Consider the following 55,941-nt stretch of genomic DNA (forward strand, 5'->3'; position numbering starts at 1 on the left):
CGTCCCGGCGTACTTCAACGACTCCGAGCGTCAGGCGACGAAGGAAGCCGGTGAGATCGCCGGTCTCAACGTCCTTCGTATCGTCAACGAGCCCAGCGTGGCCGCTCTGGCGTACGGCCTCGACAAGGACGACCAGACGATCCTCGTCTTCGACCTCGGTGGCGGCACGTTCGACGTGTCCCTCCTGGAGATCGGTGACGGCGTCGTCGAGGTGAAGGCCACCAACGGTGACAACCACCTCGGTGGTGACGACTGGGACCAGCGCGTCGTCGACTACCTGGTGCAGCAGTTCCGCTCCGGTCACGGCGTGGACCTCGCCAAGGACAAGATGGCGCTCCAGCGTCTGCGCGAGGCCGCCGAGAAGGCCAAGATCGAGCTGTCCTCGTCCACCGAGACCTCGATCAACCTGCCCTACATCACGGCCTCCGCCGAGGGCCCGCTGAACCTGGACGAGAAGCTCACGCGCGCCCAGTTCCAGCAGCTGACGGCCGACCTCCTGGAGCGCTGCACGACGCCGTTCCACAACGTCATCAAGGACGCCGGCATCCAGCTGTCCGAGATCGACCACGTCGTTCTCGTCGGCGGCTCCACCCGTATGCCCGCCGTCGCCGAGCTCGTCAAGGAGCTGACCGGTGGCAACGAGGCCAACAAGGGTGTGAACCCGGACGAGGTCGTCGCCATCGGCGCCGCTCTCCAGGCCTGTGTCCTCAAGGGTGAGGTCAAGGACATCATGCTCATGGACGTGACCCCGCTGTCCCTCGGTATCGAGACCAAGGGCGGCATCATGACGAAGCTCATCGAGCGCAACACCACGATCCCGACCAAGCGGTCCGAGATCTTCACCACCGCCGAGGACAACCAGCCGTCCGTGCAGATCCAGGTCTACCAGGGCGAGCGCAAGATCGCGGCGTATAACAAGAAGCTCGGCATGTTCGAGCTGACCGGTCTGCCACCGGCCCCAAGCGGTTCTACGCAGATCGAGGTCGCCTTCGACATCGACGCCAACGGCATCATGCACGTGACCGCGAAGGACCTCGGCACGGGCAAGGAGCAGAAGATGACCGTCACCGGCGGCTCCTCGCTGCCGAAGGACGAGGTCGACCGCATGCGCCAGGAGGCCGAGAAGTACGCGGAGAAGGACCACGCCCGCCGCGAGACCGCCGAGACCCGCAACCAAGCCGAACAGCTCCTTCGTGAAGCCGCAGTCGTTCTTGCCACTGCCAAGGATGAGGTTCCCGAGGGCGTTAGGACTGAAGTGGAGACCGCGCTCGCGGACCTTGCGGGAAAGCTCAAGGAAAGCGACATCATTATCCTTCGGTCAGCAATGAATCGCCTTTCCGTCGCGGCTAATGTGCTATTGGCGGCTTGCTGATTAGTCTGCGAACACGGCTTGATGAATCATGTTAAGCCGCGTTCACAGACCTTCCCTTGTCGTTGCTCCGCACCCTCGGTACAGGCCCAACCGTCTGGCAGTTGAGAGTGCCAGGATGTCGGCTCTCTATCGTGACGGTTTAGTCAGCTTGGGGTGTGTTCCGTGTCGGCTAGCTGGGCTTCGGCGAACGTGCCGTAGCCGGTGGAGCGGTTGAGCAGGGCGAAGTCCATGTCGCCAACGGTCAGCCGGCTGGTGAAGTAGTGCCCGCTTGCAGTCCGGGGGTTCAGACCCGTGACAGACATGCGGCAGGCTCCCTCGTGCCGGGGGCTGCGGCGCTGGTGTTCCACGCGAGGCGTGTTGTCGTAGAGGAACCCGATCTCGACGGTGTCTGAGTTTTCGGGGGAACTGATGGTGGTGTTGCTTGAGCGGGATGTGCTTTCTTTGGTGCGGAGTGTGGCGTGCATGCTCCAGAAGGTCTGCTCGACCGTCAGATACGTGGTGATCGGGCCCTTGTTTCCGCCTTTGGGTATGTGGCTGTCCGAGCTCGGGGACAGGATCACGCGCCAGGTGCCGGTGAGCCAAGGTCGCCCGGTGAGTCGATGGATTCCGGGCCAGTGCCAGGCCCACTTGTCGAACACGATCACGCCGTATCCAACAGCGGCTGGGATGTAGGCGAACAGGTAGCGGAACTGCGATGGGTACAGGCCCAGCGCGAGCAGGATGGCTGTGTAGAGAGTGGCGGCGATGGTGGCGCCGGTGCGGATGGTGGTGGCGGTGCTCATCGTCAGCCTCCGTAGCCGAGGTAGTACCAGGCCCCTTCGATCAGCTCCCGTGCGTCTTTCTCGATCCACTTCTGGCCTTCACCGAAGATCTTCTTGATCCCGTTCGGCTCCATCATGCGCTGGGAACCGAACCAGGTTCCCGTGAGCTGCCGGTAGACCTCATTCAGACTCGAGCGGACCGCGTCGTCGAAGTTGCCGGCGAGCAAGACGTGGTCCGGCACGTTGTAGATCAGGCACTCGGAAAAATACGACGGTAGGGCCTTGAGCACGCCCTCGGCCGCAAGGTCGTTCTCTACGTTCTTCAGGACCCGCACCACGAACTTGTATCGCAGGTTGGTGCTGGTGTTCTTCGCGCGGCCGTTGGCCAGTTGGTGCTCCGGCCAGTTGATGATCCGCTTGCCGTTGCGCCCATAGACGACGCTCCCCACGTGCTGACCCCCGGGCGCCGAGAAGTCGTACTTCACCCACTTGAAGCACGGCACCACGTCGATGCTGGGACGGCTGCCGACAACCTCCGGCACGAAGAAGGCGATGTTGTGGTCCGGGTTCACCCACTGGAAGCGATTCGTGAGAGCGGTGTAGACCTCCTTGCGGAGCTTGGACCTGGTCCACGTCCCAGCGTCGGCCTGTTCACCAAACCACCAGGCCGCCGCGCCGTCGGTGTGGAAGGGTTCGTTCAGCTTCACCATGACGTCCACGTCGCTGTCGCCGCGGACGTTGGTCTTGTTGGGGTAGGAACCCTTCGCCGCGACTGTGATGTCGAGGCCCTGGAACGGCCCGTGCCGGTCGACTGCCTCCTTCACCATGCGCTCGGCCCGCTCCAGCCGAAGCTGCTCGGAACGGCCGGGCGGGTTCTTCCACCTGTTGATCAGAGCGAGCCGCTGCGTAACCGTCAGCTGCTTTGCCATGAGTCCCTCCCTGCCTCTTGCCCTCCGGCGGAAACAGCGTACGGGCGGGGACCGACAAGCCGATCTACGGCAGACACATGCCTCGCCTCGACATGCCCAATGGAGAGAGTCAACTCGCCCCGGCCAAGCGGTGAGGAGCATCGTCACCAAGTTACGCACCAGTATCTTGACCCGGGCGTAACCGCTGCCACTCGAGTGTGAATGGAGCATTAGCGAATCGGCAGTCACGTCAGCCTCCAGTCCGATAGCGTGAACAGCCCTGCAGATTGAGAGGGTGGGCAGGGACCGGCCGGTTAGCGCCCGTTCCGCGATCCGGTACCACGCGATGGCCATATCGAACATTCGAGCGAGTCCATCGCGATAGACATCGTGCCGAATTTAACGCTGCGCGCAACGGCTCCCAAGTATGCGACTGGCCACGCACCAAGAGAACTTCAGAAGATGCCGAGGGGTTCAGTGCACATCAAGTCATTTCGAGTTCAGAACTTTCGCCGCTTGAAGAATGTCCGAGTAGACCTGGACAAGCAGACAACGATTTTCGTCGGAGCTAATAACAGCGGCAAGACGTCTGCGACTCATGTCTTCCAGCGCTTCCTGGATCCCAAGGTTCGATTTCAGATTTATGATTTTACGGCCGACTGTTGGGATGCATTTAACAGCTTCGATCCCGTCACGGGAAATGCTGAGGTGGACCTACCCAAGATCTACTTTGATCTGTGGTTTGAAGTTGACGACGATAATATGCACCGCGTGCTTGACCTCCTGCCAGGTCTTGACTGGAACGGGGAACCCATTGGACTGCGCATGGTGTATGCGCCGAGAGATCCATCCTCGCTCATTGAGAATTATGAGAAGGCACGCAAAGACAGGAAACTGCCCGATGAGGGTCCTGAAGACGCTTACAAGCCGTGGCCTCTGAACCTCACTGACTACCTCACGAAGCGGCTGGCGAGCGAATACGAAATCAAGTACTACGTGCTAGATGCCCGGCAATGCGATGGCGATCTCATCCCTAAGGACGAATACATTCCATTCTGTCTCGGGACGAGTGCATCCGGAGCCGGCGCGATGGTCACTGGCCTTATCAAAGTTGATTTCCTTAATGCTCAGCGGCATCTCACGGATGCGGAGTCACATGGCCGAGCCGAAGACCTGTCTCGGAGGCTTAGCAGGTACTATCAGCGCAACTTGCAGAAGTTTGAGACCGACTTTGGTGCACTTAGCGCTATCGCTAATTCGGAATCTGCCCTCAATGAACATTTCGCTCAAGCGTTTGACTCCATCCTTAAAAGTATTGAGCACCTGGGGTATCCGGGAGCCAGTAACGCCGGCTTGGTGGTCAAGGCTTCGTTCAATATGCAGAACATGCTGAGCACGAGTGCCCGTGTTCACTACATGCTTCCATCCGTAAATGGCGCGCCCTTCTCTGAGTCGTCGCAGGTCCTGCCAGATCAGTACAACGGTCTCGGATTCAAGAATCTGATCTATATGGCCGTTGAAATCCTGGACTTCCATCATGCCTGGGAAGATGCGGAGGGCCAGCGACCGCCGGTACACCTAATCATGATCGAAGAACCGGAAGCCCATCTGCACGCCCAGCTCCAGCAAGTTTTCATTCGCAGAGTATTTGAACTGTTGCCTGAGGCTAAGCCAGGATTTCACACTCAGATGGTTGTCACTACTCATTCGTCACACATCTTGTACGAGAGTAGCTTTCAGCCGATTCGGTATTTCTGTCGAGACAGGGGCGCACAAGCAGTACATCGCAGTGAGGTCAAGAACCTTTCTCTCTTCTATCACGGGGAAGAGGCGGATACGCGCGATTTCCTACAGCAGTATCTGAAACTCACTCACTGCGACCTATTTTTCGCTGACGCCGCCGTATTGGTAGAAGGTAATGTCGAGCGACTGCTGTTGCCGCTAATTATCGAGCGTAAGTTTTCTGCACTGAAGGCCTCCCACCTCACTATTCTCGAAGTTGGCGGGGCGTTTGCCCATAAATTTCAAGAGCTGCTTGAATTTCTGGACATCACCACGCTGGTCATCACGGACCTTGACAGCGTTGAGCCATCCGAAGATAAAGGCGCCGTGGCGAAGGAGACCGAAGGGGGGCATGCCTGCAAGACAACTGTGCCGCGTGCCATGACCTCAAACGAGACACTCAAACACTGGTTTCCGAAGCTGGACACGATTGAGGAATTTCTGGACCTTCCGGACAGCGAGAAGGCTATTAAGTGCGCTGGAGAGGGTGACGGCAACATCCGAGTTGCTTATCAGACCCGTCGACCTGCTGCATGGGGGGCAAACTCGGCTGAGCTGGCCGGTCGCACTCTCGAAGAGGCTTTCGCCTTGGAGAATTTGCCTTGGACTCAAGATCCGTCGAGAAAGACCATCGGTCTATCAATCCCCAAATCAAACCAATTGACACTAGAGGAGTTGCATGACGCGCTCTTCAGGCGGGTTCGGAACCTCGATAAGACGAGATTTGCCCTGGGCCTTATTGCGGAACAAGACATTGCTTGGAAGCCGCCACAGTACATCATGGATGGATTGGTGTGGCTAGGTGAGAGATTGCTGCCTCAATCTGCGGCAACCACGTCGGTGGTGGGAGGAAATAAATGAAATCCAGAATTTCAGCGCCCGACACGCCAGCAGACGTCAGGTTGCATGGCATCTTGGATGGAAAGCAACTCCGGTCCTTCGTTATGGTGGCTGGCGCTGGTTCAGGTAAAACAACTTCCCTGGTTAAGGCGCTCGATCATGTGACGAGGATGCATGGAGACCGTCTAAGAGCTCGAACCCAGCAGGTTGCATGCATCACTTATACAGAGGTGGCAGCTAAAGAGATCCATGCGGACGTGGGTAATAGTTCACTAGTTTCCGTGTCTACTATCCACAGCTTCCTGTGGACCTTGATTAAGCCGTTTCAGACGGATATCGCCAAATGGGTCGACGGTCACGTGAAGGCCGCGATTCAAGAGCTCAAGGAAAAGCAGGGGAATTACACATCGCGCACACGTCCACCGACCATCGCGAAGGACGCTTCGGACCTGGAGAAGCTTGGCGTCCAGCTTAAGCTAATCAAAGAGGTTGAACGCTATTCGTATAGCGTTGGAAGCGATTACGCCAAGGGAATCCTTGGACACGAGGATATTGTAACGATGGTTCCCGACTTGATTTTGGGAAGTAAGCTCCTCGGGCGAATCGTCGCTAGTAAGTACCCTTACATTTTCGTCGACGAGAGTCAGGATACCTTTCCCAACGTCGTCGAGGCGCTGAAATATGTCGACGCACAAGCGCAAGGTTCCTTCTGCCTTGGTTTCTTCGGGGACCCGATGCAGCAGATTTTTCAGCGCGGTGCAGGGTCGATTTCTGAAGAGACAGAATGGGAACGGATCGAGAAGCCAGAGAATTTCCGTAGTTCAACGAGAGTTCTCGGTGTAATTAATCAAGTGCGATCTGAGGCCGACGGCATGGTTCAGGTGCCGGGACGCCCGCCAGAGAAGCAAATAGTCGGAGAGTCCTTCTTCTTCGTTCTTCCTGCAGACGACCAGCGGGGTGAACGATTGGAGAGGGTACGGGTTTGGCTGGGCAAGAACAGTGCGGCCGGCAGTTGGGCTGCGGACTCGGCTGACGATGGTCAAGGTGCGAAGATACTCGTGATCGTGCACCGGATGGTGGCCAAACGGATGGGTTTCGCGCAACTCTATGCAGCCTTCCACGACAGTGGATCGAAGGGTTTTAAGGAAGCATTTGACGAAGGTGACGCTTGGCCACTCAAACCGTTCGAGGACGTCATTCTTCCCATTTGTGCGGCTGATGGCGTGGATTCTCCTTCTGTGATCGCTGTCCTTCGTGATCAGAATGGCGGGGTATTCGACGTAGACGCGTCGGACCGGGACGTGAAAAAGACATTGACCCTTGCGCGTGGCGCAGTAACGGATCTCCGTAAAATCATGAAAGAGGGTGGCTCGGGCTCTGTCGGAAAGGCGCTGAGGCTGGCTGTATCTGCGGGTCTAGTCGCCCCGGACCCACGTCTCTCTGTATATCTGGAGCCCGAGGGGAAGCATTCGGAAATCGTGCTGACTTCGGAAACTAAAGAAGCTTTGGATGCCTTCACGGCCTGCGATGTGAGCGAACTCGCGGCCTACTTTCAGTACATTCGGCAAGAATCTCCCTACTCTACGCAACATGGAACCAAGGGGGCGGAATTCTCCAAGGTCATTGTTGTGTTGGATGACGAAGAAGGGAAGTATTCGCTTTACTCTTACGAGAAATTGCTTGGGATCAAAGAGCTCTCGGAGACTGATAAAAAGAATTTGGCCGCAGGTAAGGATTCGGTTTTGGAACGGACTAGGCGCCTTCTGTACGTGTCTGTGTCACGCGCCGTTGATTCGCTCGCTGTTGTCGTGTTCGCAGGCGACGCCGCTGAGGCAAAGTTGGCGATTGAGAAATCAAAGATTGCGACTGGTGGACTTGTCCTGACCGAAGCTGACCTTGCGCTGCAATAAAGAGCCGAAGGGCCAGTCGAGCAGGGCGGCGCCGTTCAGGCGATGTGTCCGTTTGGTCGCGTGATGCCGAGGGTCGCGAGCGGGTGGCGTCGCGGGCATGGTGGCGGGTGCCCGTGGCGATGTTGGCGTGACGGGCGGGCGTCGATGGTCAGGTTGTGCAGGGTGGCCATTGCGCGAGGCGCCTTCTTTGGCCATGAGCGGTACATGGCATCGGGTTCAGAACGGAAGCTCGGGCGTGCTAGTGCCGCGCGTGATGGCCAAGATCTGTTCGTGGAAGTCGCGAGAGGCGGCCTCGCGCGGGTAGCGGGAGCGGAGTTCCCTGTCCAACTCGTTAGCGACTAAAAGCAGGGAGGGGAGAGACCTCCGATCGGCTGCAAGAGCTGTGGTGCCCATGCCTACGGCCTCTTCTATGTCCCCAGTGCGGGCGGCGGCGACTCCGAGCGTGAGGCGGGCCTCTGCGGCGCGCATGGGGGAGATCTCGGTGCCGTCAGGGCCTGTGCTTATGAGGATCACGGATCGGGCGTGGGCTGCGGCGCGCTCGTCGTCTCCGAGCAGACGGTAGGCGTCCATCTCGTAGAAGTCCCACTTGTCCGGGTCGATGATGAAGTGGTGTTCGGGGTGGTCCGGACGGGGCAGTCGATCCAGCCTCGCGCGTCCGGCGTCCAGGGAGTTACGGACAAGCCGGGCGTCTCCCATCCGGGCGGCGGCGCGCGCTTTGTGTGCGTAGAGCTGTACGCCGACGGAATGTGACTGGTCTGCGGAGTGGCCGGCTTCCACGGCGTCGAGCATGTCGGTCCAGCGGCTTTGAGTGAGAGCGAACCACGCCTCGATCTCCCATGCCCATGCTTTGATCTCGCCGTGTCCGGCTTCGTCGCCGATTCGGAGCGCGGCGGCTTTGCTGAGGTTGGCGGCCTCCCGCTGCCCGCGGTCGTACTGAACGCACGCGTTCAGCAGGAAGAGCCATCCGGCGTCTACGAGAAGCTCGCGGTGCTGACGCAGTGTCATCCGGCCTTCGAGCTGCTTCGTGACGTACTGCAAGCCGTTCCGGGTGCGCTCGTGAAGATAGTCGGCGTCGGCGTACGGGTAGGCGCGGGCCAACTGGTCGATGCCCTGCTCGATCGACTCAAGTGCCGCGCTGTTGATGTTGGACATTTCGGTCCGCCGTAGCACCTCGGCGACGTCCCACAGCCCCGCACCCCCCTGTGCAAGCAGGGTGCTTGGGTCATCCGGAACCAAGATGGTCGTCCCTTGCTCCAGTTCCCACGGGCGTGGAGCCAGTCCCGCGAGGTGGCCTGGAATGCGCAGTCCATCCACCACTTCGAGGATCTTGCGGTGCTGAGTGATCCGTGGTCGAGCGCCCTTGCCGTCGGTCTCCGGCCGGGCCATTTTGCCGATGTGCTCGCGCTTGTAGCCGATCGCCTCGGCGATCTTGGCGTAGCTGACCTTGCCGTGGAGTCGGGCGAGTCTGAAGACCTCGCCGAAGTCGTGACTGGCTATCGCTGAACGCACGTCCGCGCGTTCCAGTACATGCGGCGGCAGCGCTGCCGGCGTCGGAGCAGCTTCGGTCATTTCACTTCCCCATTGTGACTGACCTGACCTGATGTTGACTCTGTGTCCGTTCTGCGAGTGTACCCACGAGGGGGGTCCCCCAGAGGGGGGAGCGACGACAGGTACAGGAGATGCATCCTCTGTCCACCCTGCCGGGAAGGCCTCGGCGGACGTGACCAGAGACGGTGGCTTGTGGCAAATGGATGCGAGAAAAGCGGCGCAGCGCAAACACGTGGTGAGCGAGCTGGATGCCTTCGCTCACTGGTACTCAGCGCCCGATCCGTCCTCGGCCGGGCACTTCTTGACGCTGACGCTCTTCGCTGAGTTCCCCGACACGCTGCGCGTTGCTCGCAACATGACCGCCACGTTCCTTCAAGGCGCTGGCGCGGACACTGCCGTGAATGATGCCCGGCTGATTGTCTCGGAGCTCGTCGGCAACGTGCTGAACCACGCGGTGCCGGACCGGTGCCTCGCTCATCCCGGTGGGAATCGGCGTATCGACGTCACCTTCAAGTTGTGGCCGAAGTGGCTGTTCATCGGGGTCACGGACGAAGACTCGACACCACCTCTCATGCCGCAGGGAGACACGTTCTCCCCTCGCCTCATGGGCGAGTTGGCGGAAGCGGTGTTACCGGACAGCGGCCGGGGGCTACTGATCGTTCAGTGCTTGGCAGCGGCGGTCTGGTGGACGGCTGGGGATCCTGGCGGCAAGACCGTCTGGTGTCGGTTCGACCTCGAAGGCGACTCCGGGGGCGGCAGGTTTTGACGATCTCCGGGCCGTCGGTCCCTCGTTACTCCCTGGCGATCGGGAGCGGGCGGCGGCTCGGGACCGGAGCTACGTCTCCGGCCAACGGGGCGCGGTCTCCTGGGCTTGATCTGCCGGGCTCCCCACCCGGTTCCTAAGGGGCCGCGCTTCACAACCTCATACCGAGACCGGACCACCCCCGCGCCTGGCAGCAACCGGGGTGGTCCGGAGAGGGACACGCGGTCCCCGGTGCCTGATGGTACCGGGGTCGTTGCTCTGCGTTCTGCCCTGGACCAAAGGAAGTTGACGAACCATTACCTAGATCAGGGCAGAGGTGGGCAAGGTGACTGGCTCGGATGAGGACTGGCTGAGCGACGGTCTCGACAGCGAGGGCGCGGAGTGCGGTCTATGGGTGTCGGGCGTCGACTACATCGCGGGCTGGCGCGCGGCGCGGGAAGCAGCGGACCGGCTCAACCGGGCTCTTCTCGGTGCGGGGTTCGAGCTGTCGCAGGTGCGGGCCGTTGCCTCGACGGATGAGTGCGGGCGTGGCGTCGTACGTGTGGCGGTCCGGCTCGACGCTGTAGACCGCTTGGTCGTGTTCCTGGAGGCTGCGACCAGTGGCGAGGGTGGCCCGGCATGAGAGGTGTTGTCGCCAATGAGTGGCGCGCGTGGGCAGGTCGTCGGCCGCCGAGACTTTGGGCGGTAGCTGCCATGGGGCGAGTGAACAGGGGGCCTTACGCTCGCCAGCGGATCGGGCAGTCCTTGGAGCTGCCCGCAAGAGCCCGATCGGCCCCCTGTTCTTCGAGGCTCGCCCCATGGGAGCTGCCTAAAGTCTCGGTGGCCGGCGACCCCCAGCCCTACGGGCCCCGGCCAGATCCGTCCGGTCGATGCCTTCTGTCCTCCGGCGGGCTGCGGTGCGGGCAGTCGGGCGACCGGACGGGACCGGCGGCCACGCCGCACGCCCGGCCGGGGCGGCCGGGCTGCCCGGCGCGCCGCAGGCGCGCCCTTGAGGAAGTGAAGGCTGTTTCGACCGATCGCCATCGGTTCCCGGCTGAGGGCACGCCGCGCGGGCTATTCGGCGTCGATTCGGTAGGTGAGTTCGGTGCGGGCTGCTCCGGTGCGGAGTTCTTCGAGGATCAGGGCCTGGTCGTCGGTGCCGCAGGTGACGCGGGAGACGTGCAGGACCGGGGTCGCGTCGGGCAGGCGCAGCGTGGTGCGCTCGTCGGGCAGCGGCATGCGGGCTCGTACCGACTCCGACCACCACAGCTCGTGGCCGGCCGCCGTCAGCATGGCGTAGATCGCGGCGGGGGCGGCGTCCGGCCTCTTGCCGAGATCGGGCACATCTTCGACGGTGGCGAAAGGGGTCAGTGTCCGGAGCATCGCCCGTGCTCCGGTGGCCGGGTCGACGAGCAGCTGGTCACAGCCGAACAGGGCCTCTCCCACCTGGAGTCCCAGGAGATGGGCCGTGGTTTTGGTGGTGTGGGTGCGGTAGGTGTGCGGTTCCTCGGCCTGCTGCCACGTGGCTACGCCGTACAGCCTGAAATGCCCGGCCGGTGTCCTGCCGATGTGGCGGGAGATCGCGGCGGCGGGACCGCCGGCGGAGCGTACGAAGCTGCCCTTGCCGTGGTGGACGTCGATGAGGCCTTCCCCGCGCAGTGCTGCGACGGCGTTGCGGACGGTGGGTCGCGAGACCTTGTAGCGGTCCATGAGCTGGGCCTCGGAGGGGAGCGGGGCTCCGGGTTCGTACTCGCCGGTGAGGATCGCTTCGCGGATCGCGGCGGCCACCTGCTGGTAGAGGGCTCCGGGGCGCTGGATCTCTGTCATCTCGGCATCTCCGGGTGAGGTCGTAGGCACGTCGCACGCGCGACATCACTCGTCAGCATAAGTAGTTGCACCCTCGCCGTACAGAGCCGCATAGTCATAACTCGTAAGGACAAGTGACGTCTGAATATGTTGGGCGTCCTGACTGGCCAAGGAGGCCATGCAATGCAGTCCATTCCCGTGGACACGGCACGACTGGGCGTACTGCGGTGCGCCATCACACCCGAAGCAAAGATCAGCAACTTCGAGACACAGGAGGTGAAGAAGGACCGGGACGGCAACACGATCTACACGATCGCCGTCACGGTGCGGCAGGACGGACGGCGGATATCCGTCATCGAGATCGCGGTCGCCGGTGAGCCGAAGGGCATCGAGGAAGGGCAGATTCTCAAGGTCACCGGGCTGACCGCGTTCGCCTGGGCCATGGGCGACCGGCACGGAATCAGCTTCCGCGCCGACGCCATCACCCCCGTCCACGGCACTCCCACCTCGGCCAAGACCGGTGGTGCGTGATGGGGCCGATCGCACTCGCCTTCGCTCTCGCCCTACTGGCCTGGGTGCTCGTCGTCGGTGACCTGCTGCGTCGGCACCGTCCGGCCTGGCACTGGTACCTCGCCGGATACCCGGTCGCCGCGTGCCGGGTGGTGTTCACCTGGCGCAAGGTCGCCCTGCTCAACGACCTTTCCGTCTCACGGCGTCCGCCCCGCGGTCTGCTCGGGGACCTGGTCGTCAAGGGCGATCCGCTGCGGCCGGTCATACCCCGGCTTTCTTTCCCGCGGGCCAACCGCATGGGGCTGACGGCGACTGTGCGGCTGCACGCGGGCCAGACACCGGCGACCTACATGAAGGCAGCGGACGCACTCGTGCACGCGTGGAAGGTCCACGCGGTACGGGTCACCTCACCGGAACGCGGCCTCGTCCTGCTCACGGCAACCGCGAGTGATCCGCTGGCCCGGCCCGGCTTAGCCTCGGCGCCCGCCGTCCTCCTGTCCGCTCTCATCGGCGTACTGGAGAGCGGCGGCGCCTGGGTCATGGACCTGCGACTCGTCCCGCACTGGCTCATCGCCGGCGCCACCCGCTCCGGCAAATCCACCCTGCTCGCCCGGCTGATAACCCAACTCGCCCCGCAACCCGTCGCCCTGGTCGGCATCGACTGCAAGGGCGGCATGGAACTCGGCCTCTTCGCCGAACGACTCAGCGCCCTCACCACCTGCCGCCGCGAAGCGGTCGCCGTGCTCACCGCACTCGCCGTCGACATGCAGGACCGCATGCACGCCTGCCGCACGGCGGGGGTCCGCTCCATCTGGGAACTCCCGGAGAAGCTGCGGCCGATACCCGTGGTTGTGATCGTCGACGAACTCGCGGAGCTGTACCTCTCTGACGGTCGACGCGAGAGCAGGGCGGAAGCCGAACAGTGCTCCACCCTCCTCCTGCGCCTGGCCCAGCTCGGTGCCGCGCTCGGCATCCACCTGGTCGTCGCCGGCCAACGTGTCGGCTCCGACCTCGGCCCCGGCGTCACCGCACTGCGGGCCCAGCTCGGCGGCCGGATCTGCCACCGCGTCAACGACCCCGGCACGGCAGAGATGACGTTGGGCGACCTCAACAAGGACGCCGTCGTCGTCGCCCAGTCGATAACCGCAGGGGAACAGGGCGTGGCCGTGTGTACCGGCGCGGACGGCGGTTGGAGCCGCGCCCGCTCCCACCTCACCTCGACCGAAGAGGCCGCAGCAACGGCCAAGAAGTACAGCGCCCTGACCCCCGAACTGCCCGCCATCGTCCATGCCCTCGCGGCGCTCGAAGGAGACGACAAGTGATCAGCACAGGTACCGCCGTGTCCCTCGTGGTCGTCTTCGGGATCATCACCTTCCTCCTCGTACGCTCCCGCGACGTCCGCGCCTGGGAAGCCGTCTGCATCGCCCTCTTCGGCATGTACCTCGGCCAGACCCCCGTCAGCCTCACCATCAACGGCCTTATGACCTGGGTCCTGAGCGGCTTCTCCCACTTCTAGGCAGGAAGGACGTAGGCCATGCCGATGCGCCGCGTGAGATGCCCCAACTGCAAGGGCGAAGGGGCCCGCACCACCTGGACCGGACGACTTCGGCGCTGCCGCGTTTGCCGCGGCACCGGAACCATCCGCTGAACCCCAACGCACCACACACACCACCCAAGGAGTGATCCCCATGACCAATTGCGCGCCACCAACCATTACCCGTGCCGCCTCGGCGGCCCACCCCGGAAGGCCACCACCATCACACCCGAGTTCACCCCGGCTGACAGGCGCGCCGCCCTCGACCGCGCGGCGCGCCTGTGTCAGCTCCCCGAAGCAGACCGCGACGCCATACGCATCGCCCAAGATCCTCAGTTCACCCGCTGGCTCGACCAGATCACGGCCACCGGCGGGTGCGCGCATCCGGTGCACCTGTCGGGGGCGACGACCACCCTGGACGGTTCGACCGGCGAGATCATCCAGCACTACGACACCCGCAATGAGCCCGGTGAACGGCTCCTCATCCGCTGCCGCAACCGACGCTCAACCGTCTGCGCACCTTGCTCCCGACTCCACGCGGGCGACACCTACCACCTCGTCCGCGCCGGCCTCCTCGGCGGCAAGAACATCCCGACAACGGTCCGCGACCGACCCCGGCTCTTCATCACCCTCACCGCACCGTCCTTCGGCCCGGTGCACCGCGCCGGGGAACGATGCCGCCCCCGTCGAGACCGCGGACGCTGCGAGCACGGTCGGCCCCTCGGCTGCGGCGCCGTCCACGACACGACCGATCCCCTCGTCGGCCAACCCCTCTGCACCGACTGCTACGACTACCCGGCCCACGTCCTCTGGCACGCACACGCGGGAAAGCTGTGGGACCGCTTCGTCATCGACGTCCGGCGACGGTTGGCCTCCTCCGCCAGCCTCGTACAGTCCCGATTCGCCGATCACGCCCGACTGTCCTTCGCCCGCGTCGCCGAGTACCAGAAACGGGCTGCCGTCCACGTTCACGCCGTCGTCCGCCTCGACGGACCGGCCGGACCCGACGACGAACCCCCGCCCTGGGGCACCACCGACCGACTCACCGACACCGTGCGCGCCTCCGCCCGGCGGGTCCGGGTCCGCACTCCCCACAGTCCCGCCGTCGGCGAACTCAATCTCCGCTGGGGCGCTCAGATCGACGTCCGGCCTCTACGGACTGACGGGCTTGGCCCGGACGACGACGCCGTAGCCGCGTACGTCGCCAAATACGTCACCAAGGGAGCAAGCGAGACAGGCGCCGGCACCGACCATCGGCTCACCACCCGGGGCGACATCGACGCAGTCCCCGTCACCGACCACGTGCGGGCCCTTATGCTCACCTGCTGGCGCCTCGGCAGTCTCACCGAGTTCGCGCCCCTGCATCTGCGGGCCTGGGCTCACACGCTCGGCTACCGCGGCCACATCCTCACCAAGTCGCGGGCCTACTCGACGACATACGCGGCCTTGCGCGCAGAACGAGCAGCGCACCAGACCCACGGCGCTGCTCAGGAAACCGTCCCCAGCGCGGTAGTTGAAAAGCACTGGCGCTATGTCGGCTCCGGCCACACCCCCGGTGCTGCTCTCCTGGCTGCCGGAGTCGCTGAAGACCTTGCGCGGCTACGGGAGGTCGTCCGAGACCAGCGGTCGTCTGTGTTCGGGGAGGCGGTCCTCTGACGGCACGACGTGAGAGTGCGGAGGACGCTGGGTGGGCCTGGGCCAGGGAGCATGCGCGCCAGGCGCCCAAGTGGTCGGACGCCCGCTGGCGGCAAGTGAACGCGATCCTCGGACTTGAGGTCGGAACGAGTAGGTCCCGTACCGGCAAGCGTGCGCCGTGAATGGCGGCACGAAGTTGATCGCGCCGTTCAGTCTTCGTCTCGGTAGACAGGCGTGAGCCGACTCCAGACCGGACTACGGGGCCTGCCGGCAGGACTGACCAGGACGGTCAACAACGTCTTCTCGATGTAGGCGCGCTGCTCCACGAAATCGAGGTCGTCCCACACGCTCCGCAGGTCGATCGGCTTCCCCTTCGCTCGCAGAGCGCGACGGCGCCACTCGTTGCGTTCGTTGATCAGTCGGCGTTCCGTCGCTTCCGCCTTCGCCAAGAATGCGAAGAACCGCTCCTTGCTGACGAGGCGCTGGTCTCGCCGCTCGGTCCAGTCCTCGATGTCCTCCCGGATACGGGCAAGCTGCCCTTCGCCGTCCCAGTCCTCTGGGGCTGCTGCCGTCGCTTCCCTTTCCTGGGCCTCCTCCTCGTACTTGGTGATGACGAGCATCTTGAGGGCCTTGTCGGTTTCTGGACCCGAGATACGGATGCCGCCGCACCCGTAGCCGGTCCCCTTGTCAGGGCAGGTGTAGTCGAAGAACCCTTCCGGCTTCTTCCGGCTCGGGACTGCCTTCATCGCGCGCAAGTGGCCCCCGCACCCGTTCTTGTCACACCGGAGGATGCCTGTTCCCAGGTACTTCCGGGCGTTGTGCGCCCCGCCGGGCTCGGGGCGGTTTCCGATGACCGCGGTGACGGCTTCCCAGTCGGTCACGGAGATGATCGGCTCCCACTGGCCCTTGACCGGTTCGCCGTCGTCATTGAGTACGGGCTCGACCCTGATGCTTTCGCCTCCTGTCTCCGGAGTGAACTCCCGCACCTTCCTTGAGCGGTAGCCGCAGATACGGGGATTGCGAAGGATCTGCTTCACAGTGCCCTTGCTCCATGTGTTGCCCAGCGTCGTCTTGATGCCCTGCTTGTTCCAGTCGACTGCGATCGTCCGCGGGGACGCGCCGGTGAGAATGCGCTCGACCGCTTTACGTATCGCGGCGGCTTCCTTCGGCTCGATCGTGCGCTTGTCGGCCTTGTAGCCGAAGGGGCGGGTACTTCCCACCGGGATGCCGGCCTGCTGCATGGCGTGGTGCTTGCGACGGACACGCCGGGCCGTGTCGGCACTCGACTTGTTGGCCACTGCAACCAGCAGACGCGCGACCGTCCGGCCGTTGTCGGTGAGGAGATCGAGCGTGCCGGTGATGTCGATGATCGGGCGGCGGAAGTTCTCGACCACCTCGATGGCATCCTCAAGATGCCGGTTGTCCCGAGTCAGGCGGTCTATGTCGTAAACGATCAGTCCGTCCAACGGCTGCCCGTCCGGCGTCGTCCCGCGCTTGAGATCTTCCAGTGCTCCTTCGAACACGGGGCGGATCACGCGATAGGCGACCGTGCCGTCCGGCTGCCGGACCCTCCGGCGCTTCCACGCCGAGGTGTCGGGCTCCTCGTAGGTGTGGACGTACTGGCCTTCGCGGCTCTCGACGAACCTGCGAGCGTCCTTCTCCTGCTCATCCCGGCTCTTGATGTCTCGGCCGGTCGCTGGCCGCCACCTCGTGCCGCCTTCGGCGGGGCGATCCGACTTCTTGCTCAGCCTCCGGGCGGACACTTCCTCGTCGTCCGCTTCGAGGGAGAGCCGGACCAGCCCTGCCCAGCGCTGACCTGCGAGGTCACCCCAGTGCGCCCGCCGTACTAAGTCATCGGTCATGAAGCGAGGTTACTTCTGGCGATGCTCTGTTCGGTGGAGATGCCTGCGCCGCTGAGGATGGCGACAAGTGGCCTGTTCATGGGCCGAGAGTAGGACGCTTGCCAGCTCAGAGCGAGCGGATATCAGGGTGTGGTCCGTGCCGGCTTGGTCGGTTGGGACCGGCTCGGCCCGCCTGCCGTCCGGAGTGCAGATTCGCTACCACTTGGAAACGGGACGGGATGATATGGATCACCAACCCGCGTTGACAGACCTCTGTCCGTCGCCAGCGACACAGGCCACAGACGAGTGGGCGCTGATGAGCGTGAGGTTGTGGCGATCGTCCGCATTCGGGTTGCGAGCACCGTCCATTGCTCGTCCCCTCCGGTTGAGCGTCGACCGAGCCGACCTTCGTGTCCGTGACTTGGCCGGCCAGGCCCTTGGGCATAGTCCCTGCCGAGCAATGGGTCGGGGAACGATGGCGCGCAAGAAGCCGCAACGTGACTGTTGCGGTGTGTGACGGGGCGTGGGTGCCCGTTCGCGGCCCAGTTCTGCGGTGCCGTCGTGCGTAGGACGTCGAACTCGTTGCCCTCAGGGTCCGCCATGACCACCCAGTTTCGGTCTGGCCCTTGACCGACATCCGCCTTGGTGGCTCCGAGGCCGAGCAATCTGGTCACCTCGTCCTCGGCACTGCCGCCGACCTGGCTGACGATCCAGATGCCCAAGCAGCGACTCGCCGCTTTGCCGAGGAGGGCGCCCGCGCGTGCAGTGGGATCCCGAGCGAAACCTGCACCTACAACCCTTGCCCTACCGTTCCCCGCAACTCGGCCTCGTGGGCGAGTCCGTCCGCCGCTACGCGAACGAGTGGACAGTCGCCATCAGTGACGTCACCCCGCTCGCTCACGAGACGCACACAGTCGGGCGCGGCACTGTCTCAGCGAGTGTGGTGGCTCGCCGTTCAAGGTCCCGGTTCCGGCGGCTGGGGCCTCCAACAGATCTGGGGTGCCCGGATCAGTGCTGTAACGAAGGGGACAAGATCGCACACATGGCGTGGTCGCCGTGCCTACCCTGCCTGACATGGGCGGGATCGATGTGGCCAACGGAGTCGTCGGCGCTGTGCTCGGGATGCTGTTCGCGGTGCTGTTCCAGCAACCCTTACAAAACACCTGGTACAGGCTGCAAACTCGCTCAACGCGTGCGGTACGCGGCCTGAGGCAACGGGAGGAGTCCAGTCCTGCGTGGAGAACCTTCTCCCTCGGCCCTCTTCACACCTCCGCCCTGATTGTTGAAGGAGACGGCGAATCCGCCATACCCGCCGAAGCCGTCTACATCCAAGTGCTCGACCAAACCATCGAATTGCCCTCGGACATGGTCGGCTGGCGGGCTGAAATCGAAGCGGAGAGTACGCGTTTACGGGCAGAAGGTCGGACGCCGTTGTGGAACGGTCCTCGCTACGCGGTCGAGTCGTTCGACGTCTCGCGGACCGCTCTCGACGAGCAACCCGAAGTCCACCTGCGTCTGCGCCCAACGGACTACTACACCTTTCTCGCGGCTCAACAACTCGACCGTCGGCTGCCCGACGGGACAACACCCCGTTCACGCTATCTCGACCCTGACGATCCGCTGGCGGCGCCCGCGTTTCTGCAATGCAGTTTTGCCATCAACGTCGCGGTTGTGACCGCCGACGACATGTTGGTCATCAGCCAACGCAGTGACCGGGTCCGCATGGCACCTGGCGTCTGGAACTCCTCCGTCAACGAGGGCATGTCACGGCACATCGATTCGTCCGGCAGGAGTGCCCCGGACCTGTATGCAGTCGCCCGTCGTGGGATGCGGGAGGAACTGTCCATCGAACCACTCGACTACTCCGTCGAGTTGCTCGCCTTTGTGCTGGACATCGAGAAGCGCCACTGGAGCGCCCACTTCTACGCCAGACTGAACGACTTGAATCGGGAGGATCTACAGGAACGCATGAGCAGAGGAGTGTCGGATCGCTGGGAACATCAGACCATCGACTACGTACCTTTCCGCCCAGCGACCGTGGTCAAATACATGCTGCGTCCCGATCGAATTCACCGATGGGCTCCTCTCGCGCCGGCATTGTTCCATCTGGCATTGGTGCATGTGTTCAGCCGTGCACCGGTCGAAAGAGCGATGGCGCAAGTCATTCGACAGATATAGGAGGACCGTCGTCTGTCGGGAGCGCAGCCCGTGTCCGGGACGAACTGGGCATCGGGACTCGCCGAGTAAGCTCTCTTGATTTCCACTCAAGCTTTGGGGATCAGTCCTTCACGTCGACGCGGAGAGTTCGGCTGGGGCCGAAAGGTCTATGGACACGGCTTGACATGGATCAAGCCGAGCTTTCTGTGGATGATGTATCGCTGCGGCTGGGGTACGAAGGAGGGCCAAGAGACCGTTCTGGCCGTCGAGATCAGTCGCGAGGGTTTCGAGTGGGCCCTGCGCAATGCGTGCCTGTCGCACTACTTGCGCGGGGTGCACGAGAACCAGGCCGCCTGGAAGCGGGAGTTGAGGAGGGCACCCGCGCGTGTGCAGTGGGACCCCGAACGGGATCTACGGCTGCGGCCCTTGCCGTACCGGTCCCTGCAACTCGGCCTCTCGGGTGAGGCTGCGCGACGCTACGCGGACGAGTGGACGGTTGCCATCCGCGACGTCACCCCACTCGTCCACGAGGTCCACGCCCTCGTCAGCGGCGGCGACCTGGACTCAGCCGTCCGACTGCTGCCCCAGGAAGACTCCTGTACCGGCCAGGACGAGCTCATCGCTCACCTGCAGGGATGAGGAACGGGTTCACCCGACCTCCCGCCCTCGGGCCGGTCCGGGTGACAGCTGAATCGCTTCTCCCTCACTCGTTCGAGCGGAGCGAAAATGCTCCTGCCCGCTAGGCTGAGGCGTGGGACAGAATCGCGCCCATGGGAGCAGCCATGACCACCCCAGCCGCTGAGCAACCACTCATCCCTCAGCCGCCTGCAACGGTCGCCACGCTACGGCAGGCCATCAGCCAGATCGCGCCCGCCTCGCTCCCCGCCTTCACGCGGGAGCTGGACCAGGCGGCCGACCAGTCCCGACAGGGCTCCGATCTTGCCCCTCTCCGGCGATTCATCACCCAGTGGGCCGTCTATGTCCACATCCAACGCCAGCCCGGCCTGGCTGCAGATTTCCGCCACTGGGAGAACACCGCTGAAGCGGGCGACGCCGCGCAGGCACGACAGGCCGCCGCCGAGATCGGACGGCTTCTCGATGAAGCCCACGCGGCCGTCGGTCTCTCGACCCGGTGAGTCCGGGCTGGCGCTGGGAATACGACCCTGATCACGATCACGTGGCGGGCGGCCTCCCGGCCCACGTCGTGGCGGAAGTCGAACGCCTGGCCGGCCAACTCGTCGAGCTCGCCAGTACGGGAATCGACGTCAGTGATCTCGGCAACGGCCCAAGACCGGGCGGCCTACGTCGTATGGACGCGGCCGGCGGATGGTTCTAGTTCCTCGTGGCCCCGCGCGCCCCACTCATCATCATCGTCCGCATCGTGCCCCCGTTCGACGCCTTGTAGCGACTGCACCGGCCCTCTCACCTTCCAAGAGCTGTCTGGGACGAGACCGGACACCGGCTTCCGGTCCGGACCGCCCGCGTAGCCCTTGCCGCCCAGCGCGAAGTCCCAGTCCCCGAGCTCGTAACACAATCTCGTTGGGATCGGTAAGGCACGGGGTGCCTGTGGGGTGAGGCTGGAATGATTGCGGCCACGCCGACGACCTCGGCGAGCGAGGCACCCCACCTCCTGGGCGGCCCTGGCCTCGGCTACCGCACCCGCACCTGGGAACGTCACCATGTAGCGGACGCTACGTCACCTCCCCGGATTCACTGACGGCTTCCAGCAGCGCGGTTGCGGTCTCGTTGTGCGGAGTGGGGATGCCTAGGCGGGCACCCATGCGCACCACTGCGCCGTTGCGCGCGTCGTATTCCAGCGGCCGGCCTGCCAGGCGGTCCCACAGCATGCTGCTGCCGGACTCGGCCGGCATCGTCCGCAGCCGAGCGATGACCTGGTCGGCCAGGTCCTCGGGAAGGTTCGCGCCCGACGCGGCGGCGACCTGTCGTGCCTCTTCCACCAACGCGTGGCCCAGGCGGGCGATGCGGGGATTGGCGAAGACCGGCATACGGCGCATCGTCAGGGCGGTAATGGCGCCGTTGGCCGCATTCAGGCACAACTTCGCCCAAGCTGCGGTCACGAAGTCTTCGGTCAAGGCCACGGTGATGCCGCTGTCTTGGCACAGGGCCGCAAATCTCGCGCCGTCGTCGCCCTCGGGTACCACGACCCTCGGGCGGTCGAACAGCCGGATGTGGCCGCGTTGCGGCGATTCGGCCGCGATCTCCACCACCACCGGAAGGACCCGGGCCGCGCCTGTCAGCGGCGCGACGCGCTCAAGGTGCTCGACACCGTTTTGCAGCACCGCGACACGGGTGTCCGCACCGCACAGCCGTTCCAACCAGGGCGCGGCCCCAGCCGTCTGATGAGCCTTGGTCGCCAGCACCACCCACTCGACTGCAGACACCTGAGCAGGGTCAAGAATCTCCGGAATCAATGTGTTCTCGACCGCCCCGTCGGGCCGCGTGATCCGCAGTCCGCCCAGCGGCGAGCGCACGCAGGCAGTCACCTCCATACGCCCCGTCGAGGCCAGGCCCGCGGCCACCACGGAGCCCACCGCGCCCATGCCCACCACCGCAACACGTGTCATGACCACTGAGCCTACCCATGAGCAGAGGGGCCAGCGTGAGTGCTGGTGTCCAAGGGGCGACGCAGGCAAGGCGGTTCGCCCCCTTGCAGGTTGCCCACCTGCCCGGTATCGGCCTCGCCCGGCAGTGCGGCGAGACCTATGACGTCTACCTGGGGGTCCTCGACCAGCTGGGCTGACGAATCACGTGAGCACCCTGTGACGAAGGCGCGTTCGATGAGTCGGAGAAAGGTCTGCGAACGAGGCTTGACATGAATCACCGAGCCGCGTCCACAGCCCCGTCCGTGGTCGTAAGATCTCCCGCTGGTGGTCGACACAGCTTGCGGGGGGCGAACATGGAGAGACCGGACGACCGCATCGCATCCGTCCTGCGCTTCGCCGCGGAAGTCGTCGCCTGGGTGGCCACTCCCTGGGCCTTGTCCAAGTACTCATGGCTGCTTGCCGTCTTGGCGGTGGTGGTACTGATCGGCCTTCCGACCGTCTTCTCCACTCCGGGAGACAAGGCGCAGGTGATCATCCCTGTCTCGGGTACCGTCACGATCCTGCTCGTGGTGCTCCAGCTCACTGCTGCCGTGATCGCCGCATGGTTGGCGTGGCCCGTCTATGCGGCAGTCCTCGTGTCTCTCCTCGTGGCCGCCACGCTCGTCACGGAACGTCGACGCTGGCGGTGGCTGCTCTCCACCGACCGGCATACCGGGTGAGCTACGGAGGGGGCACCAAAGCGGGTTGGCCCTCCGGGCAGCCGCGCCACTTCCCGGCCGCTCCCTACTCTTCAGCGAAGTAGGTGTACGGCGCCACCGAGACTCCTTCGGAGACCGCGCGTTCGTCGTCCTCGCCGGCTTCCGGGTCGAGTTCCCGCGCCCCCAACGAATGCAGGGACCACACGGAGAAGCCACATTCGGCAGCCGATCTGGAGGAGGCTGCCGGCCAGTGGTAAGACTGGGTGACTTCGGTTGTAGAGCCATGGCTTGCCGGCGTTGAGGAGACGGGCATGTTCGATGAGGCCGGCGAGAACGAGCTCCTGCTCGCCGCGGTGATGCAACTCGGTGCGAAGGGCGGCTCGATAGGAGCTGCCGCTGGAGGGGCGGCCACCGGAACGCACGGTTTGGGCAGAGCAGGGGCACGGGGCGGTGCTCGTGGAGCCGCTCGAGGCTTCAAATGGACGAAGAAGGACGTCAGTACCACTCATGTCGAGTTGTCCGGAACGGTGACGGCAGTCTCCCAGCTGGTCCACACGACTCTGGCCGACATGGGGAATCCGCTGGGAACGGAGGTCCGAGAGGGCGGGGGCATCGCCGTACGAGCGATGGTCGGTGTAGGGCTTGGCGGTCTGAACCCCACCGTTGTGACCGCTGTTGTGGCCGCAGGTCCCGAAGGCGTAGCGGTGGTGGAGCTCCGCGCCGCAGGTCGTGAAGGGCTCATCAAACAGCGCCCAGCCGAAAAGGCTCTGGCCAAAATCACCGCTCAGCTCAAAGCTGCCTCGCGGTAACGACGGCCGCACGGACCCAGCCCAACGGGCGCCCTGGATGGGCGGGCGGGGTGGCGCATCCCCCTTGAGAGCTACAAGGGTTGTCCATGTGGGGGTGACTCGCGGACGTCGGCGCGTCCCTAGCGTGGTTGTCAGGTCGCCACCGGTGCGACCACCACCACAGGGGGAGGCCACGATGGGCACGACGTCCACCGCACCGCACGACACAGGCTCAGGCCCGGACGAAGAGGACGACGGCCGGGACGGCCGTTTCGGACGGATCGTTCGATCTCCACTCGGCTGGATGCTGACGGGCATGGTCGGTGTCGGTCTCGTCTCGGGCCTGACCGCGACGGGCCCCGGTCCGGTGCCGGCGCTGGGAGCGGCTGCCGCGGTGGCCGTGTACTGGGCGGTCATGCGCTTCGTCGCACGACGCTCCACGCCGGAGATCGCCCGGCGCGGGGCCGGCCGGGAGGTATTGCTCGGCGGCGGGATCGGTCTGGGCTTCATCCTCGTGTCCGCACTCCTGATCACGGCTTTCGGGGGCTACTCGTTCTCCTGGGCGGGCAACGGATTCGTGTCGGTCGTGTGGTCCGCGGTCATGGTGCAGATCGGCGCCGCGGTCACCGAGGAGCTGCTGTTCCGCGGTCTCGCCCTGCAGGCTCTGGAGCAGTTGTGGGGCAGCCGGGCCGCCATCACGATCACCGCGCTGTTCTTCGGCGTCGCCCACCTGGGGGCTCCGGGAGCCAGTGGGCGGAGCGTGGTGGCGATCGCTCTCGAGGCGGGGGTCATGCTCGGTGCCGCGTTCCTGTGGCGGCGTAGCATCTGGTTCGTCGTGGGTCTGCACTTCACCTGGAACACTGTCGAGCAGCTGCTCGGCGTCCCGGTCTCCGGGCACACCCCCGAGGGCCTGTACACCGTCGACGTCCATGGCTCCACCCTGTTGACCGGCGACGGCTTCGGCCTGGAGACGTCGATCGTGCCCATCGTCCTCGGCGTACTGATCACCGTCCCGATGGCCGTCCTCGCCCACCGGAACGGCCGACTGCTGCCCCGGCGGCGGGCCCGGCACTGAGACAGGCCGACTGGAGGAAACGGAAGTGATGTCCCGTCAGGCGCCCTGGAGTTCCCCGCTGTTCCGGGCACCACTTGACCGGTGGAGCGAGTGGGATGCCTCCGCCAAGGACTGCGTACTTGCCCTGGTGCTCACCCTGCTGGCCTTCGTGCCGACCCTGTCGAACATCGGAGGGCAGATCGGCGATCTGCCCGAGCGGCAGGCGAACGCGCTCGGCATCGGGCTGATCCTGGCTCAGACCCTGCCGCTGGCAGCCCGCCGCCGGTGGCCCGCAACCTGTCTGGCCGTCGTCGCAGGCGCGTTCGCCGTGCACCAGGCGCTGGGCTTCGCGACGACGTTCGGGAGCTGGGGGCTGTATCTCGCCCTGTACTCCGCCGGGGCCCATCAGGTCGGTCTCCGCCGCGCTGCGACCGTCGCGGCGAGCGCGGCCTACGCCGTACTGGCCGTCGTCCTGCACCACCTCGGCTCACCACAGGAAATCCCGGACTATCTCGCGTTCTATCTGACTCTGGCCGCGATCTGGCTGGTGGGGGGTGCCGTGCGCATACGGCGAGGGGAAGAGGTGGAACGGCGGCGGCTGGCCGCCGAGGTGGCCACGGCCGCCGAGCGGGCACGGATCGCCCGCGAACTGCACGACGTGGTCACCCACCACGTGACGGCCATGGTGGTCCAGTCCGACGCGGCGCAGTTCCTGCTCACGTCGGCGCCGGAACGGGCCGGGGAGGGACTGGCGGCCGTCAGCGACACCGGCCGTCGGGCCCTGACGGAACTGCGGTACCTGCTCGGCGTGTTGGAGGCGACCGGTGAGTCCGCGGTCGCCGACCCGGCGCGTGCGGACCGGGCCCCGACCCTGGGACGGGTGGTCGACCTGGTCGAACAGGCCCGCAGGTCAGGTCAGTTGGTCGAGTTCAGCGAACACGGCGAGCGGCGGGCACGGTCCGTGGACGTGGAGCTGGCCGCGTACCGCGTGGTGCAGGAGGCGCTCACCAACGCGATGAAGCACGCGTCCGGGCAGCCGGCACACGTCCTGGTCCGGCACGGCGAGGAGCACGTCGAGATCAAGGTGACGACCCACGCACCCGCCGCGTCCCCGGCGACCGTACCGGTCCCGCGGAAGCCTGGCCCAGCGGGCGGACGAGGTCTGGCCGGGCTGCGTGCACGGGTGGGGATGCTCGATGGTGAACTGGAGGCCGGACCCCGGCCCGAGGGCGGGTTCGAGGTCCGCGCGACGATTCCGTCCAAGCCCGTTCAGGAGTGACCCCGTGAGCCATGCGCCGCAACCCATCCGTGTACTCGTCTGCGACGACCAGGCACTGGTGCGGACCGGCTACGTCACCATCTTCTCCGCGCAGCCCGACATCGAGGTCGTCGGGGAGGCCGAGAACGGGCACGCGGCGGTGGAAGCCGCACGGCGGCTGCGGCCCGACGTGGTGGTGATGGACATCCGGATGCCTCTGCTCGACGGCATCCAGGCGACCCGGCAACTGGCCGCTCCCGATGCCGAGTTCCCGCCGAAGGTGCTGGTCGTCACCACCTTCAACGTCGATGCCTACGTCTACGACGCGCTGCGGGCCGGCGCCAGCGGCTTCCTCCTCAAGGACGCGCCTCCCGCGGAGCTGGTGAACGGGATCCGTACGGTCGCCCGGGGCGAGGCCCTGCTGGCGCCCGCCGTCACCCGCCACCTCATAGGTCACTTCGCCGAACACCTGCGGCCGGCCGACACCTCCCGGCAGGCCAGGGAAGACCTCGTGCGCGCGCTGACCCCCCGCGAGCTGGACGTGCTCCGGCAGATCGCCGAGGGGCTGTCGAACGCGGAGATCGCCACGGCGCTGTTCATCACCCCCGAGACGGTCAAGACCTACGTTTCGCGGATCCTGGCCAAACTCGGCCTGCGCGACCGGGTCCAGGCGGTCGTCCTCGCCTACCGGGTCGGGCTGATCCCCGGTGCCGACTGACTGGGGGCCGACCCTCCGCGTATGGCCTCCGCGTTCAAAGCCCCGGGCCGGGGCGTATCACCGGGCGTGCGAGAGGTGCGGCTACTCCCGTGAACCGGTGCGCCTGTCGATCGAGGGGACTTGAGGAACAGCGGAGTTGGGGTCGAAGCCCGCGAAGGCCAGGCCGATGACGAAACCCGCCACCTCCTCCAACTGGCGGACGCGATCCAGCGTCCCCAACGTCGCCGGGGTCCCGCCGACGTCACGGACCAGTTCGCCGACGACGTGGAGTGCCGTCGCATCGTCGCCGCACATCGCCACTGTCACACGGGGCCGGCCGCCACTGTGCGGGCTCGTCCACTGGTCGGCGGGAAAGAGATGGAATGCCTTCACGACCCGGGCTCCTGGAGCAAGCCCGGCGATCCGCCCCGCCATCGACTCGCCGTGTTCGGTGAGCAGAGTGCCGACGCCGTGCGTGACAGCGTTCGTGGGATCGATCAACGGCGTCCCCCTGAGCGCGCCGTCGGACGCGCCCACCGATCCCATCATGTCCGCGACGCCATCCCAGGACACGGCGAGCAGCACCGCATCACGGTCTGCGACCGCCTCACGCGGCGCGACTGCGAGCACTCCGTGTCCCAGCCGCTCAGCAAGCTTCTCCGCCTTGATCTGCGACCGTCCGCCGATCACCACCTCATGTCCTGCACGCGCCCAGCCCTCGCCCAGGGCCGCCGCCAGTGTCCCAGTTCCCAGGATCCCGATGCGCATCGTCTCCGCCTCTCCAACAGTGTTCGGTCCGGTGGTTACGGTAGAGAAGGCGTCGCGCACCGATCAGTGCGTGACCAACGCGCAATGATGGGAGGCGAGATGACAGATGACGACGCGCACTGCTACGAGTTGGTCGCCGATTGCCGGTTGCGCGCGGCCACCGATCTCTTCGCTCACACCTGGGATCCCGTTGTGCTGACGGCACTTCGCGTGGGATCGCGCCGGCGCCGCGAGCTGCGCGCCGCGATCGGTGGCATCAGCGACAAAGTCCTGACCGACTCCCTGCACCGTCTGCTCGCGAGCGGACTGATCGAGCGTCACGCGCATGCTGAGGCGCCGCCCCGCGTCGATTACGCCCTGACCGGCTTGGGACAGAGCCTGGTCGAGGGCCCGATGACGGCGCTCGGACGCTGGATGATCGAGCACGGTGACGAACTTCTGGAAACCCAGGAGAGCAGTAACGCAGAAGGCTTGTGAGCGAGGCTTGACATGAACCATCATGCCGCGTTCACAGACCTGTGCTGCCATGTGACCCATGGGTGATGCCGGCCGTCGGTCAGGGGCGCAGGTGGGCCAGGAGTTCTGCGTCGGCGGGGTATTCCTGCTCCTGGGGGAGCAGTCGGGTGGCTGAGTCCGGTTCGCCGTCCCTGACGAGTGCGTGGATCTCGTTGGCGAGCGGGGTCACGTCGCTGATGGACACGATCCACTCGTCCGCGTAACGCGACGATGCCTCACCCGAGAGCCCCAGTTGCAGCGAGCGGTGCGGCAGGGGACGCAGGTGCAGATCGCGTTCGGGATCCCACTGGACACGGGCCGGTGCGCGCTTGAGGTCACGCTGCCAGGTGCCGCGATCGGGATGCAGTCCGCGAACGTAACTCGACAGACAGGCGTGGCGCAGCGCCCAGTCGAAGCCGTCGCGAGTGATCTCGACGGCGAGGACGGTCTCCTGCCCCTCCTTCGTGCCCCAGCCGGAGCGGTACATCATCCACATGAAACTGGGCTTGATCCACGTCATCCGGTCAGGCCTCCACGCGGCGGGGAAACGCCCCTTGCGGGCGGCGGGTCCGCCGATCTCCGGGCGGTACGCCTGGTAGACGGTGATCGTGGACGCCGTGTGAAGCGCGCGGATCCTGCGGTGCGGTTCTTCCATGGCGTACAGCGTGGGTTCGGCCAGGTCAGGAGGCCACCGATTTTCGATCCGTTGCACAACGCGACGGAGCACGCCGGCCGCGGGCAGCAGGCATTCGCCCGAGCGCGCCAAGTAGCGTCCGTCTCATGGAGCGACATCTCAGCAATGCCGTACTCGGGGGACTGACGCGTCGAGCGCGGTCGTTCGTCACCGGGCACGGCATCAGGATCGACGTGCCGCCGATCGGCCGGCTCGCGGAGCAGTGGCTTGCGCTCGGGGTCCCGTCAGTGGAGATCGACCGCGTGAAGGAGTATCAGGAGCGCTGGGGAGGTCTTGTACTGCCTCCGGCTCCGCACTACGACGGTGGACCCAGGTGTCTGGACTCCGACCTTCCGGAGGGTTCGCCTGACGAGGGGTGGCTGTACCCGGCGGGGACCGACCGGTGCGCGATCCCCTACTCGTTCATGATCGGACCCGGCGGGGAGTTCGGGGTGTACGGCTATCGCTGGACGCCCCTGCACCGAACCGTCGAGGGGTGGGTGGAGTCCGTTGCGCTCGCGTACCACGCGTCTATGTGGGCACAGCAGGTCACCAGGGTTACCGGCGACAGGGTCGATGACGTCGCCCTTGACGGCTTCGAGCCGGTGGAAGAGGTCAAGGGCATGACGGATACCTGGTGGAGGGGCAGCGATTCCCTGGTTGCCCTGTACGCAGGAGAGGCCGAGTGCCTCTCAGCCCCCTCGTCCCGCACCGCATTGATCTACTCCGGCCTGGATCGGTGGGGGCTCTACGGAGAGTCCCGAGGACTGGACGCTGCCATGCGGAAGGGTCTGTGAACGCGGCTCGACATGAGTGGACCCGCGGTTCGGACGACCGTCGCGCCGACGGCTGGGACATGCCCGAGTTCGGGTGGAAGAGCAGAAGGAGGCGGAGTTGAGCGTCACAGGTGTGTGGATCGTCGGCTCGGTGCCTGACCGGCAGGTACGGAATTTGCAGAGCGTTTCGGTTCAGAACTCGGCGCCGGAACCGGTGCACTGTGATGTGCCTGGGGAGCTGGCTTGGTGGCGAAGCAAAGCGCGGGCGTCCATGTTCACGCCGTCGACGAGCTCCGCCGGCGCTTGGAACGCCGACGAGGACGCCCTTCGGCTCGGCGCGTTCTTCAACGCCTGCCGCGACGACTCCGACCGCGCGCAGGAGTTGCGTGACACGGTCATGGATCAGTTTCCCTCCGATATCGGGGAGGGCTTGTTCGTGGCCACTGCGCGCAAGGCCGACCCGTTCTCCGCCCTGGCTTACGCCCTGGGTACCGACGCGACGCTGCGGCTGCCGGGCCGGTTCGGGGACTTCCTTCTCGACGCCGAGCAAGTCCGCGCTCGACTGCCTGCGGTCGAGGAGACCCTCGTCCTGACCGGAACCCCACGTCGCGACGCGATCGAGCGAATCCACGCGTGGATGACCGGCTCGGGTGACGACCCCGCCCACGACGCCGACGAACTCCTTGACGGCCCGCTCCGCGTTCTCCGTCACGCCGCCCGCACGGGCCATGGGGCAGCCGGTCAAGTCTGCTGGTACTGACGTGGCCGAACACCGCACGTACCCCGCCACGGTGTGCCCGCCGGAATTGGACGGTGACCACGAGGCCCTGTGCACAGGCTCCGCTACCTCGCGGGAAGGGTCTGTGAACGCGCGCCATGGCGACTCCCGCCGAAGCGAGCGCCTTCGCCGCGCCGGCCTCCGTGACGAAGTGGTCCCGAGCCGTGGCCACGCGCTTCCCCGCAGGCGTTTGCCCGCACACGGGTGGACACCGCCATGTCACTCCTGTCGAACCGCCGAGCCGAGAGGAACGGGAGAGTCGCGGACGGAGACCGGGAGGAGGAACATCGGAGTCACAGAGACGAAATGGCGGTTATGGGGACACCCTCGATGCATTTCAGTGAGAGTCCGGAGGATCCGTTCGCCCTGGGGCATGCCGCTTCGGCCGTGCTCGACGATCACGGCGCAGTGGTCGGCTGGAGCGCACGTGCGCAGGAGCTGCTGGGCTACCGGGCCAAGGAAGTGATCGGACGGGCGTGGCGGGACCTCCTGGTCGACGCCCGTGACCTGCCTGTCGCGCGGTCCGTCGTCGTGGACGCCATGAGGGCGGGGGGCTGGTTCGGAGTCCTGCCCGTCCGGCACCACGACGGACGGCGTGTGGAGATGGGTTTCCGGGCCCGCGCGATCACCCGCGACGGAGATCGTCAGGAGTGGTTCCTGGTCGGTGCTCCTGCCACGGAAATCGTTGCCTGGCAGCGGGACCGTGCGCTGCTGGACGGCCTGTACCACCGGTCCCCGATCGGTCTGGCCATCCACGGCACGGACAGGAAGGTGATCCGGGTCAACCGCGCGATCGAAAAAGCAAGCGGCATCACAGCCGAGGCGCCGGTGGGCCGTCGTTCCGGTGAGTTCCTGGTCGACGAGGACGCGGGTCCGGCCGATGAGCGGGTGCGCCACGTCCTGGAGACCGGCGAGCCGTTGATCTTCACGGAGCAGTCTGCGCGCACACGCCATGCTCCGGGGCGGGAACGGATGGTCTCCGTCTCCGCGTTCCGGATGGAAGACCCCTCGGGCCGGGTTCTCGGCGTGGCGGAGACGATCGAGGACGTGACCCAGCGCTACCGGGCCCGCCGCAGACTCACCCTGCTGAACGAGGCGAGCGCCCGGATCGGAACCTCACTGGACGTGACGCAGACGGCCCGGGAACTGGCCGAGGTGGCCGTCTCCGGCCTGGCCGACTACTGCTCGGTGGACCTCCTGAAGCCGGTTGCACTTGGTGACGAACTGCCCTCGGACATGGCAGGCGCACTACTGCGAGTGGCCCTTTCGCCCCCGGAACGACGGGTCCCGTTCCAGGAGGGCGAAGTGGTCCCGCTCCTTCCGGAGTCCCCACAGGCGCGGTGCCTGGCCGAGCGTCGCCCGGTTCTCGAACGCGTGCTGTCCCTCCGCCCCGAGTGGTACGCCATGGACCGGCGGCGGATCGAGGTCGTGCTGGGTCTCGGCGTTCATTCCCTGATCGCGGTGCCCCTGATGGCACGCGGCCTGGTACTGGGCGTGGTGAGTCTGTGGCGAGTGCGCGATTCGGAGCCTTTCGAGGACGACGACGCCGCGGTGGCCCATGAGTTCTCCTCGCGTGCGGCCGTCTGCATCGACAACGCGCGCCGCTTCACCCAGCAACAGAGCGCCGCTCTGACTCTGCAGCGCAGTCTGCTGCCGGGCACGGTGTCCGACCTGCCGGCCGTCGAGGTGGCCTGCCGGTACCTGCCGGCGAGCGGTGAAGCGGGCATCGGTGGTGACTGGTTCGACGTGATCCCGTTGTCAGGGGCCCGGGTCGCCCTCGTCGTGGGAGACGTGGTCGGCCACGGAATCCACGCCGCGGCCTCGATGGGGCGCCTGCGCGCCGCCGTGCGCACCCTGGCCAGCCTCGACCTGGAACCGGACGAGGTGGTGGCCCGGCTGGACGATCTGGTCAGTCTGCTGGCCGCCGAGGGGGAGACGAACGCCGAGGGCAACCAGTCGGCGATCGAGCAGGTGGTCGGGGCCACGTGCGTCTACGCGGTCTACGATCCGGTGTCCCGGCAATGCTCCCTGGCACGCGCGGGCCACCCGGCACCCCTGGTGTCCACACCGGACGGCCAGGTGACCGTGCTCGACCTGCCCGCGGGTCCACCGCTCGGCCTGGGCGGACTGCCGTTCGAGATGTACCACCTGGACCTCCCTGAGGGCAGCCTGCTCACGCTCTACACCGACGGCCTCCTGGAGGCGCGCGACGGCGACATCGATGCCGCGCTGGAGCACCTGGAGGAATGTCTCGCCCACACGGCCGACGCTCTGGAGCGCACGTGCGACGGGGTGGTCGAGGCGCTGCTGCCCACGAACCGCCGCCCCACCGACGACATCGCGCTGCTCATGGCCCGTACCCGGGTACTGCCGCCGGAGAACTTCGCCACCTGGCACCTGCCTCTGGAAGCGACCGCCGCCGGCCGCGCCAGGGAGCTGACCACGGCGAAACTGGCCGAATGGGGGCTGTCGGAAATGGCCTTCACCACCGAGCTGGTCGCCAGCGAGCTCGTCACCAACGCCTACCGGTACGCGGACGGCCCCGTCACCCTGCGCCTCATCCGTACACACTGTCTGATCTGTGAGGTGTCCGACGCCAGCCACACGTCCCCTCACCTCCGAAGGGCCCTCAGCACGGACGAGGGCGGACGCGGGCTCTTCCTGGTCGCGCAGCTCACGGAGCGGTGGGGCACCCGCTACAGCCACGACGGCAAGACGGTCTGGACGGAGCAGCCTCTGCCGCCCTCCTGACCACCCGTGGCCTCCACGTCTTCCACGACTTCCACGTCTTCCACGACCACGGCCCACCGCGACAGCCGACTGGCCGGCCGACGGTCTGTGAACGCGGCTCGACATGGATCGTCAAGCCGCGTCGACAGCCTCTTCCGTGCTGCGGGCAGCCACCGGCCGAGGCTGCTCTGCTCCGATGTCGATGCCGTCTCGTGGCAGACATGCGCAGGGCCGTGTGTCGGGGTCGGCGGCCGCCGTTCGGATCACTCAAGGCGGCCCTTCAGGTGGTTGCCGGACGCCTCATGAGCCAGGCAGCCGTCGCCGGGGTACGACGTCTCAGCAGAGGACGAACCCGGAACGCCGTGAGGAGCTTGGCGATGTACGCAGCAGTCCGCCGGTACGAAGGGGTGACCGATTCGGCCGAGGCGGCACGTCTCGTGAACGAGGGGTTCGTGGCGCTCATGCGCCAGGTCTCCGGCTTCGTGGCCTACTACTGGATCGATGCCGGGGACGGAGTGATGGTCTCGACCAGCGTCTTCCAGGATCAGGCCGGTGCCGAGGAATCGATCTTGAGGGCTGCGGACTTCGTGCGGGACCACCTTGCGTCACTGCTCCCCAACCCTCCCCAGGTCATGGCCGGCGAGGTGGTGGCTTCCGCATGACAGCGTTCGCACCAGCCACCAGGCAAGGCCGGTGCAGCCCTGGAGGCCGTTTCATGTCCCTGGTCCCTGGTCCCTGGTGCCTGGTCCCTGGTGGCTGGTCCCTGGTGCCTGGTGGCTGGTGCCTGGTTCGGCTTGACAGAATCATCGTGCCGCGTCGGCACTCTTGCCGCAGGGCCCGGACATCCCGCCCTTCAGGGACGCAGCCTGTCGAGTGCCTCGTCCAGCGTCGTCGCGGCCATGATGAGCGAGAGATGGGTGAAGGCCTGCGGGAAGTTGCCCAGTTGCTCACCGCTCGGGCCGATCTCCTCGGCGAACAGGCCGACATGGTTGGCGTACGTCTGCATCTTCTCGAACGTGTAGCGGGCCTGGGGCAGCCTTCCCGCCCGGGCGAGCGCGTCGACGTACAGGAAGGTGCACAGACTGAACGTCCCCTCGGAGCCGCGCAGTCCGTCGGGCGAGGCCCTGGGGTCGTAGCGGTAGACCAGGCTGTCGGAGACGAGGACGCGGTCCATGGCGTCCAGGGTGCTGAGCCAGCCGGGGCTGCGCGGGGAGACGAAGCCGACGCGGGGAGCCAGCAGCAGGGACGCGTCCAGCACGTCACCGTCGTAGTGCTGGACCATCGCCTCCTCCTTGTCGCTCCAGCCGCGCGCCATCACCTGTTCGAAGATCGCGTCCCGGGCCGCGGTCCAGCGGACGGTGTCGGCCGGTCTGCTGAACTCGGCGGCCAGCTTCAGTCCCCGGTCGAAGGCGGCCCAGCACATCACCCGGCTGTAGGTGAAGTCCTTGCGCCCGCCCCGGGTTTCCCAGATGCCCTCGTCGGGCCGGTCCCAGTTGTCGGCGAGCCAGTCGAGGATGCCGGCCAGCCCCTTCCAGCCGTGGTAGCCGGCCCGTTCGCCCACCGCGCGGCCCTCGGCCAGGGCGTAGAGGGCCTCGCCGTAGATGTCGAGCTGCAACTGGTCGGAGGCCGCGTTGCCGACCCGTACCGGGGACGAGCCGCGGTAGCCCTCGAAGTGTTCCAGGATCTCCTCCGTCAGATGCGGGTCGCCGTCGACCCGGTACATGATCTGGAGGACCTCGTCGGCCGGTCCTTCGCGCGCTTCCAGACGGTCGCCGATCCAGCGGGTGAACTGGCTGGCCTCCTCCACGAAGCCGAGGTCGAGCAGCGCGCGTACCGAGAGCGAGCCGTCGCGCACCCACGTGTACCGGTAGTCCCAGTTGCGCTCTCCGCCGACCTGCTCGGGCAGCCCCATGGTGGGGGCGGCGACGGGCGCGCCCGTCGGCGCGTAGGTGAGGAGCTTGAGGGTGATGGCCGAGCGGTGCACCATCTCCGTCCAGCGGCCCCGGTAGTTCGAGGTGCGCACCCACTTCTGCCAGAAGTCGACGTTGTTCCACAGGCCCTCGGTGATCCCGTCGAGCGTGGGGGGTGGCGGCGCTTCGCCGTCCGGCCCGCACACCGTGAACACCACGGCCGCCTGCTCGCCGTTCTGGAGGGTGATGCCACCCCGGACGTCCTGCCCGTCGCGTTCGAGAGGGATGTTGCCCTGGAGATGGGCGGCCGCCCCGGGGGACCGGAACGTCGCTGCTCCGGGGGTCAGTTCGAGTTCGTGGGTGGCCCGCGCGTAGTCGAACCGCGGCCGGCACTCCAGGGCGAAATGCACGGTGCCGCGCACCGAGCGCACGATGCGCACCAGGCTGTGCCGGTCGGTCGGGGTCGGGCCCGGCAGGACCGGCATGTGATCGATGATCTCGCCCACGCCGTCCGGGGACATGAAGCGGGTCACCACGACGGCCGTGTCCGGGTAGTAGAGCTGCCTCCACGTTCCCTCGGGGTGATCGGGCGCGAGGCGGAAGTAGCCGCCGCCGTCGTGGTCCAGCAGCGAGGCGAAGACGCTGGGGGAGTCGAAGCGCGGTGCCGGGAACCAGTTGACCACGCCCCGGGACGACACCAGGGCAGCGGTCTGCAGGTCCCCGACCAGGCCGTGGTCGGCGATGGGCGGATAGCGGTCCATGCTGGCCTCCTTGTCGGGCTCGTCAGGCAGCTTCGGCCTTGACGCGCCCCGAGCGGACGGCGGCGACTAGCGCCCGGTGGTCCCTCTCGTTCTGGTCGGCGTAGCTCTCGGCGAACGGAACGAGCGCCCGGTCGAAGATGTCGCCCCCGCCGAGATAGGAGGCGATGGCGATCCGGTCGCCCGACCTCGCGTGCGCGCGGGCCAGCGTGGCACCGCACAGTTCACCGAAGGCCCGCATGCCCGACGGCACCATGGCCTCGGGTTCGGCGATGCCTTTCCAGTCCCGCAACTGCCGTACGTAGAAGTCCCGTCGGCGGCCGTCGATGCCGTCCGCCCGTTCCCAGCCCAGGAAGATGTCACTGGTGGCCTGCATGAGCCGCTGGCCGGCGACCACGCGCTCGCCCTGCGTCCGGTACTCGCTGGCCCCGGCGAACGGCGCGAGCACCGACTCGTCGGCCTCCTTGGCCTGCAGGAGCAGTGGATCCGAGTCGTCCCGGCCGAGCAGCAGGATGATCCAGCACCGGGTTCCCACACTGCCGACACCGACCACCTTGCGCGCCACGTCGGCGATCCGGTACTGCTCAAGCAGGAACCGGCGGTCCGAGTTCAGGCTCCGGGCGTAGCGGTCGATCAGCCGGCGGATCTGCTTCTCCAGCGCGCCGCGTTCGACGTCCGGAAGCAGATCCTGCAACGGCGTGACGAGCGGCGGATCCGGGGCGATGCGGGCCTTGCCGTCGACCAGGTGGGTCAGCTTGGCGAAGGCCTGGAGACTGTCCCGGGTGCGCGCCTTGGCCGTCGTCCTGGACCAGCGTTCGCGTGCCCGCGCGCTCAACTCCCCGGCGATGTGGGTGCGTACCCACTCCTCGTCGAAATGCGTGTACCAGACGGGGAGATTGCCCAGCCCGGCGAAGCGCCTGATCCATTCGCGATACGACCGCACCGTCGTACGGACGATGTCGGCGCGCTCCTTGGTGCTGAAGCCGTTCGCCCGGCCCGCGATGACGAAGCTGGTGGACAGGCGCTTGACGTCCCACTCCCAGGGGCCCGGCAGCGTCTCGTCGAAGTCGTTGATGTCGAACATCATGCGGCGCTCGGGCGAGGCCAGCAGTCGGAAGTTCAACAGGTGGGCGTCACCGCACAGTTGGACCCTGATGCCGGACCGGGCGGTGTCGGCGAGGTCCCCGGCCATGACGGCGGCGGCCCCGCGGTAGAAACGGAAGGGCGACTCGGTCATCCTGCCGTAGCGGATCGGCACGAGTTCGGGTACCCGGGTCGCCGACTGGCCCTCCACGACGTCCACCGGGTCGGTCCGTTTCGGTGAGGGGACGAAGTCGGCGTGGCTGGAACGGGGTACGGCGGACCTGGCGGCCTTGCCGAGCGCGGCCCGCTCCGCCGGAGTGTGCTGCGGGGGGTGACTGTCGGCCGGGTGCCTGGGGGTCATTGCAGACGCTCCGCGATGTGGTCGCCGACGCGGAGCGCGTTGGCGATGGCGGTCAGCGAGGGATTCACCGCGCCGATGCTCGGGAAGAAGCTCGTGTCGACGACGTAGAGGTTGTCCAGGTCGTGCGCCTTGCAGTTGACGTCGAGGGCCGAATCGGCGGGGTCCCGGCCGAAGCGGACCGTCCCCGCCTGGTGTGCTGTCGCGCCGATGGGCATGCCCTTGTGCAGGTAGATGCTGTGCGGCAGGAGATGGTGTTCGCGCATTCCCAAGTGGCCGAGCATCCGCTGTAGTTCGTGCCGCAGGCGCTGGAGTCCGGCGATGTTGTTCTTCTCGTTGAGGGCGAGGTGGATGGCGCCGTCCCCGTCCAGGGTGACGCGGTTGCCGGCGAGGGGCAGGTCCTCGCCGCACAGCCAGAAGTCGACGGCGTGGTGGGCGAGTACCTCGAAGGGCATGTCGGGAGCGACGGCTCCCGCCCAGCGGGGCGCCTCTCCGTGGATCTGCTCGGAGTCGGACTTGCCGAGCATCTGGATGCCGCCGAGGGGGTAGTCCCAGTCGTCGGACCCCAGGTACCAGTCGTGCAGCGCCAGCGTCTTCTGGAACTTGGTGTCGTTCGGTTCCTCGGATATGGCCATGAGGGCGAGGTTGTTGTGCCGCATGTAGTGACGACCCACCACGTCCGAGCTGTTGGCCAGACCTCGCGGACGCCGGTCGTTCGCCGAACGCAGCAGTAGCGCGGCCGAGTTGACCGCACCGCAGGCGACGATCACGATGTCCGCGCTGAACTCGACGGTCGGACCGTCGCCGCCCTCGTCTCCGTCACCGTCTCCCACCGCGGCGACGACAGATGTGACGCTGCGGCCCGTGGGGTCGGTGTCGAGCCGTCGTACGTTCGCGTGGGTGACCATCTCCACGTTGGGGTGTTCGAGGGCGGGGTCGACGCAGATGACCTGGGCGTCGGACTTCGCGCCGACCAGGCAGGGAAAGCCGTCGACGCGGTCGCAGCGGATGCAGGCGCTGGTGTGCGTGGCCCGGCCCCGGTCGTCCTGGGTGAGGTTCACCCCGATCGGGAGGTGGAAGGGGTGCAGCCCCCGCTTCTCCAGGTCGTCGCTCAGACGCTGGATACGCGACTCGTGCTGGACCGGCGGATACGCGTACTGGGCGCTGCTGGGACCTTCGGTCGGGTCCTCGCCGTGGCGGCCGTGCACGAGGTAGAGGTGTTCGGCCTGGGTGTAGTACGGCTCCAGGTCCTGATAGCCGAGAGGCCAGGCGGGGGAGACGCCGTCGTGGTGGCGGAGCTCGCCGAAGTCCTCCGGACGCAGCCGGAAGAGCGCGGCGCCGTAGAACTTGGTGTTGCCGCCCACGTAGTAGTTGACCTCGGGCGGGAACTGGTCGCCGTGCCGGTCGTACCAGAACTCCGGGGCCCGGTACTTGCCCTTGACGAACACCGCGGTGGAGTCCCAGTTGTCGCGTTCGCGCGGGAGATAGCCGCCGCGTTCGAGGAGGAGAATCCGTTTGCCGGTGGGTGCCAGCCGGTGGGCGATGGTCCCGCCGCCCGCGCCGGTCCCGATAACGATGACGTCGTAGTGACGTGATTCGGTCATGCCGGCCACCGTCCTTGGATCGTGGTCCTGGCCTGCCGGTGGAGGAGGGCGTCAGGCCCTGCCGGTAGAGGAAGGCATCCAGCCCGGTCACCAAGGTAGCTCTGGGCGATATGTCCGGCGAGTTGAGCTACGGGACAGCCCTTAGGACCGGTCCTGGTCGGGCGAGCCCAGCCTGCGGACCACGGCGGGTTCCCGCGCGATGACGGCACCGGCGGTGATGCCCACGGAGATGACGACGCACAGTCCGATCAGCCAGGACAGCACGGTGAAGACGGCGCCCAGTGATCCGTAGCGTTCCAGGCTGTGGTTGAGGGCCTTGGGCACGTACACCTTGGCGGTCACCGAAAGCACGGTCAGGGCCACCCCGGTCACGATCGCGCCGGGCAGCAGAGGAAGCCACGGGACGCGCCCCGCGAGCAGCAGGTGCTGGGTCCACCACCAGACGCCGACCTCGGTGACCAGGAGCAGCGGGAGTCCGAGCCAGGACCCCACGCCGAAGCCGGTCCGCAGCGGTCCCTGCAGGGCGATGACGACCAGCAGGGTCACGATCCACACGAACCAGCGCCAGACGGCGATCCGCGCGCTCGTGGCCGGCAGCAGCCAGGCACGCTGGCACAGCCGCTGCATGGCCCGGCTGCACGCGGTGGCGGACAGCAGCACCATCACAAGGCTGACCACCCCGGTGCTCTGCCGCAGGCCCGCCGAGTCGGCCCCGTAGACCTTCTTCAACTGCTGGTCGGCGGAGCCGGTGATGCCGAGGATGTCGTGCACCGAGTCGACGATCTCCTTGCGTACCGACTGAGGGGCGAAGGAGGCGACCACGAAGAGCAGTGGGACGGCGGTCAGGAAGGCCTGGGCGGCGAGACGGGTCGCGGAGTCCAGCAGGTTCACCGCGATGAGATGGGAGGAGAGCCGGGTGATCACCGGGAACCGTGTCTCGGCGCCGGCGCGCACTCCCAGCAGCCTGGCCCGCAGCGCCGCCGACCGCTCGCGCGGACGGCGCCGGCCGCCGCCGGCGTCCGGGCCGGGTCCTTCGCCTGCGCGCATTCCGCTCCCCGTGTCGGGTCCTGGCCGTGCACCCCGTCGGGGGTGACCGCGCCACCAGGGTGCAGTCCGGCGCGGTCGCCGGGCGCGCGGCGCGAGCGCCGTTGGGCCGTACGGGGGTGGGCCGCGAGCCGTGATGAGCAGGGCGGAAGCGCGGATTTGTGGACGTGGGCGGGGGAGGTGACGATGAAGGCATGCGCGATGCCGCGGCGGTGAGCCGCGCGAGACCACGCGGGGGCGGCGATGGTCCTTGACCTGGTCCTCATCGGTCTGGTGATCGCCCTGGACCCGCTGCCGGTCACCGGATTCGTGCTGGTGCTGTCGTCGCGGAACGGGATCTGGAAGGGCCTCGCCTTCATCCTCACCTGGCTTGCCACCTTCGTCGGCATCATCGCCGCGGTCCTGCTCATGACGGGCGGCCAGCCACCGCCCGCGAAATCCGCGCCGTCCACGGCCGCGCTGGCCGCCAAACTGGCCATCGGCGTCGGACTCGTCCTCTACGCGGAGCGCACCCGCCGCAACATCGGCAAGCGGCCGAAGTCCGCCGGCTTCATGTCGCGGATCGAACGGATCTCGCCCTGGTCGGCGGCCGGGCTGGCGCTGCTGCTCCAGCCGTGGGGGATGGTCGCGGCCGGAGCCGCCACCGTCGTGGACGCCGACCTCTCGCACGCCGCGTCGTACGCGGCGCTGATGGGCTACGTCCTGCTGGCCACGTCCAGCATCCTCACGTTGGAGCTCTACGCGACGTTCGCGCCGCGATCGGCGCACGTCCGGCTGGAGAGGCTGCGTGGGTGGCTGGAGGGGCACCAGGACCAGGCGCTGGTGTCGCTGGTGCTGTTCCTGGGGCTGTGGCTGGTGGGCAAGAGCATCTACCAGCTGACCGCGTGAACACCCGAACGGTCCCACCGGCTCCATTTGTTCACAGGGTACGGGGGGGCCGTCGTACCGAAGTGCGGCGGCTTCCGTCCGGTGCTGCAATGACATTGACCGAGGGGCAGGGGGACCACCATGACCAAGCAGGGGTGAAGCCGTGAGCGAAGACGAATTCGTCGAGATGGGACCGATCGACTATGTGGTCGTGGAGTTTCCCGGTAACCGAATGACCGGCGAGGGATTTCCGATCCTGGTGGATCTGGTGGACCGCGGCGTCATTCGGATCCTCGACCTTCTGTTCGTGAGAAAGGACAAGGACGGATCCGTGGCCGGCATGGAGATCGCGGACTTCGACGGAGACGGGGCGCTCGACCTCGCCGTCTTCCAGGGCGCGTCCTCCGGCCTGTTGGGCGAGGACGACATCGAGGAAGCCGGAAGGGCCCTGGAGCCCGGCAACTCCGCAGGAATCCTGGTCTACGAGAACGTGTGGGCGGCGCCCTTCGCCACCGCCCTGCGCCGCGGCGGTGCCCAGCTGGTCGCCTCCGGGCGCATCCCGGTACCGGCCGTGCTCGCGGCCCTCGAAGACACGGATGCCGGATAGCCGATTCCCCCCGAGTCGGCTCCGAACGGCAGCGGCCCCGCACCGAGGTGCGGGGCCGCTGCCGTTCGGAGAGTCCTCGGAGGGCGGGCCGGCTACTCGGTACGGGCGTCCCGGCTGGACCCGACGCACAGTGCCCAGATGACGAAGGCGTCGATGGCGATCAGCACGCTGGACCATACCGGGGAATACGGCAGCCACATGAAGTTGGCGATCATGGCCAGCCCCGCGAGGGTGATGCCGACGATGCGGGCCCACAGCATGCCGCGGAACACGGCGATGCCGGCGAGGATGACCAGGACGCCGAGGGTGAGGTGGATCCAACCCCAGCTCGTGAGGTTGAAGCTGTAGACGTAGTTGCTGGTCGTGACGAAGACGCTGTCCTTGGCGATGGCGGCGATGCCCTGGAATACGGCCATCGCGCCGCCGAAGATCATCATGACCGCGGCGAAGGCGGTCCAACCGGACACCCACGCTCCCGTACTGCCGGCGGTTCCCTGCCGGTGCATACCCGTCGTAGCCATTGCGAGCTCCTCCTGCGTAGACCTCGCCACCGACCGGGCGACGGTCGGTAGCCCACATTTCAGCTTGCCATGGGAATGACAGACCGGCAGATCGTCGGGAATCACGCCTGGTGGGGCCGAGATCGATGTGCGGATGATTCCGTTCGGTGCTCCAATGGATCTGCCCGGTGCACTGAGAACGAATTCGGCGCGCACAAGGGGTCGAATCCCTTTCGGGCTCATTCTTTTGCCTCGTGCCGGAAAGGAAACCACCGTGCCAGGTCTCCTCCGCGGGGTCGCCCGCACAGCCGTGGTGGCCGGTACGGCCACCGCCGTCTCGAACCGTGTGTCACGTCGTCAGCAGGGGCGATGGGCCCAGCAGGAACCCCAGCAGCAGTACCAGGAGCCCCCGCCCGCCGCCGCGCCCGCGCCCGCCGCGCCGTCCGACGACATGACCAGCAAGATCGACCAACTGAAGCAACTGGGGGACCTCAAGGCCCAGGGCGTGCTCACCGAAGCCGAGTTCGACGAACAGAAGCGCAGGATCCTCGGCTGACCCGCGCGCTACCCCTCGACGAGAATCCCTCGGCGAGACCGCGACGAGAAGCTTACGAAGAGAAGGTACGAAGAGAAGGTACGAAGAGAAGGTACGAAGAGAACACGGCCCCGGCGGCCGAGGGATCAGCCCTCGGCCGCCGGGGCGTGACCAGACCCTGTGCCGGGGCGTGACCAGACCCTGTGCCGGGGCGTGACGAGACCCTGTGCCGGGGAGCGCGGGGGGTCCGGGTGTCGGGGGGCAAGCGGGACCCGGGCGCCGTGACGTGGGCGGATCCGCGGTCAGCCCACCCTGTGGCCGTTCTCCAGTTCCGCCGTTCCCGAGTTCTCCGCCAGGACGTCGAGTGCGGCGAGTACGCGACGCCCCGAGGCGCCCGGCAGATGCTCGGCCAGTTCCTCGCGCGGCACCAGCCGCCAGGACAGCAGCTCCTCCTCCTGCAGCCGGATCGCCTTGAGGTCCCGCTCACCGAGTACTCCGCCGTCGTACAGATACGCCACCAGCGGCGGGCGCGCCGAGCCCTGCACCCAGTCGACGGCCAGCAGCCGTCCGAGTTCCACGTCGAGGCCGATCTCCTCGGCCGTCTCGCGGCGCGCGCCCTGCCGTGGGCTCTCCCCGTCGTCCGACTCCACCGTTCCGCCCGGCAGCGTCCAGCCGTCGCGGTAGTTCGGCTCGACGAGCAGCACGCGCCCCTGGGCGTCGCGGAAGAGGGCGGCGGCCCCGACGAGGACACGGGGCAGGCCGGCGATGTATGCGGCGAAGTCCGAAGTGGTCACTCAGGAAGGGTATCGAGCGGGACCGGGCGCTCCCCGGCTCCGGCTCAGGCCTCGACCAGCGCGACCGTGCGTGACGCGAGCTCGCTGATCCGTACTCCGTCGAAGCCGAACACCGCGCTGCGGACGGTGTCCTCCAGCGGGTCCTTCCACTGCGGGGGAATCGCCTCCGCCCCGCACAGGACGCCCGCGACGGAGCCCGCGGTCGCGCCGTTCGAGTCGGTGTCCAGACCGCCGCGGACGGTCAGCGCGATGGTGCGGGTGAAGTCGCCGTCGCCGTACAGCAGCCCGGCGGTGAGCACCGCCGCGTTCGGGACCGTGTGGATCCAGCCCATCCCGGCGGTCTCCTCGGACACGGTGGTGAGCGTGTCCTCCCAGGTCATCCGGGTCTCGTGGAGCGTGAGCACCCGGCGTACGGTGCGGGCGAGCCGACTGCTCGCGGGGATCACGGTGAGTGCCGTGTCCAGCGCGTCCCGGACGGACGGGGCGGTGAAGGCCGCGGAGATCAGCGCCGCCGCCCACATCGCGCCGTAGACGCCGTTGCCCGTATGCGACAGGACGGCGTCCCGGCGGGCCAGGGAGGCGGCCCGCTGCGGCAGCCCCGGGGAGGTCCAGCCGTAGACATCGGCGCGGATCAGCGCGCCGATCCACTCCTGGTACGGATTCTCGTACGTCGCCGTCACGGGCGGTTTCAGCCCCTGGGCGAGGTTGCGGTACGCGGCCCGTTCCGCCGTGAACGTCTGGAGATACGGAAGGCGCAGCAGCCACAGGTCACCGACCTGCTCGGTGCTGAACGAGAAGCCGTGCGTCTCCAGGAGGTCGAGCCCGAGGATCGCGTAGTCCACGTCGTCGTCACGGCAGCTGCCGTGGATACGGCCGCGCACACAGCTTCGCCACTCGGGCCGCAGCTCGAACTCGCCCCCGGCAGCGTCGTCGGCGGGCCCGGGAAGGTAGTCGGTCAGGGGCAGGGCAGCTGCCTGCCGCAGATAGCGGTCGATCCGGTCCCGCGTCCAGTGGTCGCCCTGCTCGACCGGCTTGCCGAGCATGTTGCCCGCGATCCGGCCCAGCCAGCCCCCGAGGACGCGGTCGGCGAGGTCGGTGCCCACAGGGGTCATGGCTCCGGTGTACCCAATTCCGGGCGTGCACGCTCGTCGGGGCGGCACGGAATCGGGTGTTCCGGGAGCCCCCGAGGCCGCCGGTGCCGTCGATGCCCCGTGCCGGGCACCCCGCGGCGACCGGTCCCCGAGCCGGTCCCGGGGCCCGTCCCGCAGGCTGGGCAGGGGCATGACGGCGGGCGCTCCCTCCGGTTAAGGTCGCAGCGGCGCGACTGCCTTGACGTGTACAAGGCCCGGAAAGCAAGGGGAATGCAAGGTGGCGGACGCTGCAGTGAATCGGACCCCGCGTGTGCTCATCGCCGCGGACAAGTTCAAGGGATCGCTGACGGCCGTACAGGTCGCGGAGCGTGTGACGGCCGGACTGCGCCGGGTCGCGCCCCAGGTGGTGGTCGAGTCGCTGCCCGTGGCCGACGGCGGCGACGGCACCGTCGACGCGGCGGTCGCGGCCGGATTCGAGCGCCGTGAGGTGCGCGTCGCCGGGCCGCTGGGCGACGAGGTGACCGCCTCGTTCGCGCTGCGCGGGGACACCGCGGTCGTGGAGATGGCCGAGGCGAGCGGGTTGCAGCGGCTGCCCAGGGGCGTCCTCGCACCGCTCTCGTCCTCGACGTACGGCTCCGGGGAACTGCTGCGCGCCGCGCTGGACGCCGGTGCGCGCACCGTCGTCTTCGGCGTGGGCGGCAGCGCGACGACGGACTGCGGCGCGGGCATGCTCTCCGCGCTCGGCGCGCGCTTTCTGGACACGGACGGCGAGCCGGTGGCTCCGGGCGGCGCCGCGTTGCGTGATGTGGCGAGCGCCGATCTGTCCGGCCTGGACGACCGGCTCGCCGCGGTCGACCTCGTCCTCGCCAGCGACGTGGACAACCCGTTGACGGGGCCCAAGGGCGCACCCGCCGTCTACGGCCCCCAGAAGGGCGCGGGTCCCGACGACGTCGCGGTGCTGGACACCGCCCTCGCCCACTTCGCCGGCGTCCTGGAGAAGGAGATCGGGCCGAAGGCCGCCGGGTACTCCACCGCGCCGGGCGCGGGTGCCGCGGGAGGGGTCGGTTACGGGGCTCTGGTCCTCGGCGCCCGCTTCCGGCCCGGCATCGAGGTGATGCTCGAAGTGCTCGGCTTCGCGTCCGCCCTGGAGCGTGCCACGCTGGTGATCACCGGTGAGGGGTCCCTCGACGAGCAGACCCTGCACGGCAAGGCGCCCGCGGGGGTCGCGGCGGCCGCCCGTGCCGCGGGCAAGGAGGTCGTCGCGGTCTGCGGCCGCCTCGCGCTCCGGCCCGAGGCGCTCGGCAGGGCCGGCATCCGCCGGGCTTACCCCCTCACCGAGGTCGAGCCCGACATCGCGAAGTGCGTCTCCGACGCCGGCCCGATCCTGGAACGCGTGGCGGAGAACATCGGGCGGGATTTCCTGGGCTGAGTTCCGGGGGGCATCGTTCCCCTCGGTCCGAGGGCGGCCCGCGCGCCCACCGCCGTGGGCCGCCGTCGTCTCACCGTCCAGGCGCCGCTCCCGTGACCACCGCCGCGCCCGCCAACCGGTAGGCGTCCAGGGCCAGGGTCATCTCGATCAGGTCGCGGGGGCGGGCCAGTGAGCGCGAGGTCAGCTGTTCCAGCCGGCGAAGACGGTTGAAGACGGTGTTCCGGTGGCAGTACAGGCGTCCGGCAGCGCGTCCCGCGGAGCCCTCGCAGGCCAGCCACATGTCCAGCGTCTCGATCAGCACGGCCCGGTCGCCCGGTTCGAGCTCCAGCAGCGTCCCGAAGACGTCCGACACCAGCCGGCCCGCAAGCTCCGGCTGGCTCACGACGAGCGCCGTCGGCATCCGCTGATCGAGGCGTACGACACCGGTCGCGTCCGGCGGACAGGTCCGCAGCGCCAGTTCGGCCCACCGCCGGGCCCGCCCCAGCTCGACCAGTCCCGGGACCACGGGGCTGATCCCGCCCGGACCGGAGCGCCGACCGTCCAGCAGCCGGGCCACCTCGTCCAGGCCCTGTCCGGCGTCCAGCGCCACCACCGCGATCTCGCAGTCGGCCCGCATCCGCCAGATGAACCGCAGCCCCGCCCCCACCATCGGCCGGACGCAGACGTCCCGTCCGTCGTGGCGCTCCGTCCGCAGCACGACGACGGCGTACGGTCCGTGCTCGGGCAGATCGAGCCCGGCCGCCGCCCGCGCCGCGAGCCCCGGTGCCTCCTGACCCTCAAGGAGGGCGTCGAGCAGAGCCTGGAGTTGCTCGTCGGTGCGCCGTCGCAGCTCCTGCTCCGTGGCGAGATAGGACTCCGACGCGGTCGCGGCCTGCGCGTCCACGGCCGACCACACCATCGTGGCGCACCGCATGAGCACCGCGAGCCGCTCGGGCTCCCGGCTCGCCGCGCTCTCCATCAGCGCGTCCCACACCAGATAGCCGGCGGCACGGTAGGCGTGTACCAGGAGTTCGAGAGGCAGCCCCTGCTGGGCCCGCCGTCGGCCCGCCTCCTCGGCGTGCTCCAGATCGCGGCGCGGTGAGTCCCGCGGCGCGGAGATCGCCTTGATGCCGATGCGCATCGCGGTCTCCGCCTCCCGCCACTGCTGGTCGTACGGCAGCACCTGTCCGTAGACGGGCGAGTACTCGGTGAGCTGCCTGAGGTGCTCGTCGACGAGCTCGGGCAGCCGTTCCAGCAGAGTCGCACACGACTCCGCGAGCAGTTTCCAGTCACGACCGGTCCGCGGTCTGCGCCCTCCCATGGCCGGAGGATCCCACCCGGACACGGGGTCGCACAGGCCCCTGACACGCAGTGTTGTGCGCATGCACAACGGGTGGGCGCCACCGGTGGGCTTCCGCCGCGTATCGGCCGCAGCCCGTGGACGGGGGTGTCCGCCGGTGCTGAGGTGAGCGCCACACCGAGCGAGGACAAGGGAGATGCCATGGGCGGTTCCGCTCTGCTCGTGCGGGAACTGTCGGTCGGATACGGCCCCGTACGCGCACTGCGTCATGTGTCGTTGGAGGTGCCCGAGGGAACCGTGGTGACGGTCCTCGGCGGCAACGGCGCGGGCAAGTCGACGCTGCTGCGGGCCGTGTGCCGGACCCTCTCCTTCCACGGGGGAGCGGTCACCGGCGGCACGGTCACGCTGGGCGGACGACCGCTCGACCGGCTGCCGCCGGACCGGGTGGTGGCCGCCGGGGTGTCCCAAGTCCCGGAAGGGCGACGGGTGTTCAGCCGGATGACGGTCGCGGACAATCTGCGCGCCGGAGCGCTCGGCGGTACCGGCGGCCGCGTCGACCGGGCGCGCGCCCTGCGGCGCGTGCACGAACTGTTCCCCGTCCTCGCCGACCGCGCCCGGCAACGGGCGGGGCTGCTGTCCGGCGGGGAACAGCAGATGCTCGCGGTCGGCCGGGCGCTCATGGGCGCCCCCAAGGTGCTGCTGCTCGACGAACCCTCGCTCGGGCTCGCCCCGTTGATGGCCGCGCGGATCGCCGACACCGTGCGGGAGATCAACGAACAGGGCACCTCCGTCCTGCTCGTCGAACAGAACGCCGCCCTCGCCCTGCGGCTCGCGTCCAGCGCCTACGTCCTGGAGGTCGGCGAGGTGACCCTGTCCGGCCCCGCGGACGAACTGGCCGCCTCCGACGAGGTGCGCCGCCGCTATCTCGGAGTGGTCGACGAGGACGCGGCGGCCGACGGGGCTTCCGCTCGCGGCGCCCTCCCGTCCCTGTCCCGCTGGAAGGGGTGATCCACCGTGGCGGAACACGACAGCACGCCGACTCCCGCGCCGGGCAAGGCGAGCACGACCGACGGGGCTGTTGTGGCCGACGGGGCCGCCGTGGCCGACCGGGCGACCGAGCCCTCCGGCATTCCCTCGCTCGACGTCAGGGACGTGACGGTCCGGTTCGCGGGGCTGACCGCGCTCGACGGGGTGAGCTTCACCGTGCGACCGGGCACCGTGCACGCCCTCATCGGGCCCAACGGGGCGGGAAAGTCAACCTGCTTCAACGTCCTGTCCGGTGTCTGCCGGCCCGCCGCCGGAAGCGTCCGCCTCGGAGAGCACGAACTCACCGGCCTGCCGCCGCACCGAATCGCCGGACTGGGCGTGGCCCGCATCTTCCAGAACCTCGCCCTGCCCCCGCACGCCACCGTCGAGGACTGCCTGCTCCTCGGCCGGCACCGGCTGACCCGCGCCGGCTTCCTCGCCGCCGGGCTGCGGCTGCCCTCGGCGGCCCGCGAGGACCGGCGGCACCGCGAACGCGTCCGCGAGATCGCCGAGTTCGTGGGCCTGGAGGGACAGCTCGACCGGCCCGCCGGTTCGCTCCCGTACGGACAGCAGAAGCTCGCCGAACTCGCCAGGGCCCTGTGCATGGAACCCCGGGTCCTGCTGCTGGACGAACCCGTCGCGGGCATGACCGCCGACGAACGCCGCCGTACCGCCGCGGTCGTCGCCGGAGTCCGCGACAGCCTCGGCATCTCGATCGTGCTGGTGGAACACGACATGGGGGTGGTGATGCGGCTCGCGGACGCGGTGACCGTACTGGACTTCGGGCGCCGTATCGCCGACGGCGCCCCCCAGGACGTACAGAACGACCCGGCGGTGGTACGCGCCTATCTGGGCGAGCGCGCCGACCCAGAGGAGACCGCTTCATGAGCACCTTCGCCGAACTCCTGCTCAACGGACTGTCGTTGGGCTCCGTCTACGCCCTCATCGCGCTCGGCTTCGTCGTCATCTTCCGGGCCACCGAGGTCGTCAACTTCGCGCACGCCTCCCTGCTGCTCGCGGGCGGCTACGTCACCGCGACCCTGCACGACGACATCGGCTTCTGGCCCGCGCTGCTCGCCGGGGTCGCGGGCGCCGCGCTGGTCGGGGCAGCCGTGGAGTTCCTGGTGATCCGCCGCTACCGGGGCACCGACCAGAGCGTCCTCGCCATCGTCACCATCGGCGTCGACATCCTGCTCACCACCGAACTGACCCGCCGGATCGGCACGGACGTCCTCGTGATGGGCGACCCCTGGGGCAACGCAGTCCTCACCGTCGGGCCGGTCTCCATCGCGCACACCCGCATCGCGGCGTTCGTCACCGCGTCCCTGCTCATCACCGTCTTCCTGCTGGCCTTCCGCTACACGTCCTGGGGCGTGGCGATGCGCGCCGCCGCCGAGAGCCCGGAGACCGCCGCCCTGATGGGAGTCCGGCTCGGCCGGGTGTCGCTGGGGGCCTGGGCGGTGGCGGGCGGCCTCGCGGCCGTCGCCGCGCTGTTCCTGACCGTCTTCCCGACCCCGGGCCTCGAACGCGCCACCTCGCTGGCCGCGCTCAAGGCGTTCCCCGCGGCGATCCTCGGCGGCCTCGACTCGACGACCGGCGCGCTGGTCGGCGGCCTCGTCGTCGGGGTCACCGAATCCATGGCCACCGGGTACCAGAGCGACCTCACCTTCCTCGGGCGCGGCCTCGGCGATCTCGCGCCGTACGTCGTCATGGTCGCGATCCTGCTCATCCGGCCCGCCGGGCTGTTCGGCACGAAGGAGCTCGCCCGTGTCTGAGGTCCTCACCCGCGACGAGACGGGCAGCGCACCCCGGCCCGCCGGCCACCGCACGGCCCGGCTGCCCGGAGCGCGGGCCGCGATCGGGGCCGCAGGCGCCGTCCTGCTGCTCGCGCTGCCCTTCTACGTCGACCGTTTCTGGCTCCAGGCCGGGCTGTTCGCCATGGCCGCCGCGATCGGCGCGATCGGCCTCAACCTCCTCACCGGCGCGACCGGGCAGCTCTCCATGGGGCACGCGTTCTTCCTCGCGGTCGGCGCCTACGGCTACTGCGTGTTCGCCGCCGACGGAGGCGACGGGCTCACCGGCCTGGGACTGCCGACCTGGCTCGCGGCCGTGCTCGCCGTGGCCGTCTCCGGGATCGCCGGGGGCCTGTTCAGCCCGATGGCGGGACGACTGCGCGGCGCCTACCTCGGCATCGCCACGCTCGCCCTGATCTTCATCGGACAGCACGTCCTGTTCAACGCCCGGGATCTGACGGGCGGCTTCAACGGGCGTGACGTACCGCCGCTCAGCCTGTTCGGCATCGCCTTCGACGACCGTGAGCTCGTCGTCGCCGACGTGCCGTTCGGCTCGGCCGAGAAGCTCTGGTACGTCGGCCTGCTGCTGCTCCTCGGCTGCGGGATCTTCGCCCGCGGGGTGCTGCGCGGCCGCCCCGGCCGGGCGATGAACGCGATCCGCGACCACCGGATCGCGGCCGGGGTGATCGGCGTGCCCGTCGCCCGGTACCGCGCCGCCGTCTTCGTCCTGTCCTCGATGTACGCGGGCCTGGCCGGGGTGCTGCTCGCCCTGGTCTTCCAGCGCACCGTGCCCGACTACTTCGGGATCACGCTCTCGCTCGACTACCTCGCCATGATCGTCATCGGCGGGCTCGGCTCGGTCGCCGGGGCGGTCGCCGGGGCCGCGTTCGTCTCGCTGCTGCCGCAGCTGCTGACCCGGTACAGCGACACCCTGCCCCTGGTCTCCGACCCGGGCACGGGCGGTATCGCGCCCGGCGAGGCGGCCCGGTACCTGTACGGCGCCGCCGTCGTGGCGGTGGTGCTCTTTCTTCCGGGCGGCCTGGTCAGGGTGGCCGCCCGGCTTCGCGTCACGCCCCGTCCCGGGGCCACTCCAGGGGAGGAACGATGAGAACGACACACACCGCGCGGCTGGCCGCCGGGGCGCTGGCCGCCCTGCTCGTGCTGGCCGGATGCAGTTCCAAGGCCAAGGGCGGCGGCGGTGACAAGCCGGCGGCAGGCGGGGTGAAGACCGGCCAGGGGATCTCCGGGAAGACGATCGGCCTCGGAGTGCTCACCGACATGAGCGGTGTCTACGCGACGCTCGGCAAGAGCGTCACCCAGGCCCAGCAGCTGTATGTGAAGCAGATCAACGCCGCGGGCGGCGTCTGCGGCTACAAGCTGGCGCTGACGGTCCGCGACCACGGGTACGAGCCGCAGAAGGCCGTCTCCGGCTACACGGAGCTGGCCCCGAAGGTGCTGGGCTTCACCCAGTTCATCGGTTCGCCCTTCGTCGCGGCCGTCAAACAGCGCATCGACGGCCAGGACAAGGGCCTGGTCCTGCCGCAGGCCTGGTCGGCCACCCTGCTGGGCAGCCCGTACATCCGGCCCATCGGCTCCACGTACGACATCGAGACGATCAACGCGATCGACTTCCTGATGAAGGAGAAGGGCCTCAAGAAGGGCGACAGCATCGGCCATGTCTACTTCGAGGGTGACTACGGCGAGAACGCCCTGACCGGCTCCCGGTACATGGCGAAGCAGTCGGGGCTCAAGGTCGTCGAGCAGAAGATCAAGCCGACGGACAACGACATGACCGCCCAGGTCGTCGCCCTGAAGAAGGCGGGCGTGAAGGCCATCGTGATCAGCGCGGGGCCCCGGCAGGCTGCCTCGCTCGTCGGGGTCGCGGCGGCGGTCAAGTTCGATGTGCCGGTCATCGGCAACAACTCGGCGTTCGCCCCGCAGCTCCTCGCCACCGCGGCGGCCCCGGCCCTGGAGGCGAACTACTACGTGGCCAACCCCTCGCTGCCGATCGGGGCGGACACCCCGAAGGCGAAGAAGCTGGTCGCGGACTACCGGGCCGCCTATCCGAAGGACTCCCTGGACAACGGCGTGGTGGCGGGCTGGACGGCCGCGTCGGCGTTCGGCGAGGCGCTGAAGAAGGCCTGCGCGGCCAAGGACCTCACCCGCGAGGGCGTCGACAAGGCCCTGCTGACCATCGACGCGTTCGACCCGGGGTTCGGCATTCCGCAGAACTTCACCGACCCGAAGTCGGCCTCGTCGAAGGAGAGCGTCATCCTGCGGCCCGACAAGAGCGCCGTGGGCGGGATGAAGGTCGTCCGTGAGGCCGAGGCCTCGTCCGTCGCCCAGGGGTACACGCCCGCCCTCTGACGTCCCCGCTCCCGCGCGCGGCGCGATGGGCACGCTCGGTGGCGCCGATGGCTCCGCCCCGCACACCGCACACGCGAAGGGCCCCGAACCGTGTGGTTCGGGGCCCTTCGCGGCGTACGGGGTGCTACGGGAGCTGCGCGGCTCGTGCCTCACGGCGGTTGCCCCGGAAGTTGTTCACCCGGCGGGCCGTGGCGAACAGCGGGATCACCGCGCCCATGACCAGCTGCAGCGCGCAGCCGGTCTGGAGGAGCAGCTGGCCGCCGGGGGCGTCGAACGCCCACGCCGCCAGGAGACCCATCGAGAGCACGATCCAGGAGAGCATCGCGACCGCGAGGCGGCCGCGCGGCTTGGGGTACTCGACCCGGCTCACCATCAGCCAGGCGGTGCCCATGATCGCCATGAGCGTGGCGACGAAGGGCAGCTCGAGCAGGATGATGGAGACCACGGTCAGGGCGCCGAAGGGGCTCGGCATGCCCTGGAACGTGCCGTCCTTCACCGTGACGCAGGAGAATCTCGCGAGCCTCAGCACCACGGCCAGGAGCACGACGATCGCTCCGACCGCCGCCACCTTCTGGTACGCGTCGTCCGCGACCATCCCGTACACGAGCACGAAGTACGCCGGTGCGAGACCGAAGCTGATCAGGTCGGACAGGTTGTCCAGCTCGGCGCCCATGGGGGAGGAGCGCAGCTTGCGGGCCACCAGGCCGTCGAACAGGTCGAAGATCGCCGCGCACAGCATGAGGATCACGGCCGTGGCCGCGGAGTGACGGGCCATGCCCGACTCGTCGCTGCCCGTGAGGTGCGGGATCAGGATCCCGGTGGTGGTGAAGTACACCGCCATGAAGCCGCACGTGGCGTTGCCGAGGGTGAGCGTGTCCGCTATCGAGAGGCGGAGCGAGAGGGGCATCTCCTCCTCGTCGTCCGCCTCGTCGGCCTCCGGCACCCAGCCGGCCTGTGTCTCGGGATCAATCACGGTCAATTCGAGTCACCCCAGCCACGGTCTTCTGACCGACCTCCACGTCGACCTCGACACCCTCGGGGAGGTAGATGTCGACGCGCGAGCCGAAGCGGATCAGGCCGATCCGGTCACCCTGCTCGACCTTCGTGCCCTGAGGGATGTAGGGCACGATGCGACGGGCGACCGCGCCGGCGATCTGGATCATCTCGATGTCACCGAGCTCGGTGTCGAAGTGCCAGACGACGCGCTCGTTGTTCTCGCTCTCCTTGTTGAAGGCCGGAACGAACCCGCCGGGGATGTGCTCGACCGACGTCACCGTGCCGGAGAGCGGCGCGCGGTTGACGTGGACGTTGAGCGGGCTCATGAAGATCGCGACGCGGGTGCGTCCGTCCTTCCACGGCATGATGCTCTGCACCACACCGTCGGCGGGCGAGATGACACGGCCCTGCGTGATCTCACGCTCGGGGTCGCGGAAGAACCACAGCATCCCGGCCGCGAGCGCGGTGACGGGTACGGCCACGGCCTTGGCCGCGCCGGAACGGCGCGAACGGGCCAGGCTGATTGCTGCGGTGGCAACGGTCGGGAGAAGCCACGGCGATGCTCCGCGCGCGAGGCGGACCCGGCCGCGAGGTGCAGAGGTTTGGCTGTGGGGCATGGATGACCTTCGTAGCGGATGATGCCGCGCTCGAACGGGGGACGGCGGCTTTCACGCGATCGTACCGGTCGCAGACCGCAACTGGGCAAGCCAAGATGCGGAGTCGACGGCCGAAGAGTGCTGACGGGGTGTGATCTTCTTCGCGAAGAAAACACCCCGAACCCGGACATCTAGCCCTGGAGTCGATACTCTTCGAGCAGTCGGCGCCCGATGATCATTTTCTGGATCTCGGCGGTACCTTCGCCGATCAGCAGCATCGGTGCCTCACGGTAGAGGCGTTCGATCTCGTACTCCTTGGAGAAGCCGTAGCCGCCGTGGATCCGGAACGCATCTTCCACTACCTCTTTGCAGTACTCGGAGGCGAGGTACTTCGCCATCCCTGCTTCGAGGTCGTTTCGTTCACCGGAGTCCTTTTTGCGAGCCGCGTTCACCATCATTGCATGGGCGGCCTCGACCTTGGTAGCCATTTCGGCCAGCTTGAACTGGATCGCCTGGTGCTGGGCGATGGCCTTGCCGAAAGTGTGACGTTGCTGGGCGTATGAGACGCCGAGCTCGAATGCGCGCTGCGCGACACCGCAGCCACGGGCCGCGACATTGACGCGGCCGACCTCGACTCCGTCCATCATTTGGTAAAACCCTCGGCCGGTGGTGCCGCCGAGTACGCGATCGGCCGGAATGCGCAGTCCGTCCATGATGAGCTCGGTGGTGTCGACCCCCTTGTAGCCCATCTTGTCGATCTTCCCGGGAATGGTGAGGCCGGGGCGGACCTCTCCGAAGCCGGGCTCCTTCTCCACCAGGAAGGTCGTCATCGACTTGTGGGGCGCCGTGCCCTCGGGGTGTCCTTCGTCACTCCGGACCAGAACGGCCACCAGATTCGAGGATCCGCCGTTCGTCAGCCACATCTTCTGGCCGTTGAGGACGTACTCCTCGCCGTCCTTCACCGCCTTCGATGTGATCGCCGACACATCGGAACCGAGCGCCGGCTCCGACATCGAGAAGGCGCCACGCGTCTCGCCGAGCGCCATGCGGGGCAGGAAGTGGTCCTTCTGCTCCTGCGTGCCGTGCTGCTTGATCATGTACGCCACGATGAAGTGGGTGTTGATGATGCCGGAGACCGACATCCAGCCACGGGCGATCTCCTCGACGCACAGCGCGTACGTCAGGAGGGACTCGCCGAGACCGCCGTACTCCTCGGGGATCATCAGCCCGAAGAGGCCGAGCTCCTTGAGACCGTCGACGATCGCTTGCGGATACTCGTCTCGGTGCTCCAGCTCGGTCGCGACCGGGATGATCTCCTTGTCCACGAAGTCGCGGACGGTGGAGAGGATCTCCTGCTGGACGTCGGTCAGACCGGCGGTCTGGGCGAGTCGTGCCATGACTACTTCTCCGTCTTCTTTTCCGCGGGTGCGGTGAGTTCGGGCCGGCCGGGCTGCTCGCCGCCGCGCTCCTTGATGTACGTCTCGGTGGGGACCATCACCTTGCGGCGGAACACGCAGACCAGCGTGCCGTCCTGCTTGTAGCCCTTGGTCTCGACGTAGACGATCCCGCGGTCCGACTTGGACCGGGAGGGCGTCTTGTCGAGGACCGTGGTCTCGCCGTAGATCGTGTCGCCGTGGAAGGTCGGCGCCACGTGCTTCAGCGACTCGACCTCCAGGTTGGCGATCGCCTTGCCCGAGACGTCCGGCACGGACATGCCGAGGAGCAGCGAGTAGATGTAGTTCCCGACGACGACGTTCTTGCCGAAATCGGTCGTCTTCTCCGCATAGTTGCTGTCCATGTGGAGCGGGTGGTGGTTCATGGTCAGCAGGCAGAAGAGGTGGTCGTCGTACTCCGTGACCGTCTTGCCGGGCCAGTGCTTGTAGACCGCCCCGACCTCGAACTCCTCGTAGGTGCGTCCGAACTGCATGGTGCTCAGGCCTCCGGGGCTTCGAACGTGGTCGTGCGCTGCATGCCGGCGGCCCGGCCCTTGCCCGAGATGACCAGCGCCATCTTGCGGCTGGCCTCGTCGATCATCTCGTCGCCGAGCATCGCGGAGCCCTTCTTGCCGCCGGCCTCGGACGTGTAGTAGTCGTACGCGTCCAGGATCAGCTCGGCGTGGTCGAAGTCCTCCTGAGAGGGGGAGAAGATCTCGTTGGAGGCCTCCACCTGACCCGGGTGGAGCACCCACTTGCCGTCGAAGCCGAGGGCGGCGGCGCGCTGGGCGACCGCGCGGTAGCCGTCGATGTTGCGGATCTGCAGGTAGGGACCGTCGATCGCCTGGAGGTTGTTGGCGCGCGCGGCCATCAGGATCTTCATCAGGATGTAGTGGTAGGCGTCCGCCGGGTAGCCGGGCGGCTGCTCGCCGACGACCAGCGACTTCATGTTGATCGACGCCATGAAGTCGGCCGGGCCGAAGATGATCGTCTCCACGCGCTGCGAGGCGGTGGCGATCTCGTTGACGTTGTTCAGGCCCTGGGCGTTCTCGATCTGCGCCTCGATGCCGATCTTGCCGACCTCGAAGCCCATCGTCTTCTCGATCTGCGTCAGCAGCAGGTCGAGGGCGACGACCTGCTCGGCCGTCTGGACCTTCGGCAGCATGATGCAGTCGAGGTTCTGCCCCGCGCCCTCGACGACCGTGACGACATCGCGGTACGTCCACTCGGTGGTCCAGTCGTTGAC

52 protein-coding genes and 3 pseudogenes (1 of these 55 only partly in view) are annotated in these 55,941 nt (G+C 67.5%); 33 read left to right on the forward strand and 22 right to left on the reverse strand.

The genetic code is table 11. The features are described 5' to 3' along the window. Positions 1-1,357 (forward strand): annotated as a pseudogene (dnaK, locus tag ACFYW8_RS26180) (molecular chaperone DnaK); the annotation flags it as partial. A 158-nt stretch (positions 1,358-1,515) separates the two neighbouring features. Here dnaK and ACFYW8_RS26185 read toward each other — a convergent pair. Together ACFYW8_RS26185 and ACFYW8_RS26190 are read right to left on the reverse strand one after the other, a co-directional pair. Further along, complete coding sequence (locus tag ACFYW8_RS26185) at positions 1,516-2,154, reverse strand: hypothetical protein (RefSeq protein ID WP_389080688.1); 639 nt, start codon at positions 2,152-2,154, stop codon at positions 1,516-1,518. 2 nt (positions 2,155-2,156) lie between these two features. After that, positions 2,157-3,062 carry a nucleotidyltransferase gene (locus tag ACFYW8_RS26190; RefSeq protein WP_389080691.1) on the reverse strand — a complete coding sequence of 302 codons (906 nt, stop codon included), beginning with the start codon at positions 3,060-3,062 and terminating at the stop codon, positions 2,157-2,159. 456 nt (positions 3,063-3,518) lie between these two features. On the opposite strand from ACFYW8_RS26190, the gene ACFYW8_RS26195 reads away from it, so the two are divergent. Together ACFYW8_RS26195 and ACFYW8_RS26200 are read left to right on the forward strand one after the other, a co-directional pair. Further along, positions 3,519-5,684: an ATP-dependent endonuclease gene (locus ACFYW8_RS26195; protein ID WP_389080694.1), complete on the forward strand. Its 2,166-nt coding sequence runs from the start codon at positions 3,519-3,521 to the stop codon at positions 5,682-5,684. Beyond that, positions 5,681-7,573 (forward strand): UvrD-helicase domain-containing protein, encoded by a 1,893-nt coding sequence (locus ACFYW8_RS26200; protein WP_389080696.1) that lies wholly within the window; start codon positions 5,681-5,683, stop codon positions 7,571-7,573. The genes ACFYW8_RS26195 and ACFYW8_RS26200 overlap by 4 nt, the downstream gene beginning before the upstream one ends. A 216-nt stretch (positions 7,574-7,789) precedes the next feature. Here ACFYW8_RS26200 and ACFYW8_RS26205 read toward each other — a convergent pair whose 3' ends face one another. After that, positions 7,790-9,142 carry a tetratricopeptide repeat protein gene (locus ACFYW8_RS26205; RefSeq protein ID WP_389080698.1) on the reverse strand — a complete coding sequence of 451 codons (1,353 nt, stop codon included), beginning with the start codon at positions 9,140-9,142 and terminating at the stop codon, positions 7,790-7,792. A 178-nt stretch (positions 9,143-9,320) separates the two neighbouring features. Between ACFYW8_RS26205 and ACFYW8_RS26210 the strand changes: the two genes are divergently transcribed. Both ACFYW8_RS26210 and ACFYW8_RS26215 read left to right on the forward strand, forming a co-directional pair. After that, a complete protein-coding gene (locus tag ACFYW8_RS26210; RefSeq protein WP_389080702.1) occupies positions 9,321-9,887 on the forward strand; it encodes an ATP-binding protein in 567 nt (188 codons plus the stop codon). A 322-nt stretch (positions 9,888-10,209) separates the two neighbouring features. Next, on the forward strand, positions 10,210-10,506 hold the full coding sequence (locus ACFYW8_RS26215; protein ID WP_389080706.1) for a hypothetical protein: 297 nt from the start codon (positions 10,210-10,212) through the stop codon (positions 10,504-10,506). 431 nt (positions 10,507-10,937) lie between these two features. On the opposite strand, the gene ACFYW8_RS26220 is transcribed toward ACFYW8_RS26215, so the two are convergent. After that, positions 10,938-11,690 carry a GntR family transcriptional regulator gene (locus tag ACFYW8_RS26220; protein ID WP_389080711.1) on the reverse strand — a complete coding sequence of 251 codons (753 nt, stop codon included), beginning with the start codon at positions 11,688-11,690 and terminating at the stop codon, positions 10,938-10,940. Positions 11,691-11,852: 162 nt separating this feature from the next. On the opposite strand from ACFYW8_RS26220, the gene ACFYW8_RS26225 reads away from it, so the two are divergent. The 4 genes from ACFYW8_RS26225 (at position 11,853) to ACFYW8_RS26240 (ending at position 15,369) form a co-directional block, all read left to right on the forward strand. Further along, positions 11,853-12,200: a hypothetical protein gene (locus ACFYW8_RS26225; RefSeq protein ID WP_389080715.1), complete on the forward strand. Its 348-nt coding sequence runs from the start codon at positions 11,853-11,855 to the stop codon at positions 12,198-12,200. Then, entirely contained in the window at positions 12,200-13,501 is a 1,302-nt protein-coding gene (locus ACFYW8_RS26230) for an FtsK/SpoIIIE domain-containing protein (protein WP_389080719.1), read from the forward strand. The genes ACFYW8_RS26225 and ACFYW8_RS26230 overlap by 1 nt, the downstream gene beginning before the upstream one ends. Further along, positions 13,498-13,695: a hypothetical protein gene (locus ACFYW8_RS26235; protein WP_164373190.1), complete on the forward strand. Its 198-nt coding sequence runs from the start codon at positions 13,498-13,500 to the stop codon at positions 13,693-13,695. The genes ACFYW8_RS26230 and ACFYW8_RS26235 overlap by 4 nt, the downstream gene beginning before the upstream one ends. A 297-nt stretch (positions 13,696-13,992) precedes the next feature. Beyond that, positions 13,993-15,369 (forward strand): replication initiator, encoded by a 1,377-nt coding sequence (locus ACFYW8_RS26240; protein ID WP_389081440.1) that lies wholly within the window; start codon positions 13,993-13,995, stop codon positions 15,367-15,369. A 188-nt stretch (positions 15,370-15,557) separates the two neighbouring features. On the opposite strand, the gene ACFYW8_RS26245 is transcribed toward ACFYW8_RS26240, so the two are convergent. After that, a complete protein-coding gene (locus tag ACFYW8_RS26245) occupies positions 15,558-17,210 on the reverse strand; it encodes a recombinase family protein (RefSeq protein WP_389080726.1) in 1,653 nt (550 codons plus the stop codon). Positions 17,211-17,740: 530 nt separating this feature from the next. Further along, positions 17,741-17,896: pseudogene (locus ACFYW8_RS26250) on the reverse strand (VOC family protein); the annotation flags it as partial. Between the two features lie 50 nt (positions 17,897-17,946). On the opposite strand from ACFYW8_RS26250, the pseudogene ACFYW8_RS26255 reads away from it, so the two are divergent. From ACFYW8_RS26255 to ACFYW8_RS26270, 4 genes and pseudogenes are all read left to right on the forward strand, one after another. Beyond that, positions 17,947-18,100: pseudogene (locus tag ACFYW8_RS26255) on the forward strand (DUF4291 family protein); the annotation flags it as partial. Positions 18,101-18,263: 163 nt separating this feature from the next. Continuing rightward, positions 18,264-19,367 carry a hypothetical protein gene (locus tag ACFYW8_RS26260; protein ID WP_389080731.1) on the forward strand — a complete coding sequence of 368 codons (1,104 nt, stop codon included), beginning with the start codon at positions 18,264-18,266 and terminating at the stop codon, positions 19,365-19,367. 99 nt (positions 19,368-19,466) lie between these two features. Beyond that, positions 19,467-19,985 (forward strand): DUF4291 domain-containing protein, encoded by a 519-nt coding sequence (locus tag ACFYW8_RS26265; RefSeq protein WP_389081446.1) that lies wholly within the window; start codon positions 19,467-19,469, stop codon positions 19,983-19,985. Positions 19,986-20,128: 143 nt separating this feature from the next. Next, positions 20,129-20,482 (forward strand): DUF6247 family protein, encoded by a 354-nt coding sequence (locus tag ACFYW8_RS26270; protein ID WP_389080735.1) that lies wholly within the window; start codon positions 20,129-20,131, stop codon positions 20,480-20,482. Between the two features lie 555 nt (positions 20,483-21,037). Here the strand turns inward: ACFYW8_RS26270 and ACFYW8_RS26275 are convergent. After that, positions 21,038-21,931, reverse strand: a complete 894-nt coding sequence (locus tag ACFYW8_RS26275) for a 2-dehydropantoate 2-reductase (protein ID WP_389080740.1) — start codon at positions 21,929-21,931, stop codon at positions 21,038-21,040. Positions 21,932-21,966: 35 nt separating this feature from the next. On the opposite strand from ACFYW8_RS26275, the gene ACFYW8_RS26280 reads away from it, so the two are divergent. The 6 genes from ACFYW8_RS26280 (at position 21,967) to ACFYW8_RS26305 (ending at position 26,426) form a co-directional block, all read left to right on the forward strand. Further along, entirely contained in the window at positions 21,967-22,107 is a 141-nt protein-coding gene (locus ACFYW8_RS26280; protein ID WP_389080745.1) for a hypothetical protein, read from the forward strand. Positions 22,108-22,263: 156 nt separating this feature from the next. Next, the gene (locus ACFYW8_RS26285) at positions 22,264-22,629 is read left to right on the forward strand and encodes a hypothetical protein (protein ID WP_365880932.1); all 366 of its coding nucleotides are present in this window, start codon (positions 22,264-22,266) and stop codon (positions 22,627-22,629) included. A 290-nt stretch (positions 22,630-22,919) separates the two neighbouring features. After that, positions 22,920-23,417, forward strand: coding sequence for a hypothetical protein (locus ACFYW8_RS26290; protein ID WP_389080750.1), 498 nt, complete (start codon positions 22,920-22,922; stop codon positions 23,415-23,417). A gap of 175 nt (positions 23,418-23,592) precedes the next feature. Continuing rightward, positions 23,593-24,471, forward strand: a complete 879-nt coding sequence (locus ACFYW8_RS26295; protein ID WP_389080756.1) for a CPBP family intramembrane glutamic endopeptidase — start codon at positions 23,593-23,595, stop codon at positions 24,469-24,471. A gap of 28 nt (positions 24,472-24,499) precedes the next feature. Continuing rightward, entirely contained in the window at positions 24,500-25,729 is a 1,230-nt protein-coding gene (locus ACFYW8_RS26300; RefSeq protein WP_389080761.1) for a sensor histidine kinase, read from the forward strand. A gap of 4 nt (positions 25,730-25,733) precedes the next feature. Beyond that, on the forward strand, positions 25,734-26,426 hold the full coding sequence (locus ACFYW8_RS26305) for a response regulator (protein ID WP_389080766.1): 693 nt from the start codon (positions 25,734-25,736) through the stop codon (positions 26,424-26,426). An 81-nt stretch (positions 26,427-26,507) separates the two neighbouring features. Here the strand turns inward: ACFYW8_RS26305 and ACFYW8_RS26310 are convergent, their stop codons facing one another. Then, positions 26,508-27,173, reverse strand: coding sequence for an NADPH-dependent F420 reductase (locus ACFYW8_RS26310; protein ID WP_389080770.1), 666 nt, complete (start codon positions 27,171-27,173; stop codon positions 26,508-26,510). 99 nt (positions 27,174-27,272) lie between these two features. On the opposite strand from ACFYW8_RS26310, the gene ACFYW8_RS26315 reads away from it, so the two are divergent. Continuing rightward, on the forward strand, positions 27,273-27,650 hold the full coding sequence (locus ACFYW8_RS26315; protein ID WP_389080775.1) for a winged helix-turn-helix transcriptional regulator: 378 nt from the start codon (positions 27,273-27,275) through the stop codon (positions 27,648-27,650). 79 nt (positions 27,651-27,729) lie between these two features. On the opposite strand, the gene ACFYW8_RS26320 is transcribed toward ACFYW8_RS26315, so the two are convergent. Next, positions 27,730-28,323, reverse strand: coding sequence for a DUF4291 domain-containing protein (locus ACFYW8_RS26320; protein WP_389080779.1), 594 nt, complete (start codon positions 28,321-28,323; stop codon positions 27,730-27,732). Between the two features lie 125 nt (positions 28,324-28,448). Here ACFYW8_RS26320 and ACFYW8_RS26325 point away from each other — a divergent pair, with 125 nt between their 5' ends. The 4 genes from ACFYW8_RS26325 to ACFYW8_RS26340 all read left to right on the forward strand — a co-directional run bounded on the left by ACFYW8_RS26325 (position 28,449) and on the right by ACFYW8_RS26340 (position 33,287). Continuing rightward, positions 28,449-29,138, forward strand: a complete 690-nt coding sequence (locus tag ACFYW8_RS26325) for a hypothetical protein (RefSeq protein WP_389080783.1) — start codon at positions 28,449-28,451, stop codon at positions 29,136-29,138. Positions 29,139-29,235: 97 nt separating this feature from the next. Beyond that, complete coding sequence (locus ACFYW8_RS26330; protein ID WP_389080788.1) at positions 29,236-29,877, forward strand: hypothetical protein; 642 nt, start codon at positions 29,236-29,238, stop codon at positions 29,875-29,877. Positions 29,878-30,225: 348 nt separating this feature from the next. Continuing rightward, on the forward strand, positions 30,226-32,646 hold the full coding sequence (locus ACFYW8_RS26335; RefSeq protein WP_389080793.1) for a SpoIIE family protein phosphatase: 2,421 nt from the start codon (positions 30,226-30,228) through the stop codon (positions 32,644-32,646). 356 nt (positions 32,647-33,002) lie between these two features. Then, positions 33,003-33,287, forward strand: coding sequence for a hypothetical protein (locus tag ACFYW8_RS26340; RefSeq protein ID WP_389080798.1), 285 nt, complete (start codon positions 33,003-33,005; stop codon positions 33,285-33,287). Positions 33,288-33,478: 191 nt separating this feature from the next. On the opposite strand, the gene ACFYW8_RS26345 is transcribed toward ACFYW8_RS26340, so the two are convergent. The 4 genes from ACFYW8_RS26345 to ACFYW8_RS26360 all read right to left on the reverse strand — a co-directional run bounded on the left by ACFYW8_RS26345 (position 33,479) and on the right by ACFYW8_RS26360 (position 39,385). Then, entirely contained in the window at positions 33,479-35,296 is a 1,818-nt protein-coding gene (locus ACFYW8_RS26345; RefSeq protein ID WP_389080803.1) for a glycoside hydrolase family 15 protein, read from the reverse strand. A 22-nt stretch (positions 35,297-35,318) separates the two neighbouring features. Next, entirely contained in the window at positions 35,319-36,737 is a 1,419-nt protein-coding gene (locus ACFYW8_RS26350) for a DUF2252 domain-containing protein (protein WP_389080808.1), read from the reverse strand. After that, entirely contained in the window at positions 36,734-38,338 is a 1,605-nt protein-coding gene (locus ACFYW8_RS26355; RefSeq protein ID WP_389080813.1) for a GMC oxidoreductase, read from the reverse strand. Before ACFYW8_RS26355 ends, ACFYW8_RS26350 begins: the two co-directional genes overlap by 4 nt. Before the next feature lie 141 nt (positions 38,339-38,479). Beyond that, positions 38,480-39,385 (reverse strand): YhjD/YihY/BrkB family envelope integrity protein, encoded by a 906-nt coding sequence (locus ACFYW8_RS26360; RefSeq protein ID WP_389080817.1) that lies wholly within the window; start codon positions 39,383-39,385, stop codon positions 38,480-38,482. A 240-nt stretch (positions 39,386-39,625) separates the two neighbouring features. Between ACFYW8_RS26360 and ACFYW8_RS26365 the strand changes: the two genes are divergently transcribed. Continuing rightward, on the forward strand, positions 39,626-40,270 hold the full coding sequence (locus ACFYW8_RS26365; RefSeq protein ID WP_389080822.1) for a GAP family protein: 645 nt from the start codon (positions 39,626-39,628) through the stop codon (positions 40,268-40,270). 166 nt (positions 40,271-40,436) lie between these two features. Next, on the forward strand, positions 40,437-40,856 hold the full coding sequence (locus tag ACFYW8_RS26370; protein ID WP_365880966.1) for a DUF6325 family protein: 420 nt from the start codon (positions 40,437-40,439) through the stop codon (positions 40,854-40,856). A gap of 92 nt (positions 40,857-40,948) precedes the next feature. On the opposite strand, the gene ACFYW8_RS26375 is transcribed toward ACFYW8_RS26370, so the two are convergent. Further along, complete coding sequence (locus tag ACFYW8_RS26375; protein WP_389080825.1) at positions 40,949-41,377, reverse strand: hypothetical protein; 429 nt, start codon at positions 41,375-41,377, stop codon at positions 40,949-40,951. A gap of 253 nt (positions 41,378-41,630) precedes the next feature. On the opposite strand from ACFYW8_RS26375, the gene ACFYW8_RS26380 reads away from it, so the two are divergent. Further along, positions 41,631-41,912, forward strand: coding sequence for an SHOCT domain-containing protein (locus ACFYW8_RS26380; protein ID WP_365882012.1), 282 nt, complete (start codon positions 41,631-41,633; stop codon positions 41,910-41,912). Positions 41,913-42,193: 281 nt separating this feature from the next. On the opposite strand, the gene ACFYW8_RS26385 is transcribed toward ACFYW8_RS26380, so the two are convergent. Both ACFYW8_RS26385 and ACFYW8_RS26390 read right to left on the reverse strand, forming a co-directional pair. After that, complete coding sequence (locus tag ACFYW8_RS26385) at positions 42,194-42,685, reverse strand: NUDIX domain-containing protein (protein WP_389080833.1); 492 nt, start codon at positions 42,683-42,685, stop codon at positions 42,194-42,196. Positions 42,686-42,729: 44 nt separating this feature from the next. After that, positions 42,730-43,797 (reverse strand): ADP-ribosylglycohydrolase family protein, encoded by a 1,068-nt coding sequence (locus tag ACFYW8_RS26390; protein WP_389080838.1) that lies wholly within the window; start codon positions 43,795-43,797, stop codon positions 42,730-42,732. 256 nt (positions 43,798-44,053) lie between these two features. Between ACFYW8_RS26390 and ACFYW8_RS26395 the strand changes: the two genes are divergently transcribed. After that, on the forward strand, positions 44,054-45,205 hold the full coding sequence (locus ACFYW8_RS26395) for a glycerate kinase (protein WP_365882018.1): 1,152 nt from the start codon (positions 44,054-44,056) through the stop codon (positions 45,203-45,205). Between the two features lie 70 nt (positions 45,206-45,275). Here the strand turns inward: ACFYW8_RS26395 and ACFYW8_RS26400 are convergent, their stop codons facing one another. Next, a complete protein-coding gene (locus ACFYW8_RS26400; RefSeq protein WP_389080845.1) occupies positions 45,276-46,505 on the reverse strand; it encodes a PucR family transcriptional regulator in 1,230 nt (409 codons plus the stop codon). A 180-nt stretch (positions 46,506-46,685) separates the two neighbouring features. Here ACFYW8_RS26400 and ACFYW8_RS26405 point away from each other — a divergent pair, with 180 nt between their 5' ends. The 5 genes from ACFYW8_RS26405 to ACFYW8_RS26425 all read left to right on the forward strand — a co-directional run bounded on the left by ACFYW8_RS26405 (position 46,686) and on the right by ACFYW8_RS26425 (position 51,670). Further along, the gene (locus ACFYW8_RS26405) at positions 46,686-47,492 is read left to right on the forward strand and encodes an ABC transporter ATP-binding protein (protein WP_389081454.1); all 807 of its coding nucleotides are present in this window, start codon (positions 46,686-46,688) and stop codon (positions 47,490-47,492) included. A 120-nt stretch (positions 47,493-47,612) separates the two neighbouring features. Further along, positions 47,613-48,398, forward strand: coding sequence for an ABC transporter ATP-binding protein (locus tag ACFYW8_RS26410; RefSeq protein ID WP_365882074.1), 786 nt, complete (start codon positions 47,613-47,615; stop codon positions 48,396-48,398). Further along, entirely contained in the window at positions 48,395-49,285 is an 891-nt protein-coding gene (locus ACFYW8_RS26415; RefSeq protein ID WP_365882024.1) for a branched-chain amino acid ABC transporter permease, read from the forward strand. The genes ACFYW8_RS26410 and ACFYW8_RS26415 overlap by 4 nt, the downstream gene beginning before the upstream one ends. A 61-nt stretch (positions 49,286-49,346) precedes the next feature. Continuing rightward, positions 49,347-50,411, forward strand: a complete 1,065-nt coding sequence (locus tag ACFYW8_RS26420; RefSeq protein ID WP_389081461.1) for a branched-chain amino acid ABC transporter permease — start codon at positions 49,347-49,349, stop codon at positions 50,409-50,411. Further along, positions 50,408-51,670 carry an ABC transporter substrate-binding protein gene (locus tag ACFYW8_RS26425; protein ID WP_365882026.1) on the forward strand — a complete coding sequence of 421 codons (1,263 nt, stop codon included), beginning with the start codon at positions 50,408-50,410 and terminating at the stop codon, positions 51,668-51,670. The genes ACFYW8_RS26420 and ACFYW8_RS26425 overlap by 4 nt, the downstream gene beginning before the upstream one ends. Positions 51,671-51,794: 124 nt before the next feature. On the opposite strand, the gene pssA is transcribed toward ACFYW8_RS26425, so the two are convergent. The 5 genes from pssA to ACFYW8_RS26450 all read right to left on the reverse strand — a co-directional run. Beyond that, on the reverse strand, positions 51,795-52,613 hold the full coding sequence (gene pssA, locus ACFYW8_RS26430) for a CDP-diacylglycerol--serine O-phosphatidyltransferase (RefSeq protein WP_389081466.1): 819 nt from the start codon (positions 52,611-52,613) through the stop codon (positions 51,795-51,797). A 22-nt stretch (positions 52,614-52,635) separates the two neighbouring features. Further along, complete coding sequence (locus tag ACFYW8_RS26435) at positions 52,636-53,283, reverse strand: phosphatidylserine decarboxylase (protein ID WP_355840278.1); 648 nt, start codon at positions 53,281-53,283, stop codon at positions 52,636-52,638. Positions 53,284-53,453: 170 nt separating this feature from the next. Continuing rightward, entirely contained in the window at positions 53,454-54,659 is a 1,206-nt protein-coding gene (locus ACFYW8_RS26440) for an acyl-CoA dehydrogenase family protein (protein ID WP_365882029.1), read from the reverse strand. A gap of 2 nt (positions 54,660-54,661) precedes the next feature. Continuing rightward, on the reverse strand, positions 54,662-55,189 hold the full coding sequence (locus ACFYW8_RS26445) for a MaoC family dehydratase (protein ID WP_261705053.1): 528 nt from the start codon (positions 55,187-55,189) through the stop codon (positions 54,662-54,664). 5 nt (positions 55,190-55,194) lie between these two features. Then, positions 55,195-55,941: the 3' portion of a CoA ester lyase gene (locus ACFYW8_RS26450; RefSeq protein WP_365882031.1), read on the reverse strand. The gene runs 228 nt beyond the window's last position; only the last 747 of its 975 coding nucleotides appear in the window; its start codon lies off the right edge, out of view — the gene reads right to left on this strand; the stop codon is at positions 55,195-55,197.

The organism is Streptomyces sp. NPDC002742, assembly GCF_042888885.1.
GTDB lineage: Bacteria > Actinomycetota > Actinomycetes > Streptomycetales > Streptomycetaceae > Streptomyces.

What these genes read in the sequence shown, in the direction of transcription:
- ACFYW8_RS26185 (WP_389080688.1), bottom strand. Translation starts at nt 2,154, where the DNA reads ATGAGCACCGCCACCACCATCCGCACCGGCGCCACCATCGCCGCCACT.
- ACFYW8_RS26190 (WP_389080691.1), bottom strand. Translation starts at nt 3,062, where the DNA reads ATGGCAAAGCAGCTGACGGTTACGCAGCGGCTCGCTCTGATCAACAGG.
- ACFYW8_RS26200 (WP_389080696.1), top strand. Translation starts at nt 5,681, where the DNA reads ATGAAATCCAGAATTTCAGCGCCCGACACGCCAGCAGACGTCAGGTTG.
- ACFYW8_RS26205 (WP_389080698.1), bottom strand. Translation starts at nt 9,142, where the DNA reads ATGACCGAAGCTGCTCCGACGCCGGCAGCGCTGCCGCCGCATGTACTG.
- ACFYW8_RS26210 (WP_389080702.1), top strand. Translation starts at nt 9,321, where the DNA reads ATGGATGCGAGAAAAGCGGCGCAGCGCAAACACGTGGTGAGCGAGCTG.
- ACFYW8_RS26220 (WP_389080711.1), bottom strand. Translation starts at nt 11,690, where the DNA reads ATGACAGAGATCCAGCGCCCCGGAGCCCTCTACCAGCAGGTGGCCGCC.
- ACFYW8_RS26225 (WP_389080715.1), top strand. Translation starts at nt 11,853, where the DNA reads ATGCAGTCCATTCCCGTGGACACGGCACGACTGGGCGTACTGCGGTGC.
- ACFYW8_RS26230 (WP_389080719.1), top strand. Translation starts at nt 12,200, where the DNA reads ATGGGGCCGATCGCACTCGCCTTCGCTCTCGCCCTACTGGCCTGGGTG.
- ACFYW8_RS26245 (WP_389080726.1), bottom strand. Translation starts at nt 17,210, where the DNA reads ATGACCGATGACTTAGTACGGCGGGCGCACTGGGGTGACCTCGCAGGT.
- ACFYW8_RS26260 (WP_389080731.1), top strand. Translation starts at nt 18,264, where the DNA reads ATGGGCGGGATCGATGTGGCCAACGGAGTCGTCGGCGCTGTGCTCGGG.
- ACFYW8_RS26270 (WP_389080735.1), top strand. Translation starts at nt 20,129, where the DNA reads ATGACCACCCCAGCCGCTGAGCAACCACTCATCCCTCAGCCGCCTGCA.
- ACFYW8_RS26275 (WP_389080740.1), bottom strand. Translation starts at nt 21,931, where the DNA reads ATGACACGTGTTGCGGTGGTGGGCATGGGCGCGGTGGGCTCCGTGGTG.
- ACFYW8_RS26285 (WP_365880932.1), top strand. Translation starts at nt 22,264, where the DNA reads ATGGAGAGACCGGACGACCGCATCGCATCCGTCCTGCGCTTCGCCGCG.
- ACFYW8_RS26290 (WP_389080750.1), top strand. Translation starts at nt 22,920, where the DNA reads ATGTTCGATGAGGCCGGCGAGAACGAGCTCCTGCTCGCCGCGGTGATG.
- ACFYW8_RS26295 (WP_389080756.1), top strand. Translation starts at nt 23,593, where the DNA reads ATGGGCACGACGTCCACCGCACCGCACGACACAGGCTCAGGCCCGGAC.
- ACFYW8_RS26300 (WP_389080761.1), top strand. Translation starts at nt 24,500, where the DNA reads ATGTCCCGTCAGGCGCCCTGGAGTTCCCCGCTGTTCCGGGCACCACTT.
- ACFYW8_RS26310 (WP_389080770.1), bottom strand. Translation starts at nt 27,173, where the DNA reads ATGCGCATCGGGATCCTGGGAACTGGGACACTGGCGGCGGCCCTGGGC.
- ACFYW8_RS26315 (WP_389080775.1), top strand. Translation starts at nt 27,273, where the DNA reads ATGACAGATGACGACGCGCACTGCTACGAGTTGGTCGCCGATTGCCGG.
- ACFYW8_RS26320 (WP_389080779.1), bottom strand. Translation starts at nt 28,323, where the DNA reads ATGGAAGAACCGCACCGCAGGATCCGCGCGCTTCACACGGCGTCCACG.
- ACFYW8_RS26325 (WP_389080783.1), top strand. Translation starts at nt 28,449, where the DNA reads ATGGAGCGACATCTCAGCAATGCCGTACTCGGGGGACTGACGCGTCGA.
- ACFYW8_RS26335 (WP_389080793.1), top strand. Translation starts at nt 30,226, where the DNA reads ATGCATTTCAGTGAGAGTCCGGAGGATCCGTTCGCCCTGGGGCATGCC.
- ACFYW8_RS26340 (WP_389080798.1), top strand. Translation starts at nt 33,003, where the DNA reads ATGTACGCAGCAGTCCGCCGGTACGAAGGGGTGACCGATTCGGCCGAG.
- ACFYW8_RS26345 (WP_389080803.1), bottom strand. Translation starts at nt 35,296, where the DNA reads ATGGACCGCTATCCGCCCATCGCCGACCACGGCCTGGTCGGGGACCTG.
- ACFYW8_RS26350 (WP_389080808.1), bottom strand. Translation starts at nt 36,737, where the DNA reads ATGACCCCCAGGCACCCGGCCGACAGTCACCCCCCGCAGCACACTCCG.
- ACFYW8_RS26355 (WP_389080813.1), bottom strand. Translation starts at nt 38,338, where the DNA reads ATGACCGAATCACGTCACTACGACGTCATCGTTATCGGGACCGGCGCG.
- ACFYW8_RS26360 (WP_389080817.1), bottom strand. Translation starts at nt 39,385, where the DNA reads ATGCGCGCAGGCGAAGGACCCGGCCCGGACGCCGGCGGCGGCCGGCGC.
- ACFYW8_RS26365 (WP_389080822.1), top strand. Translation starts at nt 39,626, where the DNA reads ATGGTCCTTGACCTGGTCCTCATCGGTCTGGTGATCGCCCTGGACCCG.
- ACFYW8_RS26370 (WP_365880966.1), top strand. Translation starts at nt 40,437, where the DNA reads ATGGGACCGATCGACTATGTGGTCGTGGAGTTTCCCGGTAACCGAATG.
- ACFYW8_RS26375 (WP_389080825.1), bottom strand. Translation starts at nt 41,377, where the DNA reads ATGGCTACGACGGGTATGCACCGGCAGGGAACCGCCGGCAGTACGGGA.
- ACFYW8_RS26390 (WP_389080838.1), bottom strand. Translation starts at nt 43,797, where the DNA reads ATGACCCCTGTGGGCACCGACCTCGCCGACCGCGTCCTCGGGGGCTGG.
- ACFYW8_RS26400 (WP_389080845.1), bottom strand. Translation starts at nt 46,505, where the DNA reads ATGGGAGGGCGCAGACCGCGGACCGGTCGTGACTGGAAACTGCTCGCG.
- ACFYW8_RS26405 (WP_389081454.1), top strand. Translation starts at nt 46,686, where the DNA reads ATGGGCGGTTCCGCTCTGCTCGTGCGGGAACTGTCGGTCGGATACGGC.
- ACFYW8_RS26415 (WP_365882024.1), top strand. Translation starts at nt 48,395, where the DNA reads ATGAGCACCTTCGCCGAACTCCTGCTCAACGGACTGTCGTTGGGCTCC.
- ACFYW8_RS26425 (WP_365882026.1), top strand. Translation starts at nt 50,408, where the DNA reads ATGAGAACGACACACACCGCGCGGCTGGCCGCCGGGGCGCTGGCCGCC.
- ACFYW8_RS26435 (WP_355840278.1), bottom strand. Translation starts at nt 53,283, where the DNA reads ATGCCCCACAGCCAAACCTCTGCACCTCGCGGCCGGGTCCGCCTCGCG.
- ACFYW8_RS26440 (WP_365882029.1), bottom strand. Translation starts at nt 54,659, where the DNA reads ATGGCACGACTCGCCCAGACCGCCGGTCTGACCGACGTCCAGCAGGAG.
- ACFYW8_RS26445 (WP_261705053.1), bottom strand. Translation starts at nt 55,189, where the DNA reads ATGCAGTTCGGACGCACCTACGAGGAGTTCGAGGTCGGGGCGGTCTAC.